Here is a 41292-nt window from a genome sequence, read left to right as displayed (position 1 = left end):
GAGTATCAGGGGGAGGTGGTGGGGGTCATAGGTTACAACAGCATCGATCACGACCTTGGCAAGGTGGTCATCGGTTACTGGCTGGCGGAGCGCTGGCAGGGTAACGGCATCATCACCCGGGCCTGTCAGGCCCTGATCCACCACGCCTTCGAAGAGATGGGGATGGAGAAGGTGGAGATCAGCGCTGCCACCGATAACGAGCCCAGCAGGGCTGTTTGTGAACGGCTCGGGATGCAGCTGGAGGGGGTGACCCGGCGCGCAGAGCGTCTGGGCAACCGGATTGTGGACCATGCCCACTACAGCCTGCTGCGCGATGAGTGGCTAAGACAGCGGGAGTCCTGATGGCGCTGCCACATATCAAGACGGCCCGTACCCACCTGACCATACTGTCGCCGGATCAGGCCCCCATGATGCTCGACTTCTACCGGCGCAACCGCGCCCATCTCGCCCCCTGGGAGCCGCTTCGGGACGAGCAGTTTTACACCCTCTCTTACTGGCATGCCCGGCTGCAGGACAGCTACAGCCAGTTCTTCAACGGCACCGGCGTCAATCTGGTGGCCCTCGATCCGGCTGGCGAGCGGGTGATCGCCACCTGCAACTTCAGCAATATCCTGATGGGGGTCTTCAAGGCGTGTCATCTGGGCTATGCCATCGACCAGCAGCATCAGGGACAGGGGGTGATGGGAGAGGTGCTGTCAGCCGCCATCGACTACCTGTTTCGGGAGCACGATCTGCATCGCATCATGGCTTGCTATATGCCAGCCAATCAACGCAGTGGCGCCTTGCTGGAGCGGCTCGGCTTCGAGCGGGAGGGATTCGCGCGGGCGTATCTGATGATCAATGGCCGCTGGGAGGATCACATCCTCACCTCGCTGATTAATCCGGCCCCCTGAGCGACAGATAAAAAAACGGGCCCGAAGTTGCCTTCGGACCCGTCTTCGAATGAGGTGCAGGCTTAGTTGGCCTTGGCATCGCTCACTGCAGCTTCAACCTTGGTAGCGGCTTCGGTAGCAGCTTTTTCTACGGTTGCAGTCGCTTCGGAGGTGGCCTTCTCTACGGTAGAGGTGGCTTCGCTAGCGGCTTTTTCTACAGTGGCAGCAACTTCGGCGGCCGGAGCAGCAGCAGGAGCGGCAGCTTTTTCTTCTTTCTGACCGCAAGCAGTCAACATCAGACCCAGGATACCGGCTACCAGTACTTTGTTCATGTGCATTCCCTCAAAAAAAGATGGAGAGATGGTCTGTGCAACCATCACAGCGCCCACCGTTGCCCGGTATTGAAACAAGAAGCCGGGAGGCAGCAGGCGGGCGCAATATAGCCCCATTAGTTACCGATGAAAACGGATATCACAATGACATTTTTTCGTGCCGTGGATAAAAAGCTCCACTGCAACGACTGATATCAATACAAGATGCCGTTAAATGGCACTAATTGCACAATAAAACACCGCTTTGTTGCCATCTTGTGGTGGTTTAACAAGGTAAAGGTTGGTCAAGCGCGGCCGATGACCCGCACCTTAGTCAGACAGCTTCTGACAGGGCAGCCGTTTTCCCTCAAGGTGGCTCTGACGGGCCAGATCCAGCAGCGCCATCACCGCCAGCGCTTCACTTGCTGGCACCAGATTGCTTCCCTCCCCCTTGATGGCGGCGCAGACACCGCGATAGTAGGCGCCATAATCCCCCGCCTCACCCACCACGCTCTGCTGCTGCAACTGACCATCGACAATGCGGCTGAGCTGACCGGGTTCACTATCAATGCCCCAATCCGCCGCCGGTGGCCGCTTGCCCAGTTTGAGCTGATCTTCCTGCACATCCATACCGAATTTCACGAACGAACCCTGGCTGCCGTGAATGACAAAGCGCGGCATGGTGGCCGAGACCAGACAGCTGCCATGCAGAATAACCCGCAGAGCACCGTAACCCAGCACCACATGGAAGTAGTCGTCCGCCAGTGCGCCGGGGCGTTGCTCGGCCAGATCGGCCTGCAGCCAGTCCGGCTGGCCGAACAGCTGCAGCGCCTGATCCAGTACATGGGGGCCGAGATCGAACCAGAGGCCGGAACCCGGGCCACCCGCTTCGCGCCAGCGCTGGCGCACTTCGGGGCGATAGCGATCGAAGTGGGATTCGAACTGGGCGATCTGCCCCAGCGTCCCTTCGGCAATCAAACGGCGCACGGTAAGGAAATCCCCGTCCCAACGACGGTTGTGGAAGATACTGAGCAGCCGCTGCTGCTTTTCGGCCAGTTCGACCAGTGCTTGCGCCTCGGTCAGATCCAGTGCAAAGGGCTTGTCGATCACCACATGTTTGCCTGCCAGGAGCGCCTGGCGGGCGAGGGGGGCGTGGGTGTCGTTGGGGGTGGCGATCACCACCAGATCGACGGTCTCATCGCTTAGCACCTCCTCCAGTGAACCGACCCGGCAGCCGGGCAGATCGGCCTGCACCTTGGCGGCATCGCGGCTTACCACCCAACTCAGGGACAAGCCCGGCGTGGTGGAGAGGAAGGGGGCGTGGAAGGTCTTGCCTGCAAAGCCATAGCCCACCAGGGCTGCGTTGAGAGTGTGGCTCATCGGGAGTTCTCCGCTGACATCGAGTGAGTGGGGTTGCCATCGCCGGCTCTCTGCCGGATGGCCATACGCTGTAAAGGCGATACAAACGAGAAGGGGGCCGATGGCCCCCTGAGTGTGCCCAGCAGAGCACAAGATTTATTGCAAACACAAGCGGCGACCGCGGCGGGTCATCAGCATCACCAAGGGCGGCAGCAGCAGCCACATATGCAGTGCCAGCTGGCTGAGCGGGTCGTGCATCAGGGCGCCGGTCAGACCAACCAGGGCGCCGGAGCCGCTCATCTGGAACAGGCCGAGCAGGGCGGCGGCGGTACCGGCGCAGTGGCCGAACGGTGCCAGCGCCATCCCGGCGGCTGAGCCCAGAATCATGGCAAAGCCGATGCTGGAGAGGAACACCGGCCCCATCATCGCCAGCGGATGTTCGATGTGCATCGCGAGGGTCAGGGTGATGGCCGAGAGCATCAGTACCAGCAGGCCGATACGCAGGGTGCGTCTTGGCCCTACCTTGGCAATAAAGCGCGGGGCCATGAAACAGGCCAGAATGTTAAGCGCAGCGTTGGCGGTAAACCAGTAGCTAAAGCCGCTCATATCCAGCCCCAGTTTCACCATCAGCTGCACCGGTGCGGCGGTGACATAAGCGAGGATCACCGCCATCGCCAGCATGCACAGCGCCGCGTTGAACAGGAAGCTGGGGGAGCGCAGTACCGGGCTGTAGCGAGACCAGCTGATGAGGGCGCCTTCGCTACGGGTCTCCTCCGGGCGGGTCTCCGGCATCCGCCACATCAGCCAGCTGCCGACGATGAGCGCATAACCGGCCATAAACCAGAAGTTGGCAGACCAGCCCGCCTTGGCGGTGAGCCAGCCACCGAGCAGGGGGGCCAGCGCAGGAATAAAGCAGATGGCGCCATTGAGGTAGGAGATCATCTGGCCGCTCTTTTTCGGGCCGTAGCTGTCACGTACCACCGAGAAGGCGGCGACCGAAGTAGCGCAGGCGCCGAAGCCCTGCAGCACCCGGGCCAGCATCAATTCACCGAGGCTGGCGGCAAAACCGGCCCCCAGCGCGCTCAGGCCATAGAGCAGCACGCCGCCCAGCGCGATGGGCTTGCGACCGTAGCGATCGGCCAGCGGGCCAACAAGCAGTTGCCCCAGCCCCATGCTGAACAGGAACCAGGTGATGGTGCCCTGCATCAGAGTTACTTCGGCGCCCAGCTGCTCGGCCATCTGCGGAATGGCGGGAAGGTAGATGTCGATAGCCAGCGGACTGAACAGCACCAGTAGTACGAGTAAAAGTATCAATGGCATCTGTCACCTCTTTAGTCAGCCAGGTTAATGAATTGGGGCGCGAGTCTACTGACTCACAGTAATGAATAGAAATGGTATTTAATCACTTTGGTTATTCCATTATGGAAACATGTATTAAAAAGCTGGTTATTCGATGGCGGCAAATCCCCCGTAACCCCATCACAGCGGGTGTAATTGACGCTTTTACTAAACGCTTGCGCCGCATAGAATGCGCAGATTATTTTTGCGGAGGTGCTCGATGAACAAGCTTGTCCTGGCAACAGGTAACCAGAAAAAGGTGAAGGAATTGGCCGCCATGCTGGCCGATATGAAGATCCAGGTGATCCCACAGAGCGAGTTTGCGGTCTCCGATGCCGATGAGACCGGCACCACCTTCGTCGAGAATGCCATCATCAAGGCCCGCCACGCCGCCCGCATTACCGGTCTGCCCGCCGTGGCCGATGATTCCGGTCTGGAAGTCGATCTGCTGCAAGGGCGCCCCGGCGTCTACTCCGCCCGCTTTGCCGGTGTGGGTGCCGGCGACAAGGCCAACATCGAGAAGCTGCTCGGCGAGCTGCAAGGTGCCCCCGAGTACCTGAAGAGCGCCCGCTTCTGGTGTGTGCTGGTCTATATGCGCCACGCCGATGATCCCACCCCCATCATCTGTCAGGCGAGCTGGGAAGGGATGATCATCGACGAGCCGCGCGGTCAGCATGGTTTCGGCTATGACCCGGTCTTCTTCGTGCCGGATCACGACTGCACCGCCGCCCAGATGCCCGCCGAGCTGAAAAACCAGCTGAGCCATCGCGGTCAGGCGCTGGCCAAGCTCAAAGCGGCGCTGGCTGCGGCGCACTGAGCCAATTCGCCACCTTGTCGGTTACACACGGTCAATTACACATAGTCATCTACAATGGGGGCCTTGAGCCCCCGTTTTATTGGAAGCCCCATGCTGCAACTGCCGCCGCTCTCTCTCTATATTCATGTGCCCTGGTGCGTCCAGAAGTGCCCTTACTGTGACTTCAACTCCCATGCCCAGAAGGGGGAGTTGCCTCACCTCGAATATGTCGCCGCCCTGCTGGAGGATCTGGATCAGGATCTGAAGTGGGCACAGGGGCGGCCGCTCTCCTCGATCTTTATCGGTGGCGGCACCCCCAGCCTGTTGACGGTGGAGGCGATGCAAGCCTTGCTGGACGGGGTGCGGGCCCGTATTCCGCTCGCCGCAGATTGCGAGATCACCATGGAGGCCAACCCGGGCACGGTGGAGGCGGACAAGTTTGCCGGTTTCCAGCGCGCCGGCATCAACCGCATCTCCATCGGTGTGCAGAGCTTCCAGCAGGAGAAGCTGAGCCGCCTCGGCCGCATTCACGGCCCGGAAGAGGCGCGCAAGGCGGCGGCACTGGCCCACGCCATCAAGTTGCCTACCTTCAATCTGGATCTGATGCACGGTCTGCCGGATCAGAGTCTGGATGATGCCCTTTATGACCTGCAGCAGGCTATCGACTGCGCCCCGCCGCACCTCTCCTGGTATCAGCTCACCATAGAGCCGAACACGGCGTTTGCCTCCAAGCCGCCCACACTGCCGGAAGATGACACCCTGTGGGACATCTATGAGCAGGGCCACGCCATGCTCACCGCCAGCGGTTATCGCCAGTACGAGATCTCGGCTTATGCCAAAGAGGGCTACCAGTGCCATCACAACCTCAACTACTGGCGCTTTGGCGACTATCTGGGGATCGGCTGTGGCGCCCATGGCAAGGTGACTGATCTCGCGAACCAACAGATCCTGCGCACCGCCAAGGTGAAGCATCCGAAAGGGTATCTGGACAAGAGTCGCCCCTATCTGGACGAGCAGTGGCAGGTGACGGCAGACGATCTGCCGCTCGAATACTTTATGAACCGCTTCCGCCTGTTTGAACCGGCCCCCAAGGCGGAGTTCGAGGCCTATACCGGCCTGCCGCTGGAACGGGTGGAGACGGTGCTCGCCATCGCCCAAAGCAAGGAGCTGATCGAGGATCTGGGGGATAGCTGGCAGCTCACTTCTCTCGGCCATCGCTATCTCAACGTGCTGCTCGAACTCTTTATGGATGAGTGAGTAGCCTGTTGAGGTGCAACTTTGAGGTGGTGAGTTGGCGTTGCCAAATCGCTTCTTCTGTCAAAACAATCAGGGCGCCAATGGCGCCCTGATTGTTTATGGTCGGTAGAAACCCGCTCAGCAGCAGACGCGGATCATCTGCTGTTGGCCAGGCTCCCACCGCTTGCCAAATTTGGCCTTGCGCTGGTAACTCCCCTTGCCCTTCTTGTTGCGCTCGACCCGGCTGCGAAACAGCGGATCGGAGAGCAGGGCGTGCAGATGGTTATCCTTTATTTCGCCGCGCTGATGGGCATAGCAGCCCCCTTGCGCATTTTCCTCACGGGGGAGGGCGGGTTGGTCGACCCGAATTTTGGCCATGATGGCACCTCTTCTTTTCTCTTGGTGTGTTGATGCTTGTGTCTGGATGGTGGTTTTCGCTGCGGGTGCCTGTGCAGGCTAGCGCCCGGCAACCGGATGCACTTGCACCGGTTAAAAACGCGGCGATTTTGTCACCAAATCGCCGCCGGAGCAATGCGTCGGGCACGCCGAGTCAGTCACACTGAGCTAGGCACGCTCAGTCAGGCATACCATGTCAGCCGTGAACCGGGTCATGCTGGTCGTGGCTGTGGTGCTCGTGATGGGCAGGGGCGCCAGATTCCAGCGTCTCGAGGATGGCGCAGTGCTCCGCCGAGCGCGGCCCGCCGCAGCAGATATTGGAGAGCTCGCGCAGATTGTCGCGAAAGCGGGTCAGTTCGATGATCTTCTGCTCCACCTGGGCCAGCTTGGTGTCGGCTACCGCTTTCACCTCCTGACAGGTGACTTTGGCCTTGTTGGTATCGAGGTCGAGCAGCTCGCCGATATCGGCCAGCGAGAAGCCCACCGACTTGGCGCGGATGATGAATTCCAGCCGCCGCTTGTCCTGTTCGCTGTAGAGGCGGTAGCCGGATTCGTTGCGGATCCCCGGTGAGATAAGCCCGTTCTTCTCGTAAAAACGCAGGGTATCTGCCTTGACCCCGCACGCCTTGGCCAGTTCACCGATCCGATACATGCTCTCTCTCCCCTTGAATGTATGCCGCCACAAAAACCGGAATCCACTATCACCCCTTTGCCCATGGATTGCCAGCCAAGGGCATAAAAGGGGCAGATAAACATCTCCTGGCGACCCTTTTTCCCATAAAACACTGAAAGTGCAAACGTTTCGAGAAAATCAAGTGGAAAACGTTTAACGCCGCGCCAAATAAGGCTTTGCTGTTTCAAAAAATCCACCACAGGTCACATTTTTTGTGTAGAATACGCGCCCATAACAGAGCGCCGCACCAAGCGGGCATTTCCTAAAACGCTTTTGCCGGATGTCGGGGCGAGAGTGGTTTGCGAAATCCCCCACTTCCATTTATTTGGGGACTCTCTGTGTTGAGCCTCGCCTCCCATGGAACGGTCCCCGTTATGTTGAGGACGATAGTGTGATGGAACAAGCTCGACCCATTCGCCGTGCACTGCTGAGTGTGTCTGACAAAACTGGCATTCTGGAATTTGCCAAGGCACTCAACGAGCGTGGTGTTGCCCTGCTCTCCACGGGCGGTACCGCCAAGCTGCTTGGCGAGGCGGGTCTGCCGGTGACCGAGGTCTCCGACTACACGGGTTTCCCTGAAATGATGGATGGCCGGGTCAAGACCCTGCATCCCAAGGTTCATGGCGGCATCCTCGGCCGTCGGGATCAGGATGACGCCATCATGGCCCAGCACGCTATCTCCCCCATCGACATGGTTGTCGTCAACCTTTACCCCTTTGCTGCCACCGTGGCCAAAGCGGGCTGCACTCTGGCCGATGCGGTCGAGAACATCGACATCGGCGGCCCGACCATGGTGCGCTCTGCCGCCAAAAACCACAAAGATGTCGCTATCGTCGTCAAAGCTGCCGACTATGATCGGGTTATTCGCGAGATGGATGCCAACGGCAACAGCCTGAAACTGGCGACCCGTTTCGATCTTGCCATCGCTGCCTTCGAGCACACCGCTGCCTACGATGGCATGATCGCCAACTATTTCGGCACCATGGTTCCTTCTTACGGTGACAACAAGGAGGGTGACGAGGAGTCCCGCTTCCCGCGCACCTTCAACAGCCAGTTCATCAAGAAGCAGGACATGCGTTACGGCGAAAACAGCCATCAGGCAGCCACCTTCTACGCCGAAGAGCATGCCGCGCCGGGTTCTGTCTCCAGCGCTACCCAGCTGCAGGGCAAGGCGCTCTCCTACAACAACATCGCCGATACCGATGCGGCGCTGGAGTGTGTGAAGGAGTTCGACGAGCCGGCCTGCGTCATCGTCAAGCATGCCAACCCCTGCGGCGTGGCCATCGGTAACGACCTGCTGAGTGCCTACGATCGCGCTTACCAGACCGACCCCACCTCCGCCTTTGGCGGCATCATCGCCTTCAACCGCGAGCTGGATGGCGCCACTGCGGCAGCCATCGTGGCCCGCCAGTTTGTCGAAGTGATCATCGCCCCCACCGTCAGCCAGGAGGCCCGCGATGCGGTCGCTGCCAAGCAGAACGTGCGTCTGCTCGAATGCGGTCAGTGGACGGCACCGGCGCAAGGCTTTGACCTCAAGCGCGTCAACGGCGGCCTGCTGGTACAGGAGCGGGATCTCGGCATGGTGACGCTGGGTGATCTGACCGTGGTCAGCAAGCGCCAGCCGACCGAGGCAGAGCTGCAAGATCTGCTGTTCTGCTGGAAAGTGGCCAAGTTCGTCAAATCCAACGCCATCGTCTACGCCAAAGATGGCCAGACCATCGGCGTCGGCGCAGGCCAGATGAGCCGTGTTTATTCGGCCAAAATCGCCGGTATCAAGGCGGCGGACGAAGGACTGACCGTGGCGGGCTCCGTGATGGCCTCCGATGCCTTCTTCCCGTTCCGCGACGGTATCGATGCTGCCGCGCAGGCCGGTATCTCCTGCGTGATCCAGCCGGGTGGCTCGATGCGCGATCAGGAGGTGATCGACGCCGCCGACGAGCACGGCATGTGCATGGTGTTCACCAACATGCGCCATTTCCGTCATTGATGGGTCAGGGGCTGCCGATGGCGGCCCTTTTGTTGTCTCTTTTCAACTGACTATTTCCACTGACTGACGGCCCGGGTGGCCGTCCAGTGACCACAAATAGAAGCGAGCGATACGATGAAAGTACTGATCATTGGCAACGGTGGCCGTGAACACGCCCTGGCCTGGAAGGCCAAACATTCCCCGCTGGTGCGTCACGTTTTTGTGGCGCCGGGTAACGCAGGCACCCAGCTTGAGCCGGGTGTCGAGAACGTCGCCATCGAGGCGACCGATATCGAAGGGCTGCTGGCCTTTGCCAAAGAGAAGCAGGTCGGCCTCACTATCGTCGGGCCGGAAGCGCCGCTGGTGAAAGGGGTGGTGGATGCCTTCCGCGCCGCCGGTCAGCCGATCTTTGGCCCGACCGCTGCCGCAGCCCAGCTGGAAGGCTCCAAGGCTTTCACCAAGGATTTCCTGGCCCGTCACGCCATCCCGACTGCCGAGTACCAGAACTTCACCGAAGTGGAGCCAGCACTCGCCTACTTGAGCGAGAAGGGCGCCCCCATCGTCATCAAGGCCGATGGTCTGGCGGCGGGCAAGGGGGTGATTGTCGCCATGACCTTGCAGGAAGCGGAAGACGCGGTGCGCGACATGCTCTCCGGCAATGCCTTTGGCGAAGCGGGCTCCCGGGTGGTGATTGAGGAGTTTCTGGAGGGGGAAGAGGCCAGCTTCATCGTCATGGTCGATGGCGAGCATGTGCTGCCGATGGCCACCAGTCAGGATCACAAGCGGGTTGGCGACGGTGATACCGGCCTCAACACCGGCGGTATGGGGGCTTACTCCCCGGCGCCTGTAGTGACCGCCGAGGTACATCGACGCGTGATGGAGCAGGTGATCATGCCGACCGTGCGCGGCATGGCGGCCGAGGGCAACGTCTACACCGGTTTCCTCTACGCCGGTCTGATGATCGACGGTGCAGGCAATCCCAAGGTGATCGAGTTCAACTGCCGTTTCGGCGATCCCGAGACCCAGCCCATCATGCTGCGGATGCAATCCGATCTGGTGGAGCTCTGCCTGGCCGCTTGCGCAGGCAAGCTGGATCAGAAAGAGGCCATCTATGATCCCCGCGCCGCCATCGGCGTGGTGTTGGCGGCGGGAGGCTATCCCGGCGATTACAGCACCAACCACCCCATCAGCGGCTTGCCGGTGGATGAAGTGGCGGGTGAGAAGGTGTTCCATGCCGGTACCCGTCTGGAGGGCGATATCAGCCTGACCGCTGGCGGCCGCGTGTTGTGTGCAACCGCCCTCGGCCACACTGTGGCAGAAGCCCAGCAGCGTGCCTATCAGCTCGCTGGCCGCATCAAGTGGGATGGCGTCTTCTACCGCAAGGATATCGGCTGGCGCGCCATTGCTCGCGAACAGGAGTAACTGACGCAAGCCATTGGCCAGCTGATTCAGACCCCGCTACGGCGGGGTTTTTTGTCCCTGTTTACCGCTTTCAACCATCCTCATGGTGCGCGTCACCTGCGTTCAATCAGTTACCAAGCGCAAACAAGCGCGGCATATCTGTCACTATTTGCCACAAAAAACAGCATTTTTCACAAACGTTTCACCATGAGTCATGGCATCATGCTGGTAATGAATTCTTGTTTGGATTCATAAGTACCCCTAACAATTCGAGCATGTCGTTATATAAGGAAATCCCATGTTGAAAACCGTCCGCCCCCTGCTGCTGCCCCTGATGTTTGGCCTGATGACCCTGCCTGCCGTGGCGGGTGATCTGGAACAGCCGATGAAGAAGATTGGCTTCAACTACAAGCAGGCCGTCAAGGCTGATGATGCAGCCACCATGGAGAAGCACATCAACGAGATGAAGGCCCAGCTGGATGTGGCCAAGCAGAAGAACATGCCGGCTGCTAAGAAAGAGAAATTCCTTGAAGGGATGAACGAGGTACAGACCGAGCTGGACGCCAGCCTGGCCGCACTCAAGGCGGGTGATGAGGCCAAGGCGCGCGAACATCTGGCCAAGGTCAACGACCTGAAGAAGGAGTACCACAAATATGCCAAGCAAAAAGGGTGAGCCCTTTCGCTGGGATCCGCTGGTTCGCCTGACCCATTGGGGCTTGGCGGCGGTCTGCATCGGCAATCTCTGGGTTAACGAAGCGGGCGAGGAGTGGCACGAGTGGCTGGGTTACGGCGCCATTGGGCTGGTCTCCTTACGTCTGCTCTGGGGGCTCACTTTTGCCCGTGGCTACGCCCGCCTTGGTGCCCTCATCCCCAATGGTGAGGATTTTCGCCAGCAGGCGCGCGAGATGCGTGAGCGGCAGCCTCCGGCACCGGGTCATCACGGTAGCGGCAAGCTGGCCGTGTGGGCGCTCTGGCTGGTTGTGCTGGCCACTGCTGGCAGCGGCTGGTTTCAAAATACCGAGACGGGATTTGAACTGGGGGCTGACGAGTGGCATGAGTGGTGCGTGGTGGCGCTGCAGGGACTGATTGGTCTGCACCTGCTGGCCATCGTCTTCACCTCCTGGCGTCAGCGCAGCAATCTGGTTACCCGGATGCTACCCGCCGGGCGTCGCTCATCCATCCAGAGCGGCAGCAACGAGCAAACCTGAGGCTCAGCATTAGGCTCCTTGTCTCTGAGTGAGGCGCCTGATCCGGACCCTGCCCAGACCCGCCCATGGCGGGTCTTTTCTATGACCTCATCGAGCTCATCACTGGACATTACCCGATCTGCAGATGCAAAAAGGCCGCTCATGATGAGCGGCCTTTTTCAATTTGGTGGCCCCTGGGGGACTTGAACCCACGACCAATCGATTATGAGCGTGGGGAAAATGCATTTTACTGTATTTACGTACAGTATATGATGTTATATAAATCAATATCTTAGAGCGCGCTGATCATTTTATGACCTTCCCTGATCTTCCCCTATATTCTCCCTCTGTCATATCCTATAGGTATCCTTTTTCGACCAATCGATTTCTAGGATACCTGGATCGATTGGTCGGCCAAGAGCAGGCTAGCCAGGGAAAGGAGCGGCAAACGCCACTCCCCCTTGGGCCAAAAAAGGTCGCATAGGGTTTAAATATTGAGGTTACAGAGGTTACAAGGTTACATCTCTCTACAGGCCACGGTTTTACTGGGTTTGTTTGTAACCTCACCATAAATAGTCAGAGGTTACAGAGGTTACAAGACCTGTCTTGCCTGCCCTTCCTCTGGCTAGCCTGGTTTGTGGGGGGAAGATGAAAGCGTTCAAATTCACCAAGGCCACGATCGATGCACTGCCCCGCGCACCAGAGGGGAAGCAGGTCGAGTACTGTGATGCCATGGTGCAGGGGCTGAGGCTTCGGGTCGGGGCCACTGGAACCAAGTCGTTTAGCGTGGCCAAGAGGAAAGAGGGGCGCTTTATCAGGGCTACCTTGGGGCGCTATCCGGCATTGACCATCGACATGGCCCGCGCCAAGGCGCTGGAGATCTTGGGAGACGTGGCCATCACTGGCCAGAACCCCAACGTGATCCGCCGCGAACAGGACAAGCTGAAAGTCACCCTGGGCGAGGCGATAGATGCCTACCTTGCCAGCCGTGGCGACCGGATCAGAGCAGAAACGGCCAAGCACTACCGCGCCGATCTCAACAACTACTCCGGCGACTGGATGACGATCCCCCTGGTCAAACTCACACGGGAAAAGATCGAGGTTCGCCACAAGGCCATCACCGAAGGGTTGCCCAGTGCCTGGCACGGCGCATCGCCAGAGTTTCGCAAGGCTGGCACCGGCAAGGGCAGCAAGGCGCAGGCTGACCGCTGGGCGCGCACACTGCGGGCCGTGTGGCGCTTTGCCCGTGATCACTATCGGGATGCCAATGATCGGGTCATGCTGCCCGAGCCACCAACCGAAGTCCTGAGCAGCAAGCGGCTTTGGCACAACACCCCCAGACGCAACGACCGGATCCGCACCCACGAACTCAGGCGCTGGCTAGATGCTGTGGAGCAGGTCAGGCAGCACGCCATCGACTGGCGGGACGATACGACCGCCACCGTCTGCGATGCCATCGACATGGCACTGTTTACGGGGTTACGCCGCACGGAAGTATTCCAGCTCACCTGGGATCGGGTCAGCATGAGCGGCGGCTACTTCTGGATTGACCAGACCAAGAATGGTGATCCGCTGGAGCTGCCGATCACCGATACCCTGCTCACCATTTTCCGCCGCCGTTGGCACTGGAACCTGAAACAGAGCCGGTTTGTGTTCCCTGGTCGCAATCCAGAGCGCCCTATCCATGAGCCGCGCCGCGTCATAGCCAAGATCTGCGCGGCCACTGTACCGAACCCTAATCCTGACGGCCTGCCAGCGTTGGAGTTCAAATGCCACGATGCCCGCCGTACCTTCGGCACCGTGGCCGAACTGGCCGAGGTCGGTCAGTACACCATCAAGCGCCTGATGAACCACCGCACCTTGCGCAGTGCCGATGTCACCCAGGGTTACATCCACTTCACCGCTGACGAGCTGCGTAAACCGGCTACCAGGATTGAGCGGGATATTTTGGAATATGCGGGCCGCCTGGATAGTAAAAATAATGCCAATAGTAATTTGTTGACTATTTTTGCCACGCTGCCAGAAGACGAGCAACGTCGATTATTGCTGAGCGCTTCAATGAATAATTCAAGGAGTTAAAGCTTTGCTTGATTTATTAAATAAAGAAAATATTTGGGAAGGCTTACTATCTAAGTCGTATGACTATCTTTTTTCAATGGATGTGGCGACGATTCTTGATGAAGTCACAGTAAGGGCTGAGATACTTTATGGTGATAAATACCAGCCATTACTCAATGAAAAGGCTATGTCAGAAGTGGTCGGGCTATTGAAACTGGAGGAACCATTATTCCCAATTGTGAACGATATTATGACTGAATCATTTATTGAGCTTATCGATTATGAAGATGAGGCGTTGGCCATCAGCATGAAATTGAGCGAAATGGACAAGCATATTCTTCACGTCAACTGTAACAAGTATGCAGAACGAGAGCCCAATGTACTTAGTCAAACAGATGTTGTACGACCATTATCAGTTGGGGCGTTGAAGTTTTATTATGAGCATACACTCCGAGCCAACCGACATCATCGCTATGTTGACTCTGTGTCACGTAACGTCATGAAATTCAGGAGTGAATTTGGCGACGTTGTACCATGTGCCCCGCCAATGAAACCAGATGGAAAAGTCTTGTTGAGTATTGATCTTGAGAATAGTTCGAATGATGAGATTTTATCCTCGCTGAAAAGTTTGCTCTCTGTATGGCGCAAAGAATTAGAGATTGGTGAAGTAAGAAAACGACCATTGCAGGTCAAAGGACATACAACGCTCAATAAAATAATAGACTATAAGTTAATTGAGTTGATGGATGTGTTGATTGTATTGAAAGTAGCTAATTGCCATGTTTGTTATGAACGACTGCAAGAGTATCTTTATTTTGATAGTAGGTATAAAGATTGGGGAGCCGATAAAATAAAAAGGACAGTTATTCCACTGTCTAAGAAGTTCACTGATGAGCTTTATTTGAGAACCTTAAAAAATAGTTTGTCTGGCGACAACAAACTGTACTCGATTGTTGCCTCTATCTATGAACCATCCAATGCCTAACACGTCCATGCATCATTAATACTCATACACAAAAATCACTTTTTCATTTTTGTTCCGGTATTAAACATGAAATATGGAAGATAGCCCTCGTAAACCAAGAGGGCTATCAATATGACATCATCTACCAGCCAAACCATTAGTAATCGCCTCACTCGCCGTGAGGCTGCCGCTTACCTTGGGTTGTCTGAGAAGACCCTCGGGGTCTGGGCCAGCAATGGCCGCTATGAACTCCCTTACTACAAGATTGGCAACCGTACCCTCTACGAACGCGCCGATCTCGATGCGTTCCTCGCCTCCCGCAAGATGCTGCATTCCAGCAAACCCGCGAACTCCGTCCAATAACCAGGAGGTATGCACTATGCGCGTAATGTGCACCGAGTGCGGCCAATTAGGCCGGATCACCAAAACCAATCGCATGACGGTAGGGATCGCCAATCTCTATTGCCAATGCACTGATGCCAGTTGCGGTCACTCTTGGGTGTCCACACTGGCCTATAGCCACACCCTGAGCCCTTCAGCCAAGCGAGCCAGCGCCATGGCCATCGCACTGGCGCGAGGGCTGTCGCCGGAGGCGCACGCCCCGCTGTGTCAAAGCATGAACGAACGCCAAAAACAGCTGGATGAGCAGGCCGCTAAAGAGCAAAAAAAGCCCGTTTCAAATGATCGGTGGGTGCTATGAGTAGTCAAGTCAAAACCGGCTGGGTGTGCATCGCCACGGCGGGGCCAACACTGGATGGCCGCACTATTACCCCCGAGTGCCTGCGCGAGCTGGCCCAGACCTACAACCCGAGTTTCTATGTGGCCAACCTCTGGCCAGAGGGGGCACGCATTCGCCCACTTGGCTATGTGGATGCGGTGAAGGTGCAAGAGGAAGACGGCCAGCTCAAGCTGATGGCGGTACTTTGTCCGACCCTTGAGCTGATTGACCTCAACGCCAACGGCAGCCACGGCTTTTGCACCATTGAGGCGGCTGAAAACTTTGCAGGAACTGGCCAGTGGTATCTGGCGGGGGTCTCTGTCACCGACCAGCCGACCATCACGGGGCTGACCCAACTGCAATTCAGTGCCAAGCGGCCCGAGGCGCGCCCGCTCTTGGTGCCAGCCTCTTTGCCTGTGCCAGTCCCCACCAAACCGGTGAACCGGACACCAGACCCTGATCGCATGTTTAAGCAGCTGGAAACCTTGGTGTCGGATATCGACAGCATCAACAAAAAGCTCGCCAGCATGATGCCCTGCCCACCAGACCCGCCCACTGCTGGCCGCCGTGATAACCCCGACTCTGACAACACCTACCCCCTCTACTAAGGAGCCTTTCTGATGACCTTATCTGACCTGCTGCGCGATGTGCGCATGAGCTTTGCCCCCGCGCCGCAACCCAGTTTCGGCAACCTCGACAATGCCACCAGTTTGGCTCTGACGGCGGCCATTTTGCAGGCCGTCCCGTTCCTGTGGATGGTCTCTATCTTGGGGGTGGATGACCCGCACGCCCCGCGCTTTGACCCGCTCAAGCCAACCCTGCGCAGTGGCCGCAAGGCGCAAGCGCGTTTCATGGTACCGGCCAAACCTAGCAAGCGCGCCCACCAATACGAAGAGATGGACAGCAGCGTTATCTGGACATGGCAACAGCTGGCCCAAATGCTGGAAGGGCTCGACCAAGCCCAGGTTAACGCCCTGCTCGAAGAGCTGGCCTTGGCCGCCTTTGGTGATGACTTGATACGGGTCGGCTTCCATGGCCAATCTGCTGCCGTCAATACCGACCCCGTTGCCAACCCCAACGGGGAGGATGTGATGGTGGGCTGGCCCGCCTTGGCCAAGGCTGCTGACCCCGATGGGCTGCGGGTGCTGCGCGATGCGGTCACCTTCTCAACCAGCGGCAAGGGCGATTTCACCGACCTCGACAGCATGGTCTATGCCCTGATTGAGAAGCTGCCCGAGGCGTACCGCCAAGACCCGCGCTTGGTGGTGATGGTCGGCGGCGACCTGCTGCGCGCTCACCAGAAAGCCCACCTCAAGGCCGGACAGGTTCGGGATAAAACCCAGCGCATGAAGATTGCGGACTTGGGCTTTGTCTCGCACCAGCATATGCCAGGCACCTATCTGGCCATCACGCTGGCCGAGAACCTGCAGGTGCTCACCGTCAACCACACCCACCGCCTCACGGCGGGCGACATTGACGACTTGGCCTGCTGGGGCATTCGCTACAACCGCGCCCAGACCTACGCCTTGGGCGAACCAACCGCCTACGCCGCTTTTGATGCCATCACCCTTGTCACTGAGGAGTAACACGATGCAAGAGAATCCTTCTGTGCAGGCCGTGCCGACAGCCCCCGCAGCCACCCGAGCCAACCGACTGGATGAACACGTGACCCTGTTTCAAAGCGAACACAGCAAGCTGATGGAACTCGACCACGAGATATTGACCTTGCGCGAGCAGCGCAAAAACCTGATGGCGCAAATCCCGTCTGCCCAGGCGCGCCGTGAGGAGCTGCGTCAAGGGCGGATAAGCCAGATGATAGGGGGAGAGGTCTCGCTGGAGGAGGCGCGGGAATACCGCGAATTGGCCGAGTTGATAGAGGATGCCCAAGCGGCGGCCAGCATGTCGGAGCGCCAAGAGAAACGCTTGGCATTGCCGCTCTATGATGCCCAGCGTGAAACCGACCTCGCCAAGCGGAGGGTCGCCGGATGGTATGACAACCACCTCGACAACAAGTTGGTGCCCGCCATCTTGAAACCGCTCAAACAACAGTTGGCAGAGCTGGCTGCGTTGACCCGTGCCAAAGGGTGCATCATGGGGCTCGAGGAGGCCCGCCGCTGGGCACTTGCCGAGTTGGGGAGTGCTCTCAATGAGGCATTGAACGGCGAGCCGGTGGCGCTGGAGGGGGATAACCCCGCAGCACGCAAGGCGCTCATTACCTCAACCCGTCCGGAGTGCGCTGATCTGCTGGCGTTGTGTGACAGTCCAGGCAAACGGCAGCAGCTGAAAAGGGAGTTGGGGAAGTAACCGCCCAGAAAAACAAAAGGGAGCCTGCCAGGGCTCCCTATTTGCTTACCCCACCCCCAAATCCAGAGGAGCAAGCCCATGCACCATAGCAAAGCCCCTGATCCCCAGCAAGAGTTGCATCCACAGATCAATTCGGATAGCCTTCAGGTCACCAAGGGCTTAGACACCCCTTGGTATGGCTGGCGGATTAGACACCCGCAGGCAATGACTAAACCAAGGACAATTTGCACCATTTCCCCCATCTTCGGCCTCATGCCGGAGATCTATCCTTTTTTGGGGGCATGGGTCGGGAGCCAAAGAAAACGCCCCCACTGTGCCTTCCTTGGTTTGGCACTGTCTTGCGGCTACCCGATCCGCCTTGGTCTACCAAAACCAAGGATAGTAATCATGATCTTCACCTTCTTGATCGCCACCCATGGTAGGGTCTCTGACCTTCACCGTATACGCACCATTTCTGCCGTCGCTGATACCGAAGCCCAAGCGCGTGCCAATCTGCCTGGCTTGCCGCTCGTGTTTGTTGCCCGTATTCCCAATGCGAAAAGGGGGCAAGCATGAACATCCATCAGAACCCCTCAAAAGAGCTTACCCGCGTCACTGCTGAACTGGATACGTCAGTGTGTGCCCTTCATACCCTTTCCCATTTGTTGTCCGCTAGCGTGGATTGGGAGCGTAAGAGCCGCATCGACCATGAAGAGTTTACCTATGGCCTTTCTGGCCTGCTCAAGGCACTGGCGAAAGACATAGACACCAACTCTTGCCGGATCAGCGAGCTGAATGATCGGCTGCCTGGAGGTGAGTCATGACCTCTATTCGAATTGTCTCTGATGTCTCCCTGGCAGCCCGTGGCCAATGGCCCTTTATCCTGGCTGAACTTGGTCTATCAGTTCCCAAGCGTGGCCAGCATGGCCCATGCCCTGCCTGCGGTGGTAAAGACCGGTTTCGCCTGGATGACAAGGAGGGGCGGGGCACCTGGATTTGTTCCCAGTGCGGCGCCGGTGATGGCTTAACCCTTCTGGCCAAGGCCACCCACAAGAGCACCAAGGAGGCCGCCCAAGAGGTGGCTACCTTGCTCGGGTTATCCCCAGACGGTCTCGATGCAAACGAGGTAGCCGCCCGCCGACAGAACGCCGAGCAGGTAGCAGCCAAAGCCAGACAGGATGAAGAGAAAGCCAAGCGCAAAGCCTGCACCAGGGCCGCCTCAATCATGGGGGATTGCGTTAAGGGCCGTAGCCCCTATCTCTCCCTCAAGCACCTGCCTGACTGGCTGGCAGATACCAATCAGACCCTGATCCGAGAAGCGCGGCACAACTTCCCCCAGGGCTCCCTGGTTATCCCGCTTACTGATGAACATGATCAGCTGGTCAACGTCCAGCTCATCGACCCCCAGGGCGAAAAGCGCTATTTGGCCGGCGGCCAGAAAGCAGGGGCATTTCACCGGTTAACCGGCGGGCTACGGGTGGCAATCTGTGAAGGTTACGCAACTGGTGTCTCTGTCCATTTGGCGACAGGGGCAACCGTCTATTGCGCCATGGATGCAAGCAATCTGCTAGCCGTGGCGGAGATAGCCAAGCGCCGAGAAGGGGCAGAGCCGATCCTGATTGCCGGTGACAACGACGCCAATATTGATGGCAACCCTGGCCAAGCCAAAGCCCAAGAAGCAGCAACAGCGATAGGGGGGCTGATCTGCCTTCCTGGTGAAGCTGGTGACTGGAACGATTACCACCAGGCCCATGGGCTGCTCGATACCAAGAAGGCGATCATGACCTCTTTCGCAGATACCAAGACCCCAACAGAACAAGCACCAGAGACACCAGAACTTCCCGACAACTACAGCATGGGGAAAGATCGACTCTTCGCCATGGAGTGGCGTGGCAAGGGGGAGGAGGCCGAGCGGGTGCCGGTGCCTATCAGTTCCCCGCTACATGTCAGGGCGATCACACACACCGAGCAGGGCCAAGGCTTTGGCCGGTTGCTGGAGTGGCGGGATACCAATGGCAAGACCCGCCGTTGGGCGATGCCCATGCGCATGCTGGTTCACAAAGGTGGAGAGGAGGTATTCGGCCAGCTAGCGGAAAGCGGGCTCAGTTATATCAACATGAGCAAAAAGAACCTGCTGCGCGATTACCTGATGAGCTGCCAGCCGCAAGCCAGGATCACCTGTGTCGAGCGCACTGGATGGCACAAGCGGGCCTATGTGCTGCCAAATGGCAACTTGGGGCCGGATGCCAACGAGGTGATCCTGCAAACCACCGGCTATGTGAATAACGACTTCACCACGTCCGGCACCTTGGTGGAGTGGCAAGCACAGGTTGCCGCCCTGGCGGTCGGTAATAGTCGGTTAGCCTTTGCCATGTCGTGTGCCTTTGCTGCCCCACTACTATCGCTGATCGGGGTGGAGGGGGGCGGGTTCCACCTGAAAGGCGAGAGTACCGATGGCAAGACCACCGTGATGATGGCTGCTGCCAGCGTGTACGGCCCAGAGGCGTTCGCCCATACCTGGCGAGCTACCGGTAACGCGATAGAAGGGATCGCCAGTCGCCGCAACGATGCCCTGCTGTGCCTGGATGAAATCAAGGAGGTGGATGGACGGGAGGCCGGTCTGGTCGCCTATATGCTGGCGAATGGACAGGGCAAGGGCCGAAGCCGCCAAGATGGGGAACTGCGCGAGCGTAAGCAGTGGCGTCTGCTGTTCCTCTCAACCGGTGAGCTTTCCCTGGAAGACCACGCCGAGCAAGCGGGCCAGCGAACCTTTGCCGGTATGGAGATCCGCACTATCCAGATCCCGAGTGATACCGGCAAGCACGGTGCGTTTGAGGAGCTGCACGGCATGGCCGATGGCCGCCAGTTCGCTGATACCCTGCGTGAGCGCTTGCAAGGGCAACACGGCACTGCTTTTCGTGCCTATGTCGAGGCATTGGCCAATGACCTGAACGGGCACTGCGCATGGATGAAGGGGGAGATCCGCCGATTGGCCACGGCCATGACCCCAGAGGGAGCCGGTAATCAGGTAGGGCGAGCTATTAACCGTTTTGCCTTGGTTGCGGCTGCTGGTGAGCTGGCCACCCGCTTGGGTATCACTGGATGGCAAGCAGGAGAAGCCACCAAAGCCGCACGAACTTGCCTTGAAGCGTGGTTGGCCGACCGTGGACACCTGGGCAACCAGGAAGATGCGGCAACCCTGCGCCAGATTCGCCAGTTCTTCACAGCCTATCAGTACAGTCGGTTTGCGGACTGGGATGATCCTAATCACAGACCGATCCAGATGGTTGGCTATCGAAAGAACCCGAAGACAGGTTCAGATGACAGTGCCACATTCTATGTACTGCCAGAGGGATGGAGAGAAATATGCACGGGGATAGACTCCAAAAAAGCTGCGCATCTAGCGCTAGAGCAAGGCTGGATCATCAAAGCTCAGCATGGGAAAACACAAACTCTTATTCGTCTTCCAATGTCTAGTGCAACGCCATCGCGAGTATACATGATGAAAATGGACAAAATGATCATATAAATCAAATGGATATTGATTTTTGTGCTGCAATTCTACAATTTTTGTTGACTGGTGTGTGTTTTTTTTGTTTAATCTAATTGTGGGAGAGACAAATGCTCCCACACACAGGAGGAGATATGGCTGCAGTCACCCCGCTGGGTCGGTTCTTACGCAAAGTCAGAATAGATGAGCATGAACTACTTAAAGACATGGCTACAAAGCTTGATGTAAGTGTTGCTCAACTATCAGCTATTGAACTTGGGAAAAGATCCATAAACACGGATGTCGTCACAAGAATAAAGGAAGTTTATAAAAAATATATTAATGACTCTGATTTTGATGAGGTGGTTGAAATGTCTCAACCTTCACAAAAGATAGATGCAAGAGAGTCAGACTCGCATCGAGAGTTATTGGTTACGTTTGCTAGAAAGTATGTTGAATTATCTGATGATAAAGCAACAGCTCTACTTGAGAAAATTAAAATGATTTAGTTTTTAGGGAGAATTCAACTTGAAACAGCGTTACTTGGCAAACAAGGTCAAGCCCCTCTCATCTGGTTTTATCCAGAAAGAGGTTGAAAAAATAAGAGAGTTCATTAAGTTGTATTCTCCCGAGTCTGTGGACAATGGAAGAATTGATATTGTGCGTTTCCTTGAGGTCTTGCACAACCATGGTCAAATCACAATAGAATATTGTGAGAATGAAGAATTAGTTGCTGAATATGCTAAAGCAACGCCTTCGATGCAATCAATTAAAGTTAGAAGTTCAGTTTATCTGGATGCTCTTGATGGTAATCCTCGGGCTAGATTTACATTGGCTCATGAGTTAGGGCACCTAGTTCTGCATCACAACATTGTTCCTGAGTTTGCACACTCACAAGCAATGTCTTTCTTTGATTACACGGAGGATGTTGAATGGCAAGCTAACGAATTTGCGTCATGGTTGCTGGTCGATCCCAACAATGCAGAATATTTGAAAAATCCAAGAGCGATTGCAAACCATTTTGGGGTAAGCCTAGAAGTGGCGATGTATCAAACTGATAAGCTAAGAAAGTATGAATATATATGAGTCACAGGAAGTTGCACCCTCCTGTGACTCAGTACACTGACAACGTAGGTTTTTCACCCCTACGCTTGTGCGCCAGCACACTTAAACTTGACAGTACAAAGTGTAAACGCTTGGCGCTCTATTGTAAAGGTGATTTTATAATCGATACAGGAGCGTCATTATGACAGCGCCAGATGAAGATGTTGTAGTAATTTATACCCGTTATATCGTGAAAAATGGGAAAAGGATTTACCGGCGGAATGGTGGTGTTTTCCGACTGGAAATCCCGCGAAGCCAATATCAGGTATGACAGCTATATAATTTATGGCCATATTATTTATGGCCATACTCAAAAATAAATCGGGTATTAAATTATGCTAAACACCATTAAAAAGAAAGCTTGTATTGAAATAGTTATTGGGATGTTGATATTTCTTCCGTCATCTATTTCAACCATCGTTTCATTTTTGAAAATGTTTTATTTTAGATTGAGTGATGGTAGTCGAATTGGTGAGGCAATAGCAGCGCCATTCAAAAACATAGTCTATTACATATATACAAACACAAGTCCATGGTTAAACTTTTTTTGGGACAACTCGCCAACGCCTGACCCACATGCTATCAGTAGTAGTGAGAGCATAAGCACATTTGTAATATATGGGATCATATTTATTGGTATGGCTTTTATTGGCTCGGGCAAAAAGAAAATAATTAAAATCATAAGAATAAATGAGGCTATTGATGAGCAAATGCTGAAAGATTCGCTTGAGGGGCGGCATCAAAGGGCAAGAGATGAAATAGAAAGATCAGTCGACATTCCAAGCGATAAGTTTTTTACACAGTTCCATACTCTTTATATCGCACCAATAGTCACGGGTATTGTCATTGCGATTATTACAAAGTTAGTAGGAATGTGACCGTTCGATAGAAGATAGGGGTAGTTAATCAGAGACTATCCCTATCTTTTTTTGAGCTACCAATAAAAGTTTACAAAATGCCCCAGTGATATCTTCCTGTTATCTTCATATAGAGCCTGTAGGGTTATCTAAACGCCACTATAAGTTCACCTGTCTTTTACTGTCCAGAAAAGCTACGGTTCTATTCACGTCACGAAATCCGCGCTCATCCGCTCCCGCCTGCGGGCCTCGTTAAGAAAATTTTTTGCAGAAATGGATTATCGCAATTTCCTAGCTCTAGGCCGCGCAGCTCTTGGGGTTTGGGGGCTTGGGAGGAATTGCACGAAGTGAAAGGAATTTCAGTTTTTTGCAAAAAAGTAGAGAAGAACAGCCCTTTCTGATTTGGTTATGTATCTGATTTTATTATTAAATTTGTATTTTCCGTGACTTTTTTACGTACACAGACCTTTGAACAAAGCTTCATTGTCACTAGATTTTCTGATTAAAAATCATAGTCTTACGTCATTTGCTTTGCCTGTGAAGAACTGCACTAATGCAGTTCTTCATAGAACCCCGACTATGGTTTTGAGGTCGGTTTGAGTTTAGCGTCTCGACCGTGGATAACTTCTCGTGTGAGGGCGTACATAGGTTCCATTCTTCCGATAGTACCCTTTGACTTTGACAGGGCCGCAATACCCTGTGACGCAGGGGCTCTTGTTGTAGCTGCTGCCTGAACTTTTATAGGTACTGCCACTGTATCCACTACCAAGGCTTTTGTAGGAGCTGTCGCTCCCAGTGGTTAGGCTTTCACTATATGTGGCTGTAGAGCCGTTGTAGGAGTCAGTCTTGGTATAGCCAGGTGGGGTTAGGTTGTATTTACATCTCGTGTGACCGCTAACGTATGCCCCCCCTTTCTTGTAATACCCATTTACCCATGAGCACTGATTAAGAGCATACGTAGCACGAGGGCTTGCCTCAGGGCATGTGTAGGCTGTTGGAACAAATGCCCCTTGTGCATCGTAGTGTGCGGGTTCGGTATTGCAGGGGATATCATCAGGGAGTGATGAGCACGCGGAGAGGGAAAGGGCCATCAATATTGCTGAAAAAAATCTGATCATCGTTACACCATCTCTAGGTTTGGTTTAGTACCAAACCATATGGTTGCACAGTCTCAAATCGCTGGGCTTGATATGAATCCATATTTAATCAATGCGTAGTGATTGATTTATGAATAGTTTTGTAACCTCTCGGGGTTACAGGTTACAGCGTCAAGAGAAATGGCTACAGCCCGCACCAGACAAGGGCTACAGGCTTGTAACCTCATGCCTCTTTCTGTGCGTGTAACCTCTATTCGCTTTTTGTGCCCTGAGTGGGGTTACAGCGCAAAGCCGCGCCAGTACTGGGCTAGAGCCGAGTTGTAACCTCGTAACCCGTGTAACCCCGTTTTTTTCAATATATAGAGATAGAAAAGGGAAATCTGGGGAGGAGAAAAAATTTTAGCAATGGTTCTCAAAAGAGAATATTTCGAAGCGGCCTGATAATTTTTCTTCCTGGTGGAGAAAAAATTTTTGAGGGGCTGGGGAGTGATTTTAGAGTGGTTACTCTACAGGCTGAGATATCCTATAGGTATCCTATTGAAAAGAGGGTTAGCGAGTACTATCTCGCTAACCCTCTGGAATTGGTGGCCCCTGGGGGACTTGAACCCACGACCAATCGATTATGAGTCGACTGCTCTGACCAACTGAGCTAAGGGGCCAAATTGTGCGTTTAGCGGCGTGGATTATAGGGGAAGAGGAAAGGGCAGTCTATAGGCATATCAACCACTTGGCGACTAATTGTCCAGGTCGATAGAGGGTGCAAAGCGGATCGCAAGGGTAAATGCCAGACAAAACAAAGCCCCGCATGGCGGGGCTTTGGCAGAGCAGTTTGACACAGGGTCAGGACTATTCGTCCAGGAAGCTGCGCAGCACTTCCGAGCGGCTCGGGTGGCGCAGTTTGCGCAGTGCCTTGGCTTCGATCTGACGAATACGCTCACGGGTCACGTCGAACTGTTTGCCCACTTCCTCTAGGGTGTGGTCAGTGTTCATGTCGATACCGAAACGCATCCGCAGTACCTTGGCTTCGCGGGCGGTCAGGCCAGCCAGCACTTCGCGGGTGGCGTTGCGCAGGCTTTCGCTGGTCGCCGCATCTGCTGGCAGAGCCAGGGTGGTATCTTCGATAAAGTCGCCCAAGTGGGAATCTTCATCATCACCGATGGGCGTCTCCATAGAGATAGGCTCTTTGGCGATCTTCAGTACCTTGCGGATCTTGTCTTCCGGCATGCCCATGCGCATCGCCAGCTCTTCCGGGTTCGGTTCGCGCCCCATCTCCTGCAGCATCTGACGGGAGATACGGTTGAGCTTGTTGATGGTCTCGATCATGTGTACCGGGATACGGATGGTACGGGCCTGATCCGCGATGGAGCGGGTAATGGCCTGACGGATCCACCAAGTTGCATAGGTCGAGAACTTGTAGCCACGACGGTATTCAAACTTGTCTACCGCCTTCATCAGACCGATGTTGCCCTCCTGGATCAGATCCAGGAACTGCAGACCGCGGTTGGTGTACTTCTTGGCGATAGAGATAACCAGACGCAAGTTGGCCTCAACCATCTCTTTCTTCGCACGGCGGGCTTTGGCTTCACCGATGCTCATGCGACGGTTGATATCCTTGATCTGGGCAATCGACAGACCGGTCTCTTCTTCAATCTGCTGCAGCTTGCCGATGGCGCGCTGGATATCCTCGTCCATTTCAACCAAACGAGGAGACCAGGCTTTGCCAGCCTGCTTCTGGTATTCGAACCAGGCAGTTTCACACTCGTTGTTGGTGAAGGCCGCGACGAAGGTTTTCTTCGGCATCTTGGCCTGCTCAACGCAGAGCTTCATGATGATGCGTTCCTGCACGCGGACGCGCTCCATCATTTCACGCATGTTGTTGACCAGGCGATCGAACTGCTTGGGCATCAGGCGGAATTGACGGAATACATCGGCCAGCTGGGCGATGGCGGCCTGGGTATCTTCGTGCGCGCGACCATTCTTCTGAATGGAGAGGCGGGTCACTTCATACTGGGCACGCAGTTCGCCAAACTTCTCGCGAGCGACTTCCGGATCTGGACCACCGTCACCGTCGTCGTCAGAGCTGTCGCCATCTTCGTCTTCGTCTTCTTCGTCTTCTTCATCTTCGTCAGCCAGATCGTCTTCGCCGAGCTCGGAACCGATATGCGTGGCGGTAGGAGCCATATCTTCAGTTTCGTTCGGGTCAATAAAGCCAGAGATGATGTCAGAGAGACGCAACTGCTCGGCTTCGTACTTGTCGTACTGTTCGAGCAGGTAAGTAATTGCTTCAGGGTACTCGGCTACGGAGCTTTGTACCTGGTTGATACCGTCTTCGATCCGCTTGGCGATGTCGATTTCGCCTTCACGGGTCAGCAGTTCGACGGTACCCATTTCCCGCATGTACATGCGGACGGGATCGGTCGTGCGACCAATCTCAGATTCAACAGATGCCAGAGCCTGGGCCGCTGCTTCGGCAGCGTCCTCATCGGCGGTACCACCTTCAGCCATGATAAGGTCATCGGCATCCGGAGCGTTTTCAACCACTTGAATGCCCATATCGTTGATCATCTGAATGATGTCTTCGATCTGGTCTGAATCGACAATGTCTTGCGGGAGGTGATCGTTCACCTCGGCATAGGTCAGGTAGCCCTGTTCTTTACCTTTGGCAACGAGGAGTTTAAGCTGAGACTGCGGGGTTTGCTCCATAGAACTCATCCGGTTGGTGTTGCTAGGTTGCGCGTACAGTGCGCTGCTGCGCAAATAGCCAATTCTAATAGAAAACCGCCAGACATGCTATGTCTGGTTGCGGCGTCGGTCATGAGAAACCCCTGCCCGCAGTATTGTCGGGGCCAGGCGGTTATAAAAATTTTGCTTTTCATCCCGTCGATTCGGGCAACGCTATCCATATTGGGACTAATCACTCAAATATCAAGCCCCACTCTCATTTCTTTTCTCAATTTGCACCTCTCTGATCAGCATCATCAACTCTTGGGTTTCTTCGGAGCTTAGTCCTTCCTGAGCCACTTTGGCCTGCAATTCTTCGATCCGTTGTTTCAGAAACAGGTTGATGAAACCGACGAAAGTATCCTGCAACTCTCCCAGAATATCCGGCTCCTGATCGAGTTTGATCTCCTCGAACAGGTCGTGCATCGCCAGCTGAGCAAGGATTTCTCCCTCCTTGGTACCACGCCAGTGTTCCAGCAGGATACCGGTTGTAATACCGGGCTGTGCCAGGATCTGCTGGTGCAGTTGCAGCAGGAACTTGATGCCTTGTACGCGTAGTCCGGCCAATTCCGGCATGGGGGGAAGCTCAGCCGTTACTGCCGGATATTGCACCATCAGTGCCAGCGCACGCCGCAGTGGCGTCAGCTTGGCTGCCTTGGGTTTGTTGACCTCGGCCTTGTGCTGACTGTTGCGGGCAAACAGTTCGGCGATGCGCTGCTTGTTCTCGCCCCAACGCATCATGCTGGAGAGACGAGTGATCAGCCCTTCGCGGGTAAACCCTTCCGGAACGCGACGAATAAGCTCGGCGGCCTTGTTGGCCACTTCGAACTTGCCTGCCTCACCGGAGAGCGCCGCATCACGCCCGAGACGCTCGAACATGAAGTCGGCGAACGGTTGGGCTTGATCGAGCAGGGCTTCAAAGCCCTCCTTGCCGATCTGGCGTACCAGCGAGTCGGGATCCTCGCCATCGGGCAGAAACACGAACTTCAGCTCGCGGCCATCCTGCAGATGAGGGAGGGCATTATCCAGCGCGCGCCAGGCGGCTTCACGACCGGCGTTGTCACCGTCGTAGCAGCAGACTACCTCGGCAGTGGTGCGAAACAGGGTGTGGATATGGTCGCTGGTCGTTGCAGTACCCAGCGCCGCCACCGCATAGTCGATGTCGTACTGACCGAGTGCCACCACATCCATGTAGCCTTCCACCACCAGGATCCGGCGTGGATCCTTGTGTGCCTGCTTCACCTCGTATAGACCGAACAGCTCCCGCCCTTTATGGAAGATGGGGGTTTCCGGCGAGTTCAGGTACTTGGGGGTGCCATCACCCAGCACCCGGCCACCGAAACCGATAACCCGGCCACGCTTGTCGCGGATCGGGAACATGATGCGATCGCGGAAACGATCATAGCTGCCCGGGCCATTATCACGGGTGATCAGCATGCCGCCCGAGATAAGCAACTGCTCGTGATCCCGGCTGGTACCAAAGCGTCGGCGCACCTGATCCCAATCGCTCGGTGCATAGCCAATGTTGAAGCGCTTGACCACTTCACCGGTCAGACCGCGGCCTTTGAGATACTCCACCGCATGGGGAGCACTCTTGAGGTTGCTCTCGTAGAAGCGGGCGATCTGGTTCATCAGCTCGAACAGATCCTTGCTAACGGCGGGCTGACTATTGGCCGAGCCGCCGATACTCTGCTCGCGAGGCACCTGCATGCCCTGCATGCTGGCGAGCTCTTCGATAGCATCGGGAAATTCGAGACCGTCGTACTCCATGACAAAGCCGATGGCGTTGCCGTGGGCGCCACAACCGAAACAGTGGTAGAACTGCTTCTCCTGGCTGACGGTAAAAGAGGGGCTTTTTTCGTTATGAAAAGGGCAGCAAGCCTGGTAGTTCTTACCGGCTTTTTTCAGCCGCACTCGCGAGTCGATCAGCTCGACTATGTCTGTGCGTACGAGCAGATCGTCGATAAAGGATTGGGGGATCCTGCCTGCCATAACCGTCCTGTTTCATTGCGGAGAAAATAAAAAAGCCGCGCATTCCAAGGGAAGCACGGCTTCTTCGACCAAACAAGAGAGTTGCCTGTTACGCCAAGCGGGTTTTCACCTGAGCACTGACGGCGCCGACATCGGCACGCCCCTGAATTTTCGGCTTCAAGACAGCCATGACCTTGCCCATATCAGCCATGACGGCAGCACCACTTTCAGTGATGGCTTGCTCGATCAGGGCAGCAATTTCATCTGCGGTCAGCTGTTGCGGCAGGAACTCCTGCAACACAACGATCTCGGCGGACTCTTTGTCGGCGAGATCCTGGCGACCGGCAGCTTCAAATTGGCTGATGGAATCGCGGCGCTGTTTGACCATTTTGGTCACGACAGCGAGGATATCCTCATCATTCAGCTCGATACGGGTATCGACTTCACGTTGCTTGATTTCTGCCATCAACAAGCGGATCGCTCCCAGACGTGCCTTATCTTTGGCAAGCATGGCGAGCTTTTGCTGATCCTTGAGTTGATCCTTCAGAGACACGGCAATATCTCCCGATTAGTACAGGCGGATACGACGTGCGTTTTCGCGAGACAGCTTCTTGGCGTGACGCTTGACAGCAGACGCTTTGGCGCGCTTACGAATGGTAGTCGGCTTCTCGTAGAACTCACGGCTACGAACTTCGGACAGGATACCGGCTTTTTCGCAAGAACGCTTGAAACGACGCAGAGCAACGTCAAACGGCTCATTTTCACGGACTTTGATTACTGGCATGTGCCTTTCACCTCAGTGATAAATTGTTAGCTGACCTTCAATCGATCAGCATGTCTTAAAATGGTGCGAAATTATACTCTGGACAGGGAATGAAAGTAAACCCGCAGAGATCGCTCTGGTTTAAAAAACCCGCGAAGGTTACCATAGCCGTCTCATTTTAGCAGTGAAATTTTTTAGCAATGCGTGTATTGGGCATAGAGACATCCTGTGACGAAACCGGGATCGCGATCTTCGACGATCAAAAAGGGATCCTTTCCCATCAGTTATACAGCCAGGTCAAGCTGCATGCGGACTACGGTGGCGTCGTCCCCGAACTCGCCAGCCGGGATCATGTTCGCAAGACGATCCCGTTGATCCAGGCCGCATTGCAAGAGGCGGGACTGGGCAAAGATGACATCGACGGCATCGCGTATACCGCGGGTCCGGGTTTGGTTGGCGCCATTCTGGTGGGGGCCACTATTGGTCGTTCGCTGGCGATGGCATGGAACAAGCCTGCTATCGCCGTCCACCATATGGAAGGCCACCTGCTGGCTCCCATGCTGGAAGAGAAAGCTCCCGAGTTCCCCTTCGTGGCGCTGCTGGTCTCTGGTGGTCACTCCATGCTGGTACGAGTCGACGGTATCGGCAGCTATCAGCTGTTGGGCGAATCCATCGATGATGCCGCTGGCGAAGCGTTCGACAAGACCGCCAAGCTGATGGGGCTGGACTATCCGGGTGGTCCGCTGCTCTCCCGTCTGGCCGAGAAGGGCACCACCGGGCGCTTCCACTTCCCCCGTCCGATGACAGATCGTCCCGGGCTCGACATGAGCTTCTCCGGCCTCAAGACCTTCACCGCCAACACCATCGCCGCCAATGGCGATGATGAGCAGACCCGTGCCGATATCGCTCGGGCGTTTGAAGATGCAGTTGTTGATACCCTGGCCATCAAGTGCCGTCGTGCTTTGAAAGAGACCGGTCTTAAGCGTCTGGTGGTCGCCGGTGGTGTCAGTGCCAACCGTCATCTGCGTGCCCAGCTGGCCGAGCTGATGGAGAGCCTCAAGGGCGAGGTGTTCTATCCGCGCACTGAATATTGCACCGATAACGGCGCCATGATTGCCTATGCCGGTATGCAGCGCCTGAAAGCGGGCGTGTTTGAGCCGCTGGTGGTCAAAGCCGTGCCGCGCTGGCCGCTGGATACCCTGGATCCGGTCTGATCCGAAGGATCCCGCCTTCTGGCGTGGTGCTGAGTACCATGGTGGCCTACTACTCCGGCAATCCGGCAGCGGTGGTTATAGCGCCGCTGGCACGCTGTTGTGGTGTCTGCTGTCGCCGTGGTTGAGCCATCCGGATAATACGTCAGGTCTCTCGCTGCCAGACAGCCAAGCCAAGTACAGAGTAAAGAGATAAAAAAATCCCCGCCAACTGGCGGGGATTTTTGTTTGGTAATCGGCAGACGATAGGATTACAGCAGGATGCCGCCGAAGAAGAAGCCCAGCGCCACGGCGATGGCGATGGTGGCGGTGCCCGGTACGAAGAAGGGGTGGTTGAAGACCGCCTTACCGATACGGGTGGAGCCGGTGTCGTCCATCTCTACCGCGGCCAGCAGGGTCGGGTAGGTTGGCAGTACGAACAGGGCGCTCACGGCTGCGAAGGAGGCAATCGCAGTCAGCGGGCTGACACCCAGTGCCAGTGCGGCAGGCATCAACGCTTTGGTGGTGGCGCCTTGTGAATAGAGCAGCATGGCAGCGAAGAACAGCACCACGGCCAGCAGCCAGGAGTACTGGTTCAGCAGGTCGCCAGCGATCAGCTGGATGGTGTCCATGTTGCCTTTCACGAAGACGTTACCCAGCCAGGCCACACCCAGTACGCAGATACAGGCGGACATACCGGACTTGAAGGTCGGCATGTTGGTGACCTGAGTAGCGTCCAGTTTGCACACCAGAGTCATGATGGTGGCAGCGGCCAGCATGATGCCCATGATGGCGCCGTCACGGGGGATCGGCGGGTTGGTGATCAGGCCCACTTTACCGGAGATGGCAGTGGCATAAGCCATGACAGCAACGATGGCGGCGATGAAGATCCAGACCGACAGCTTGGCGTACGGTTTGATCTCGAGCTTGGTAGTACCACGCAGTTTGATCAGACCCTTGGCTTTACGCTCCAGATAGACTTCGTCCTGATCCAGCGGTTTGCCCATCATGTTAGCAATGAAGGCGCCCAGGATACAGGCCAGGAAGGTAGAGGGGATGCAGATGGCCAGCAGGGTCAGGTAGTCAACACCAAACGGCTCGAGCATGCCGGAGAAGGCAACCACAGCGGCAGAGATCGGGGAAGCTGTGATGGCGATCTGGGAGGCGACAACCGCGATGGAGAGCGGACGGGATGGGCGGATCCCTTGCTCTTTGGCCACTTCAGCGATCACCGGCAGGGTGGAGAAGGCGGTATGACCGGTACCGGCCAGCATGGTCATCAGATAGGTAACCACCGGAGCGGCGAAGGTGATGTATTTGGGGTTCTTGCGCAGCGCTTTCTCAGCCAGAGAAACCAGGTAGTCCATCCCGCCAGCCAGTTGCATACAGGCGATGGCACAGATGACGGACGCGATGATCATGATCACATCCCAAGGGATGTAGCTGACCAGTTGATCGCTCGGGATGGGCATGCCTAGACCCCACGTCAATACCAGTACCCCCAGACCACCGGCAAAGCCGATGCCGATGCTGCCTATCCGGGCCCCCAGATAGATAGCGGCGAGCACGACAAGTAACTCGATTCCAATCATAGCGATAACTCCATTTTTTAGTTTTTGGTTTTTATTTGGCAAAAAGCCAATTCCCGATCGGGCTGGAGATAAAGACCAATCGGGAACTGACTTTATGGGCCGGGAAGATCCCGGCCCACACTCGCTTATACGGCAGCTTCGCGGGTGAAACGCTTGGCTTTGTATTGCGGGTTCATCAGGTTCTCGATGGAGAGAATTTCGTCCAGCTGCTCGGCGCTCAGCAGACCGCGCTCAAGAACGACTTCGCGGACGTTCTTGCCGGTCTGGGCACAGATCTTGCCGACGATATCCCCTTCGTGGTGGCCGATGAAGGGGTTCAGATAGGTCACGATACCGATGGAGTTCAGCACGTGATTCATGCAGATTTCCGGGTTGGCGGTGATACCTTCTACGCACTTCTCGCGCAGGGAAATACAGGCTTTTTCCATCAGGCTCAGGGATTCGAACATCGCCTGACCAATCACCGGCTCCATGACGTTCAGCTGCAGCTGACCGGCTTCGGCGGCGAAGGTGATGGTGATGTCGTTACCAAATACCTTGAAGCAGGATTGGTTGACCACTTCCGGGATAACCGGGTTGACCTTGGCTGGCATGATGGAGGAACCCGCCTGCATTTCTGGCAGGTTGATCTCTTTCAGTGCAGTGCGCGGGCCGGAGGAGAGCAGACGCAGGTCGTTACAGATCTTGGAAAGCTTCATGGCCAGACGCTTGATGGCGCCGTGCAGCATGACGTAGGCGCCACAGTCGGAGGTCGCTTCGATCAGATCTTCTGCCGGCACATAGGCACGACCGGTGATCTCGGCCAGACGCTTGATAGCCAGTGCAGAGTACTCGGGCGGAGTGTTCAGACCGGTACCGATGGCGGTCGCGCCCAAGTTCACTTCCAGCAGCAGCTCCTGGCAACGCTTGATGGACTTGATCTCTTCACGCAGGGTCACGGCGAATGCGTGGAACTCCTGACCCAGGGTCATCGGAACCGCATCTTGCAGCTGGGTACGACCCATTTTCAGGATGTTTTTGAACTCTTTCGCTTTGCCATCGAATGCCGCGATCAGGTGCTCCAGCGCGTGCAGAGTCACGTCAGTGCTGTTGACCACAGCAACGCGGAAACCGGTCGGATAGGCATCGTTGGTGGACTGGCACTTGTTGACGTGGTCGTTCGGGTTGATGACGTCATAACGGCCTTTCTCCAGACCCATGATTTCCAGGGCGATGTTGGCCAGTACTTCGTTGGTGTTCATGTTGACGGAGGTGCCGGCACCACCCTGGTAAACGTCGACCGGGAACTGGTCGAAGCATTTGCCGGTGTTCAGCATCAGGTCGCAGGCTTCTACGATCTTGTCAGCAATTTCAGGACGGATGGTACCCAGTTCACCGTTTGCCAGCGCAGCGGCCTTCTTGGTCAGCACCATACCGCGGACGAATTCCGGAACGTCAGAAATCTTCTGAGAGCTGATCTTGAAGTTCTCGACAGCGCGCAGGGTGTGCACACCGTAGTAGAGATCATTGGAAACTTCTTTGGTGCCCAGCAGGTCTTCTTCAATGCGGACGTTCTTGATGTCGCTCATTGTAATGCCTCAGAAATCAGATAAATGGAAAAATCCTCACCGAGTGGTCGCGAGTTCCTTGCGCACAGCTCATCCTGAAGCACCACACATCGAGTGGGGCGGTTGGGAGAGTGACCTCCCGAAAAACTAATCAATATACTACTCCAATTGAGGTATCGGTTATTAGAGGTGGATCACTAAATTTGCGACATTTTCAAATTACTTTGAGGAAAGTACACATATGTTATGAAGTTTTTATCATGATGATTTTTATAAATTTTTGTGACTTTTTGCTGGTTTTTTAGATTGCTGATGACGTAGGCGTCAGTTGACCAACTTGAAAAGAGGGGGGCCGCCCCCATTTATTCAGGGCAGAAAGTGGTGATGACGGGGTGGCAAAATCACTTCTGACCATCGTTGGATGGGCGCCACTTTTTCTCAATTTACCGGTGCTGGAGTGGATATGGGCAAGTTGTTTTTGTTGTTGGTGGGTCTGGTTGTACTGGAGCTCACCGTGATGATCGAGGTCGGCTCGGTAATCGGGGCGCTGCCGACAGTCGGCTTGCTCATACTGACTGCGGTATTGGGCTCCTCGCTGGTGCGCAGTGAAGGGATCAAGACCCTGTTCAGCTCCCAGCAAAAGATGCGGATGGGCGAGATGCCGGGCCGCGAGGTGATGGGGGGCATGATGCTGGCGTTGGCCGGTCTGCTGCTGATCATTCCGGGTTTTGTCACAGACTTCTTCGGGGTCCTGCTGCTGCAGCCCTGGCTGCGTAACAAACTGGCTGACAAGCTGATCGGCAGCAGCCAGTTCCGGATGCAGATGGGTGGCTTCCAGCGTACTCAATCGCCGTTTGGCAGCGCACCGTCCGATGATCATCTGGGGAACGCCAAGCAGGGCGGCACCACCATCGAAGGCGAATTTGAGCGTAAAGAGTAATCGACGAGATGAAAACCCGAGGCGAGTGACTGAATCAGGGTTTGCCCTGATGGCACAGCGCCTCGAAGCGGTGTCGGGCATACCACCACGCGAGGGTGCCCGCCGCCAGATTGGCCAGCAGTATTCCCAGATATATCCCCTGTTCTCCCCCCAGCTTTGCCCCCAGCCAGGCTCCTGGCAACAGAAAACCAAACAGTCGCAATCCGTTGAACAAGAACGAAATACTGGATGCTCGCACGCCATTTAGCGCCGAGGCCAGCAGCATCACCATGCCCTGAAAGCCGTAACCGATCGGCACCAGATGCAGATAGAGAATAATCAGGCGAATGACCTGCGGATGATCGCTGAACAGATTGGCGATCAGCGGGGCGAGCAGCCAGGTCAGGCCATAGATGGCGAGCTGGAACAGCAACGCAAACCTCATGCAGCTTTGCAGCGCAGCCTTGGCGCGGGCCGGATTGCCAGCGCCGCAGTTTTGCGAGATGAAAGGGGCCAGTACGGAGGCGAGGGCCATCATCACAATTAGCAACAGCGCCTCGACCCGCGACGCGGCGCCGTAAGCGGCTACCACCTCGGTACCCAGGCCCGCAAAGATCGTCATCAGCACCGCATTGGCCAGGGGATTGAGCATATTGGTAAAAGAGGCGGGGACGGCGACATGAAGCAATGCCCGCCAGTGGGTCAGCAACCGAGCCCGCGGCGAGAGACGCCACAGCAGCAAGCCCTCTCGATGACGCAGGATATAGAGGCTGACCAGCATCGCCATCAACCAAGAGATAGAGGTCGCGATGGCGGCCCCGCGGATCCCCCATTCGGGAAAGGGGCCGATACCGAAGATCAACAGAGGATCCAGTACCCCGTTGACCAGCCCGGCTACTGCCATCACCAGACTGGGGGTTTTGGTATCGCCGGTCGCCCGGATGGCGGCATTGCCCACCATGGGCAGCACCAGCATGGGGACGGTGATATACCAGATCAGCATGTAGTCATGGATGAGGGAGATAAGCTCGGCACTGGCCCCCAACAGGGTAAACAGGGGTTTGATGGTGAGAGCCCCCCCCGCGGAGAGCAGGGCTACCATGATCACCGCCAGAAACAGGCTGTCGGTGGCGAGATGGGCCGCCTCATCGTGTTTGCCCTGCCCCAGGGTATGACCGATCACCGCTGACAATCCGGCGCCCAATCCCATCGCCAGCGAGGTAACCACAAAAGTGACGGGAAAGGTAAAGCTGATGGCGGCCAGAGCTTCGGTTCCCAGCATACCGATAAAAAAGGTATCGACCAGATTGAAGGCCAGAATGGCGATGATGCCGAAGATCATGGGGCCCGTCATCTGGCGCAGTACGACCGGAATAGGGGCTGTCAGCATGGGGTTGGTGCGGGTCAAGGGCTCGTCTCTACAGCTGGCTTTGAAGGTTCTTGCATGGAAACTGGGCGGCTTGAACCGACCTTGCACCAGAGTGCGGACATGGCTGAACCATCGAAGATGTTTATAGTACGTGAAAAAATTTTTTTTGTATTTGCCCTTGAAGGGTTAGCAACTATGCCCCACATCAGGGACATATCCGATTTGGCCTGGAACGGCCATTCCTCAAAGCAACAATGAGACTCATTTTGGGAGAGTTATCGATGAAAATTCGTCCACTGCACGACCGCGTCATCATCAAGCGCATCGAAGCTGAAGCCAAATCTGCCGGCGGTATCGTCTTGACTGGTACTGCGGCCCAGAAGTCCACCCGTGGTGAAGTGCTTGCCGTGGGGACTGGTCGCATCCTGGATAATGGCGAAGTCAAAGCGCTGGCCGTGAAGGTTGGTGACAAAGTTATCTTCAACGAAGGCTACGGTGTGAAGACCGAGAAGCTGGATGGTCAGGACGTCCTGATCCTCTCCGAAACCGACATCCTGGCGATTGTCGAAGAGTAATCCATCCTCCTTTTCCCCGAATTGATTTAAGGATTGAAGAAAAATGGCAGCTAAAGACGTTAAGTTTGGTAACGAAGCCCGCATCAAGATGCTGGAAGGCGTAAACATCCTGGCTGATGCCGTCAAGGTGACTCTGGGCCCGAAAGGCCGCAACGTGGTGCTGGACAAGTCCTTCGGCGCCCCGACCATCACTAAAGATGGTGTTTCTGTTGCGCGCGAAATCGAGCTGGAAGACAAGTTCCAGAACATGGGCGCCCAGATGGTCAAGGAAGTGGCTTCCAAGGCGAACGATGCCGCCGGTGACGGTACCACTACTGCAACCGTTCTGGCTCAGGCAATCGTCAACGAAGGTCTTAAAGCCGTTGCCGCCGGTATGAACCCGATGGATCTGAAGCGCGGTATCGACAAGGCCGTTGTGGCTGCTGTTGCCGAGCTGCAAGCGCTGTCCCAGCCGTGCGCTGACAGCAATGCCATCGCTCAGGTAGGCACCATCTCCGCCAACTCCGACGAGAAAGTGGGCAAGCTGATTGCTGAAGCCATGGACAAAGTGGGTCGCGATGGCGTCATCACCGTTGAAGATGGTCAGGGTCTGGAAGATGAGCTGGCAGTTGTTGAAGGTATGCAGTTCGACCGCGGCTACCTGTCCCCCTACTTCATCAACAAGCAAGAGACCGGTTCCGTTGAACTGGACGACCCGTTCATCCTGCTGGTTGACAAGAAAGTCTCCAACATCCGCGAAATGCTGCCGGTGCTGGAAGGTGTTGCCAAAGCTGGCAAGCCGCTGCTGATTGTTGCCGAAGACGTAGAAGGCGAAGCGCTGGCCACTCTGGTGGTCAACACCATGCGCGGTATCGTGAAAGTGGCTGCCGTCAAGGCGCCGGGCTTCGGTGACCGTCGCAAAGCCATGCTGCAGGATATCGCTGTACTGACTGGCGGTACTGTCATCTCCGAAGAAGTTGGCATGGAGCTGGAAAAAGCGACTCTGGAAGATCTGGGTCGTGCCAAGCGCATCGTCATCACCAAAGAGAACACCACCATCATCGATGGCGTGGGTGATGCCGGTGTGATCGAAGGCCGTGTTGCCCAGATCCGTCAGCAGATCGAAGAGACCTCTTCCGACTACGATCGTGAGAAGCTGCAAGAGCGCGTAGCCAAGCTGGCTGGCGGTGTTGCCGTGATCAAGGTTGGCGCAGCCACCGAAGTCGAGATGAAAGAGAAGAAAGCCCGCGTTGAAGATGCCCTGCACGCTACCCGCGCCGCGGTTGAAGAAGGTGTGGTTGCCGGTGGTGGTGTCGCGCTGGTTCGCGTTGCAGCCAAACTGGCTGGTCTGCGCGGTGACAACGAAGACCAGAACGTCGGTATAAAGGTTGCCCTGCGCGCCATGGAAGCCCCGCTGCGTCAAATCGTCATCAACGCCGGTGAAGAAGCCTCCGTCATTGCCAATGCAGTGAAGAACGGCGAAGGCAACTTCGGTTACAACGCTTACAGCGAACAGTATGGCGACATGCTGGCCATGGGTATCCTGGATCCGACCAAGGTAACCCGTTCCGCCCTGCAGTTTGCCTCTTCCATCGCCGGTCTGATGATCACCACCGAGTGCATGGTCACCGAACTGCCGAAGAAAGATACCCCTGCTATGCCTGACATGGGCGGCATGGGTGGCATGGGCATGATGTAATCATCCCCCTTGTTCTGTTTGACAAACGGCTCGCTCAAGGCGAGCCGTTTTTTTATATCTGGCTAAACTGAGTCTGTTGAGACAGCAAATCTGGGGGCGATATGAAAATGTTTGGTTGGCTGACACTACTGTGTTCATTGGTCATCATGCCGGTGATGGCTGCTGAGGCGCTGACTGGGCCGGTGATCCTGAAAGTGGGTGGCAACATCAGGTCGGCAGACGAAGTTGATGGCAAGGTGTTGTTTGATCTGGCAAAACTACAGGCTCTGCCGCAACATGAGATAGTGACCGGCAACCCGTGGGTGGATAAGCCGCACACCTACAGAGGCCCAAAACTGGCCGATGTATTGGCTGCAGTCGGTGCGGATGGCAAGACCATTACGTTGACGGCACTGAACAGTTTCCAGGTCCGCATTGAATGGGACAAGGTTGCCAAATACGAGCCCATTCTTGCATGGGAAGACAATGGGGCTGTCATGCGGGTGCGTGACAAGGGGCCGGTCTGGTTTATGCTGCCTCTTGATCAATATCCGGAATTGAAGCGATCCGAATATACCGACATGATGATTTGGCAGCTGGATTTGATAGACATTCAGCACTGATAAAAACAGCACGGGAGCATGGGGTGAAAGGAAAGACCAGGGCGTGGCCACTGCTCGTCATTCTGTATGTATCCATCCTGTTGTTTACCGGGAGCACCCTCTATTGCCTGATGCAAATCCAGAATGCGACCAGAGCGATGGAGAAATACACCTATGATGTCTCCTGGGCGCTGATGCAGTTGCAGCTGGAGCTCGGTCGTTTCCTCAATGCGGTAGAGGTCTATCACTATGGCGGGATTGATCATGACACCTTGATGTTGCGTTATGACATTCTCTGGAGCAGAACGCCCATACTGTTGAGCGGCCAGCTGCGCAAGAGCATGCAGGACAAGCAGAAAACCTTGCGTCTGGTGCAGCTAATTGAAACCAATATTCGCCAAATAGAGCCCGACATCACCAAGTTGCAGAGCGGGGCATCTGACTATCAGCAGATCATGATGCGCCTTGCCCCGCTGCAAGAGCCGCTCTCCTACTCCCTCGCTTCTGTGATGCAGAAGAACATTAACGTCTATTCCGAGAACGATCGCCATTTTGGCCAATTGCGTAATGCCCTGTTGCTGATGGTCTCCGGTCTGGTCATGTCAGTGCTGCTGCTCAGCATGCTGCTTATATATGAAGGGCGTCGCCATTTCAGAGCAGCCAGACGGGATCCGCTGACCGGGTTGTCCAATCGGGTTGCTTTGCTGGAGCGGATGGAGCTGTACGCCACACAGGAAGTTCCGTTTGGGCTTGTCCTGGTCGATGTCAACGACTTCAGGGATATCAACAGCAAGTTTGGCTATGACACCGGTGATTATCTGCTTTGTGAGTTTGCCACCCGGATCAGAGTGCTCTGTGAAGAGGGGGAGTGGAGCGGACGTCTGGGGGGAGATCAATTTGCCATTATTCAGCGTGGCAGCAGCGATCTGCGTCAGGTCAGGGAGCTGGTAGCGCGATTGCTGCATGCGCTGAAGCAAGATATCGTCTATGACAACTATCCCTTCCGGCTCGAAGTCGGGATCGGCATTGCCTTCTATCCGATGGACAGCGACAAGACTCAGGAGTTGTTGAGTCGTGCGGAGCAGGCCCTGTTCCATAGTCGCAAGACCCATGTCCCCTATGTGATCTACGATAACTCCCTGCTCAACGAGACGGCGCGGCGCAAGCATCTGGCGTCGGACATGATCATGGCGCTGGAACACAATGCGTTGGAACTCTATTACCAACCCATTGTCAATCTCGAAAGTGGCCGCTGCGAAGCTGTCGAGGCTCTGCTGCGCTGGCGGCATCCTGAGCTCGGTTTCATTCCGCCAAACGAAGTGATCATGGTGGCTGAGGAGTTCCAGCTTGCCGAACGGGTTGGCAGCTGGGTGCTGAACACAGCTTGCGAGCAGCTCTATCAGTGGCACCAGCTTGGTATGGTTGATCTGCAAATGTGTGTGAATATCTCGCCTGGCATGTACCAGCGTAATTTGCTCAAACTGGTGGCCAAGGCATTGATGGAGCACCACCTGCCTGCCCGTAGCCTGGTCTTGGAGGTCACGGAAGATACCACCATGCGCGAAGTGAAGAACTCGCTGCAACTGATGCAGGATCTCAATCAGCAGGGGGTACTGCTGGCATTAGACGATTTTGGGACTGGTTATTCATCTTTGAGTTATCTGCAAAAGTTACCGGTCAGCAAGGTGAAGATCGACCGCTCCTTTATACAGGGCATTGACACTTCACTGGAGGCATCCGAACTGGTCGCCAATATTTGCCGGATGGGGTCGATGCTGGGCAAGAGTCTGGTGTGTGAAGGGATTGAGACACAGGCGCAGTTGGATGTATTGCGATCTCTGACCGATATCCACTTGTATGGGCAGGGCTATCTGTTCAGCCGACCAGAGCAGGCGGAGAAAATCTATCAAACCTTGTTGGAGATGGAGGAGCTTTGGCTAGCACGTCAACAATCCCAAATGGCATATATGAGTTGAAGGGCGGGGGAGTTCTTGGCTGTTATCTGCCTCAAGAATGTGTGATTCAGTTCGAATTTTCTTCTTTTTGTTTGTTGTTTGAACGGTTGTGCGGTTTTATCAAAAAAACATGCAATTTAGCCTTGCCAGAAAGAATTCACTCCCTATAATGCGCCTCCATCGACAGGGCAAGCGGCAACGCAAACAACCTCGTCGATAACCTCGAAAAGCCTTTGAAAATAAGGCTTGACTCGAGAAGGCGGTTGAGTAGAATTCCACTCCCGCAGCAACACACTGTTGCGTCGCTCTTTAACAATTTGAATCA

The 41292-nt window shown here is 55.7% G+C and carries 38 protein-coding genes, 1 tRNA gene and 1 pseudogene; 27 read left to right on the top strand and 13 right to left on the bottom strand.

The features are described from left to right. Both AACR14_RS02300 and rimJ read left to right on the top strand, forming a co-directional pair. Positions 1-342, top strand: a 342-nt coding sequence (locus AACR14_RS02300) for a GNAT family N-acetyltransferase (protein ID WP_019444981.1), incomplete at its 5' end; no start/stop codon positions are given. After that, entirely contained in the window at positions 342-893 is a 552-nt protein-coding gene (gene rimJ / locus AACR14_RS02295; RefSeq protein WP_019444980.1) for a ribosomal protein S5-alanine N-acetyltransferase, read from the top strand. The genes AACR14_RS02300 and rimJ, both read left to right, overlap by 1 nt. A 62-nt stretch (positions 894-955) precedes the next feature. Here the strand turns inward: rimJ and AACR14_RS02290 are convergent, their stop codons facing one another. The 3 genes from AACR14_RS02290 to AACR14_RS02280 form a co-directional block, all read right to left on the bottom strand. Continuing rightward, positions 956-1204 carry a hypothetical protein gene (locus tag AACR14_RS02290; protein ID WP_005340533.1) on the bottom strand — a complete coding sequence of 83 codons (249 nt, stop codon included), beginning with the start codon at positions 1202-1204 and terminating at the stop codon, positions 956-958. 309 nt (positions 1205-1513) lie between these two features. Further along, positions 1514-2563 carry an oxidoreductase gene (locus AACR14_RS02285; RefSeq protein WP_019444979.1) on the bottom strand — a complete coding sequence of 350 codons (1050 nt, stop codon included), beginning with the start codon at positions 2561-2563 and terminating at the stop codon, positions 1514-1516. Positions 2564-2698: 135 nt separating this feature from the next. Next, on the bottom strand, positions 2699-3862 hold the full coding sequence (locus tag AACR14_RS02280) for a multidrug effflux MFS transporter (protein WP_005340537.1): 1164 nt from the start codon (positions 3860-3862) through the stop codon (positions 2699-2701). A gap of 238 nt (positions 3863-4100) precedes the next feature. Here AACR14_RS02280 and rdgB point away from each other — a divergent pair, with 238 nt between their 5' ends. Then, positions 4101-4697, top strand: coding sequence for an RdgB/HAM1 family non-canonical purine NTP pyrophosphatase (rdgB, locus tag AACR14_RS02275; protein ID WP_005340539.1), 597 nt, complete (start codon positions 4101-4103; stop codon positions 4695-4697). A 90-nt stretch (positions 4698-4787) separates the two neighbouring features. Continuing rightward, the gene (gene hemW, locus AACR14_RS02270) at positions 4788-5933 is read left to right on the top strand and encodes a radical SAM family heme chaperone HemW (RefSeq protein ID WP_019444978.1); all 1146 of its coding nucleotides are present in this window, start codon (positions 4788-4790) and stop codon (positions 5931-5933) included. A 117-nt stretch (positions 5934-6050) separates the two neighbouring features. Here hemW and AACR14_RS02265 read toward each other — a convergent pair whose 3' ends face one another. Continuing rightward, positions 6051-6290, bottom strand: a complete 240-nt coding sequence (locus tag AACR14_RS02265; RefSeq protein ID WP_019444977.1) for an alternative ribosome-rescue factor A — start codon at positions 6288-6290, stop codon at positions 6051-6053. A 214-nt stretch (positions 6291-6504) separates the two neighbouring features. Continuing rightward, on the bottom strand, positions 6505-6960 hold the full coding sequence (zntR, locus tag AACR14_RS02260) for a Zn(2+)-responsive transcriptional regulator (protein ID WP_005341244.1): 456 nt from the start codon (positions 6958-6960) through the stop codon (positions 6505-6507). Between the two features lie 415 nt (positions 6961-7375). Between zntR and purH the strand changes: the two genes are divergently transcribed. The 17 genes and pseudogenes from purH to AACR14_RS02170 all read left to right on the top strand — a co-directional run bounded on the left by purH (position 7376) and on the right by AACR14_RS02170 (position 23030). Continuing rightward, positions 7376-8968, top strand: coding sequence for a bifunctional phosphoribosylaminoimidazolecarboxamide formyltransferase/IMP cyclohydrolase (purH, locus tag AACR14_RS02255; protein ID WP_019444976.1), 1593 nt, complete (start codon positions 7376-7378; stop codon positions 8966-8968). 114 nt (positions 8969-9082) lie between these two features. Next, complete coding sequence (gene purD, locus AACR14_RS02250) at positions 9083-10369, top strand: phosphoribosylamine--glycine ligase (RefSeq protein ID WP_019444975.1); 1287 nt, start codon at positions 9083-9085, stop codon at positions 10367-10369. A 277-nt stretch (positions 10370-10646) separates the two neighbouring features. Continuing rightward, complete coding sequence (locus tag AACR14_RS02245; protein ID WP_005349056.1) at positions 10647-11021, top strand: cytochrome b562; 375 nt, start codon at positions 10647-10649, stop codon at positions 11019-11021. Continuing rightward, entirely contained in the window at positions 11002-11556 is a 555-nt protein-coding gene (locus AACR14_RS02240) for a cytochrome b/b6 domain-containing protein (protein WP_019444974.1), read from the top strand. The genes AACR14_RS02245 and AACR14_RS02240 overlap by 20 nt, the downstream gene beginning before the upstream one ends. Before the next feature lie 627 nt (positions 11557-12183). Beyond that, entirely contained in the window at positions 12184-13614 is a 1431-nt protein-coding gene (locus AACR14_RS02235; protein WP_019444973.1) for a tyrosine-type recombinase/integrase, read from the top strand. A 4-nt stretch (positions 13615-13618) separates the two neighbouring features. Continuing rightward, on the top strand, positions 13619-14578 hold the full coding sequence (locus tag AACR14_RS02230) for a DUF6387 family protein (RefSeq protein ID WP_019444972.1): 960 nt from the start codon (positions 13619-13621) through the stop codon (positions 14576-14578). Between the two features lie 111 nt (positions 14579-14689). Next, a complete protein-coding gene (locus AACR14_RS02225; protein ID WP_041201787.1) occupies positions 14690-14920 on the top strand; it encodes a helix-turn-helix domain-containing protein in 231 nt (76 codons plus the stop codon). Between the two features lie 16 nt (positions 14921-14936). Continuing rightward, positions 14937-15149: pseudogene (locus tag AACR14_RS02220) on the top strand (ogr/Delta-like zinc finger family protein); the annotation flags it as partial. Positions 15150-15253: 104 nt separating this feature from the next. Continuing rightward, complete coding sequence (locus AACR14_RS02210) at positions 15254-15883, top strand: GPO family capsid scaffolding protein (protein ID WP_019444969.1); 630 nt, start codon at positions 15254-15256, stop codon at positions 15881-15883. Between the two features lie 12 nt (positions 15884-15895). After that, positions 15896-16861, top strand: coding sequence for a P2 family phage major capsid protein (locus AACR14_RS02205; RefSeq protein WP_019444968.1), 966 nt, complete (start codon positions 15896-15898; stop codon positions 16859-16861). 4 nt (positions 16862-16865) lie between these two features. Beyond that, positions 16866-17579, top strand: a complete 714-nt coding sequence (locus tag AACR14_RS02200; RefSeq protein WP_019444967.1) for a hypothetical protein — start codon at positions 16866-16868, stop codon at positions 17577-17579. 78 nt (positions 17580-17657) lie between these two features. Then, positions 17658-18134: a host cell division inhibitor Icd-like protein gene (locus AACR14_RS02195; RefSeq protein WP_019444966.1), complete on the top strand. Its 477-nt coding sequence runs from the start codon at positions 17658-17660 to the stop codon at positions 18132-18134. After that, positions 18131-18382 (top strand): hypothetical protein, encoded by a 252-nt coding sequence (locus tag AACR14_RS02190; RefSeq protein ID WP_019444965.1) that lies wholly within the window; start codon positions 18131-18133, stop codon positions 18380-18382. The genes AACR14_RS02195 and AACR14_RS02190 overlap by 4 nt, the downstream gene beginning before the upstream one ends. Further along, positions 18379-21087 carry a DUF927 domain-containing protein gene (locus tag AACR14_RS02185; protein WP_019444964.1) on the top strand — a complete coding sequence of 903 codons (2709 nt, stop codon included), beginning with the start codon at positions 18379-18381 and terminating at the stop codon, positions 21085-21087. The genes AACR14_RS02190 and AACR14_RS02185 overlap by 4 nt, the downstream gene beginning before the upstream one ends. A gap of 116 nt (positions 21088-21203) precedes the next feature. Beyond that, positions 21204-21557, top strand: coding sequence for a helix-turn-helix domain-containing protein (locus AACR14_RS02180; protein WP_019444963.1), 354 nt, complete (start codon positions 21204-21206; stop codon positions 21555-21557). A gap of 19 nt (positions 21558-21576) precedes the next feature. Further along, on the top strand, positions 21577-22134 hold the full coding sequence (locus tag AACR14_RS02175) for an ImmA/IrrE family metallo-endopeptidase (protein ID WP_019444962.1): 558 nt from the start codon (positions 21577-21579) through the stop codon (positions 22132-22134). Positions 22135-22487: 353 nt separating this feature from the next. Further along, positions 22488-23030 (top strand): YniB family protein, encoded by a 543-nt coding sequence (locus tag AACR14_RS02170; protein ID WP_019444961.1) that lies wholly within the window; start codon positions 22488-22490, stop codon positions 23028-23030. A gap of 1658 nt (positions 23031-24688) precedes the next feature. On the opposite strand, the gene AACR14_RS02165 is transcribed toward AACR14_RS02170, so the two are convergent. From AACR14_RS02165 to rpsU, 5 genes are all read right to left on the bottom strand, one after another. Beyond that, positions 24689-24765 (bottom strand) — tRNA-Ile (locus AACR14_RS02165). A gap of 187 nt (positions 24766-24952) precedes the next feature. Further along, complete coding sequence (gene rpoD / locus AACR14_RS02160) at positions 24953-26848, bottom strand: RNA polymerase sigma factor RpoD (RefSeq protein ID WP_263718854.1); 1896 nt, start codon at positions 26846-26848, stop codon at positions 24953-24955. 183 nt (positions 26849-27031) lie between these two features. After that, positions 27032-28819 carry a DNA primase gene (gene dnaG, locus AACR14_RS02155; RefSeq protein ID WP_019444960.1) on the bottom strand — a complete coding sequence of 596 codons (1788 nt, stop codon included), beginning with the start codon at positions 28817-28819 and terminating at the stop codon, positions 27032-27034. Between the two features lie 88 nt (positions 28820-28907). Then, the gene (locus tag AACR14_RS02150; RefSeq protein WP_005349081.1) at positions 28908-29351 is read right to left on the bottom strand and encodes a GatB/YqeY domain-containing protein; all 444 of its coding nucleotides are present in this window, start codon (positions 29349-29351) and stop codon (positions 28908-28910) included. Positions 29352-29366: 15 nt separating this feature from the next. Then, on the bottom strand, positions 29367-29582 hold the full coding sequence (gene rpsU / locus AACR14_RS02145) for a 30S ribosomal protein S21 (protein ID WP_005309452.1): 216 nt from the start codon (positions 29580-29582) through the stop codon (positions 29367-29369). A gap of 179 nt (positions 29583-29761) precedes the next feature. Between rpsU and tsaD the strand changes: the two genes are divergently transcribed. Further along, entirely contained in the window at positions 29762-30775 is a 1014-nt protein-coding gene (gene tsaD, locus AACR14_RS02140; protein ID WP_019444959.1) for a tRNA (adenosine(37)-N6)-threonylcarbamoyltransferase complex transferase subunit TsaD, read from the top strand. Between the two features lie 248 nt (positions 30776-31023). Here the strand turns inward: tsaD and AACR14_RS02135 are convergent, their stop codons facing one another. Both AACR14_RS02135 and aspA read right to left on the bottom strand, forming a co-directional pair. Then, positions 31024-32343 carry an anaerobic C4-dicarboxylate transporter gene (locus tag AACR14_RS02135; protein ID WP_019444958.1) on the bottom strand — a complete coding sequence of 440 codons (1320 nt, stop codon included), beginning with the start codon at positions 32341-32343 and terminating at the stop codon, positions 31024-31026. Positions 32344-32468: 125 nt separating this feature from the next. Continuing rightward, the gene (gene aspA / locus AACR14_RS02130; protein ID WP_019444957.1) at positions 32469-33911 is read right to left on the bottom strand and encodes an aspartate ammonia-lyase; all 1443 of its coding nucleotides are present in this window, start codon (positions 33909-33911) and stop codon (positions 32469-32471) included. A gap of 442 nt (positions 33912-34353) precedes the next feature. On the opposite strand from aspA, the gene AACR14_RS02125 reads away from it, so the two are divergent. Further along, entirely contained in the window at positions 34354-34830 is a 477-nt protein-coding gene (locus AACR14_RS02125; RefSeq protein WP_019444956.1) for an FxsA family protein, read from the top strand. Between the two features lie 34 nt (positions 34831-34864). Here AACR14_RS02125 and AACR14_RS02120 read toward each other — a convergent pair whose 3' ends face one another. After that, the gene (locus AACR14_RS02120) at positions 34865-36199 is read right to left on the bottom strand and encodes an MATE family efflux transporter (protein WP_234888419.1); all 1335 of its coding nucleotides are present in this window, start codon (positions 36197-36199) and stop codon (positions 34865-34867) included. 260 nt (positions 36200-36459) lie between these two features. Here AACR14_RS02120 and AACR14_RS02115 point away from each other — a divergent pair, with 260 nt between their 5' ends. From AACR14_RS02115 to AACR14_RS02100, 4 genes are all read left to right on the top strand, one after another. Next, a complete protein-coding gene (locus tag AACR14_RS02115) occupies positions 36460-36753 on the top strand; it encodes a co-chaperone GroES (protein ID WP_005340573.1) in 294 nt (97 codons plus the stop codon). A 43-nt stretch (positions 36754-36796) separates the two neighbouring features. Then, positions 36797-38431 carry a chaperonin GroEL gene (gene groL, locus AACR14_RS02110; protein ID WP_005340575.1) on the top strand — a complete coding sequence of 545 codons (1635 nt, stop codon included), beginning with the start codon at positions 36797-36799 and terminating at the stop codon, positions 38429-38431. Positions 38432-38532: 101 nt separating this feature from the next. Continuing rightward, positions 38533-39033 (top strand): molybdopterin-binding oxidoreductase, encoded by a 501-nt coding sequence (locus AACR14_RS02105; protein ID WP_019444953.1) that lies wholly within the window; start codon positions 38533-38535, stop codon positions 39031-39033. Between the two features lie 23 nt (positions 39034-39056). Then, complete coding sequence (locus AACR14_RS02100) at positions 39057-40988, top strand: putative bifunctional diguanylate cyclase/phosphodiesterase (RefSeq protein ID WP_019444952.1); 1932 nt, start codon at positions 39057-39059, stop codon at positions 40986-40988. Positions 40989-41292 lie beyond the last annotated feature (304 nt).

Source organism: Aeromonas sp. 159 (genome assembly GCF_963862045.1).
Lineage (GTDB): Bacteria > Pseudomonadota > Gammaproteobacteria > Enterobacterales > Aeromonadaceae > Aeromonas > Aeromonas veronii.
Note: the sequence above shows the minus strand (reverse complement) of the source record. Positions and strands in the feature narration are given on the sequence as shown.

Coding starts and splice junctions, on each gene's coding strand:
- AACR14_RS02125 (WP_019444956.1), top strand. CDS start 34,354: ATGGGCAAGTTGTTTTTGTTGTTGGTGGGTCTGGTTGTACTGGAGCTC.
- rdgB (WP_005340539.1), top strand. CDS start 4,101: ATGAACAAGCTTGTCCTGGCAACAGGTAACCAGAAAAAGGTGAAGGAA.
- AACR14_RS02190 (WP_019444965.1), top strand. CDS start 18,131: ATGAACATCCATCAGAACCCCTCAAAAGAGCTTACCCGCGTCACTGCT.
- AACR14_RS02120 (WP_234888419.1), bottom strand. CDS start 36,199: ATGCTGACAGCCCCTATTCCGGTCGTACTGCGCCAGATGACGGGCCCC.
- groL (WP_005340575.1), top strand. CDS start 36,797: ATGGCAGCTAAAGACGTTAAGTTTGGTAACGAAGCCCGCATCAAGATG.
- AACR14_RS02240 (WP_019444974.1), top strand. CDS start 11,002: ATGCCAAGCAAAAAGGGTGAGCCCTTTCGCTGGGATCCGCTGGTTCGC.
- aspA (WP_019444957.1), bottom strand. CDS start 33,911: ATGAGCGACATCAAGAACGTCCGCATTGAAGAAGACCTGCTGGGCACC.
- AACR14_RS02290 (WP_005340533.1), bottom strand. CDS start 1,204: ATGAACAAAGTACTGGTAGCCGGTATCCTGGGTCTGATGTTGACTGCT.
- AACR14_RS02235 (WP_019444973.1), top strand. CDS start 12,184: ATGAAAGCGTTCAAATTCACCAAGGCCACGATCGATGCACTGCCCCGC.
- rpsU (WP_005309452.1), bottom strand. CDS start 29,582: ATGCCAGTAATCAAAGTCCGTGAAAATGAGCCGTTTGACGTTGCTCTG.
- AACR14_RS02265 (WP_019444977.1), bottom strand. CDS start 6,290: ATGGCCAAAATTCGGGTCGACCAACCCGCCCTCCCCCGTGAGGAAAAT.
- dnaG (WP_019444960.1), bottom strand. CDS start 28,819: ATGGCAGGCAGGATCCCCCAATCCTTTATCGACGATCTGCTCGTACGC.
- AACR14_RS02225 (WP_041201787.1), top strand. CDS start 14,690: ATGACATCATCTACCAGCCAAACCATTAGTAATCGCCTCACTCGCCGT.
- AACR14_RS02185 (WP_019444964.1), top strand. CDS start 18,379: ATGACCTCTATTCGAATTGTCTCTGATGTCTCCCTGGCAGCCCGTGGC.
- AACR14_RS02285 (WP_019444979.1), bottom strand. CDS start 2,563: ATGAGCCACACTCTCAACGCAGCCCTGGTGGGCTATGGCTTTGCAGGC.
- zntR (WP_005341244.1), bottom strand. CDS start 6,960: ATGTATCGGATCGGTGAACTGGCCAAGGCGTGCGGGGTCAAGGCAGAT.
- hemW (WP_019444978.1), top strand. CDS start 4,788: ATGCTGCAACTGCCGCCGCTCTCTCTCTATATTCATGTGCCCTGGTGC.
- AACR14_RS02180 (WP_019444963.1), top strand. CDS start 21,204: ATGGCTGCAGTCACCCCGCTGGGTCGGTTCTTACGCAAAGTCAGAATA.
- AACR14_RS02135 (WP_019444958.1), bottom strand. CDS start 32,343: ATGATTGGAATCGAGTTACTTGTCGTGCTCGCCGCTATCTATCTGGGG.
- AACR14_RS02280 (WP_005340537.1), bottom strand. CDS start 3,862: ATGCCATTGATACTTTTACTCGTACTACTGGTGCTGTTCAGTCCGCTG.
- AACR14_RS02195 (WP_019444966.1), top strand. CDS start 17,658: ATGCACCATAGCAAAGCCCCTGATCCCCAGCAAGAGTTGCATCCACAG.
- AACR14_RS02205 (WP_019444968.1), top strand. CDS start 15,896: ATGACCTTATCTGACCTGCTGCGCGATGTGCGCATGAGCTTTGCCCCC.
- rimJ (WP_019444980.1), top strand. CDS start 342: ATGGCGCTGCCACATATCAAGACGGCCCGTACCCACCTGACCATACTG.
- AACR14_RS02170 (WP_019444961.1), top strand. CDS start 22,488: ATGCTAAACACCATTAAAAAGAAAGCTTGTATTGAAATAGTTATTGGG.
- tsaD (WP_019444959.1), top strand. CDS start 29,762: ATGCGTGTATTGGGCATAGAGACATCCTGTGACGAAACCGGGATCGCG.
- AACR14_RS02245 (WP_005349056.1), top strand. CDS start 10,647: ATGTTGAAAACCGTCCGCCCCCTGCTGCTGCCCCTGATGTTTGGCCTG.
- AACR14_RS02115 (WP_005340573.1), top strand. CDS start 36,460: ATGAAAATTCGTCCACTGCACGACCGCGTCATCATCAAGCGCATCGAA.
- purD (WP_019444975.1), top strand. CDS start 9,083: ATGAAAGTACTGATCATTGGCAACGGTGGCCGTGAACACGCCCTGGCC.
- AACR14_RS02105 (WP_019444953.1), top strand. CDS start 38,533: ATGAAAATGTTTGGTTGGCTGACACTACTGTGTTCATTGGTCATCATG.
- AACR14_RS02200 (WP_019444967.1), top strand. CDS start 16,866: ATGCAAGAGAATCCTTCTGTGCAGGCCGTGCCGACAGCCCCCGCAGCC.
- purH (WP_019444976.1), top strand. CDS start 7,376: ATGGAACAAGCTCGACCCATTCGCCGTGCACTGCTGAGTGTGTCTGAC.
- AACR14_RS02210 (WP_019444969.1), top strand. CDS start 15,254: ATGAGTAGTCAAGTCAAAACCGGCTGGGTGTGCATCGCCACGGCGGGG.